This window comes from Streptomyces sp. NPDC001941, from assembly GCF_040296945.1.
In the GTDB taxonomy this organism is placed as follows: domain Bacteria; phylum Actinomycetota; class Actinomycetes; order Streptomycetales; family Streptomycetaceae; genus Streptomyces.
This window is the reverse complement of record NZ_JBEOYE010000033.1, coordinates 1-57,671: the sequence shown is the minus strand read 5'-3', so window position 1 is coordinate 57,671 and position 57,671 is coordinate 1. Positions and strand designations below refer to the sequence as shown.

Here is a 57,671-nt window from a genome sequence, read left to right as displayed (position 1 = left end):
GGCCGCATCAGCTACGCGCTGGGCCTGCAGGGCCCGGCGCTCACCATCGACACCGCCTGCTCCTCCTCGCTGGTCGCCCTGCACTCCGCGATCGCCGCGCTGCGCTCGGGCGAGTGCGACCTGGCCCTCGCGGGCGGCGTCACCGTGATGAGCTCGCCCGCCATGTTCGTCGAGTCCAGCAGGCTCGGCGCGATGGCCCCCGACGGGCGCTGCAAGAGCTTCTCGGCCCGCGCCGACGGCGCCATCTGGTCCGAGGGCGTCGGCATGCTCGTCCTCAAGCGCCTCTCCGCCGCCCAGCGCGACGGCGACCGCGTCCTCGCCGTCGTCCGCGGCTCCGCCGTCAACCAGGACGGCCGCAGCCAGGGCCTGACCGCCCCCAACGGCCCCGCCCAGCAGCGCGTCATCCGCGAGGCCCTGGCCGCCGCGCGCCTGGACCCGGCCGACATCGACGCCATCGACGCCCACGGCACCGGCACCCCGCTGGGCGACCCGATCGAGGCGGGCGCCCTCGCCGAGGTCTTCGGCCCCGGGCGCGACCCGGGACTGCCGGTGCGCCTCGGCTCCTCCAAGTCCAACATCGGCCACACCCAGGCCGCGGCCGGCGTCGCCAGCGTCATGAAGATGGTGCTGGCCCTCCAGCACGAGAGCCTGCCCAGCACCCTGCACGTCGACGAGCCCAGCCCGCACATCGCCTGGGGCGACAGCGGCCTGGCCCTGCTGCGCGAGGCCGCGCCCTGGAAGCGCGGCGAGCGGGTGCGCCGGGCCGGCGTCTCCTCCTTCGGCATCAGCGGCACCAACGCGCACGTCATCATCGAGGAGGCCCCCCGGGAGGAGCCCACGGCGGAGGCCGGGGCGGCCCCGGAGGGCGTCGACTCGCCCGCGTACCCCCTGCTCCTGTCCGGCCACGGCACCCAGGCGCTGCGCGCCCAGGCCGAGCGCTGGGCCGACTGGCTGGAGCGGCACGGGCGGAGCGCCGCCTGGCGCGACGTCGTGCGCACCGCCGCCGGGCACCGCGCCCGCCTGGAGTCCCGCGCCTCGGTCCTGGCCGAGGGGCCCGCCGAGGCCGCCGAGGCGCTGCGCGCCCTCGCCGAGGGCCGCCCCCACCAGGGCGTGGTCACCGGCACCGCGCAGGACCGCGGCAAGCCCGTCTTCGTCTTCCCCGGCCAGGGCTCGCAGTGGCTCGGCATGGGCCGCGAACTCCTGCGCGACAGCGAGGTGTTCCGCACCGCCGCCACCGCGTGCGACACCGCCCTCGGCCCGTGGACCGGCTGGTCGGTCCTCGACGTGCTGCGCGGCGAGGCGCCCGCGGAGCTCACCCTGGAGCGCATCGACGTCCTGCAGCCCGCCCTGTTCACCGTGATGATCGGCCTCGTCGAGGTGTGGCGCTCGGTCGGCGTCGAGCCCGCCGCCGTGGTCGGCTCCAGCCAGGGCGAGGTGCCCGCCGCCGTCGTGGCCGGGGCGCTGACCCTGGCCGAGGGCGCCCGGCTGACGGCGCTGCGCTCGCAGGGCCAGCTGCGCGAGTGCAGCGGCCGGGGCGCGATGGCCCTGGTGGAACTGCCGGTCGCCGAGGTCGAGGAGCTGATCGCCCCCTACGGCCCGGCCCTGTCCGTGGCCGTGGTCAACACCGCGGCGTCCGCGGTCGTCTCCGGTGACGTGGCCGCCGTCGAGGAACTCCTCGACTCGCTCGCCGACACCGACGTCTTCAGCCGCCGCATCGCCTCCGACACCGCCGGGCACAGCGCGCACATCGACCCGATGCTGCCGTGGCTCGCCGAGGAGCTCGCCGACCTGCGGCCCGGGACCTGGCGGGTGCCCTTCTACTCCACCGTCACCGGCGCCGTCCTGGACGGCGAGGCCCTCGACGGCCGCTACTGGTGCCGCAACGCCCGCGAGACCGTCCGCATGGACCGGGCCCTGGACGCCCTGGTCGCCGACGGGTTCGACGTCTTCGTCGAGATCTCCCCGCACCCCGTCCTGGGCATGGCGCTGACCGGCGCCACCTCCGCCGTCCAGGGCGCCGTCGTCGGCACGCTCCGCCGCGACCGGGGCGGCATCGACCAGGTGCTCCGCTCGCTCGGCGCCCTGCACGCCCAGGGCCACGACGTCGACTGGGACCGGGTGCTCGGCACGGTGCCCGGCTCGCGCACCGCCGCGCTGCCCACGTACGCCTTCCAGCGCCGCGCCTACTGGACCGACGTGCCCGGCTACCGCCCGCTGGACGAGGCCGAGCTTGAGGCACTGGCCCGGCGCGCCGCCGAGGAGGAGTCGGCGCCCGCCGAGGGCGCCGCCGCGCTGCGCGCCCGGCTCGCCCCGCTCGACGCCGACGCCCGGATCGAGGCCGTCACGGAGCTGATCGGCACCGAGGCCGCCGCCGTGCTCGGATCGGACGCGCCCGTCGCGCCCGGCAAGCGGATGCAGGAGCTCGGCCTGGACTCCATCATGGCGCTCCAGCTGCGCAACCGGCTCTCCGAACTGCTCGGCGCCGCCGTGCCGACCAACCTGGCCTTCAAGCACCCCACGCCCCGCGACGCGGCCGTCCACCTGCTCGACCACGTCCTGGGCGACCTCAGCGACGCGCCCGCCGTGCCCGCGCTCCAGCGGGCCGCCGGGCGCGGCACGCACCCGGCGACCGAGGGCCAGCGGCGGCTGTGGTTCCTGGAGCGGATGCGCCCGGGCAGCCCGCAGTACAACTCGCCGCTCGTGCTGCGCCTGGACGGCCCCGCCGACCCGGACGCGCTGCGCGCCGCCCTGCGGTTCGTGATGGACCGTCACGAGGCGCTGCGCACCGGCCTGGAGAGCCGCGACGGACGCCTCGTGCAGGTCGTCGCCGCCGACTACGAGGTGCCCTTCGCCCACCACGACCTGACCGGCGCCGCCCCCGCCGAGCTGGACGCGTGGCTGCGCGCCGAGGAGCGCCGCCCCTTCGACCTGGGCGGCCCGAGCCTGCTGCGGTGCGCCCTGCTCGACACCGCCGACGGCGCGCTGATCAGCCTCGACCTGCACCACGCCGTCACCGACGGCTGGTCGCTGACGCTGCTCACCCGCGAACTCTTCGACGCCTACCGGACGCTGGCCGGCGGCGGTGCGCCCGAGGCCGCCGAGGTCCGCTTCCAGCTCGGCGACTACGCGGCCTGGGAGCAGCGCGCCCTGGCCGAGGGCCACTTCGCGCCCGCCCTGGACCACTTCGCCGCCGACCTCGCGGGCATGGGCCGCCTGGAGCTGCCCGCCGCCGAATCTGCCGACGGTGACGTCGACGACGAGGGCGGCACCGTGGCCCTCGCCGTCCCGGCCGGGCTGCACGCCCGCCTGGAGGCCGTCGCGGCCGGGGCGTCCGTCACCGCCTACACCGTGTACGCCAGCGCGTTCGCCGCGCTGCTCGCCCGCACCACGGCGACGTACGACTTCGGCGTCGGCACCGTGTGGGCCAACCGCCAGCTCTCCGGCGCCGACGGGGTGCTCGGCTTCCTGGTCAACACGCTGCCGCTGCGCTTCGAGCTGGCCGGCGACCCCGCCTTCGACCAGCTGCTCGCCGCCACCGCGCGGCGCGTCACCGGCCTCCTGGAGCACCAGGACGTCCCGCTGACCGAGATCGTCCGGGTCGCGGGCGGCGAGCGCGCGGGGGAGGAGAACCCGCTCTTCCAGGCCGTCTTCAACTTCCGGGCCAGCGAACTGGCCCCGCTCGGCGAGGAGGGGTCCGCCTGGCGGCCCTCGCGCGACGGCGCCGTCGGCGGCGGCCCGCGCGGCGTGGCCAAGGCCGAGATCGGACTGACCCTCGCCCCGTCCGACGACGGCGGCATGCGGGCCGAACTGGAGTTCCTGCCCACCGTCCTGGACCGCGCGGGCGCCGTGCGGCTCGCCGAGAACCTGCTCACCCTGCTGGCGTCCGCCGCCGCCGACCCGTCCCGCCGCCTGAGCGAGCTCGACCTCATCGGCGCCGCCGAACTGGCCTGGCTCACCGAGCGCGGCGGCACCGCCGCCGCCGAGGTGATGACCGACAGCGCGCTCGCCCGGATCGTCGAGCGGGCCCGCACCACCCCCGACGCGGTCGCCCTGGTCGCCGACGGCGCCGAGGTCTCCTACCGCGCGCTGCTCGCCCGCGCCGGGGCGATGGCCGGCCACCTGCGGGCCGTCGGCGTGGGCCGGGAGAGCCTGGTGGGCGTCCACCTGCCGCGCTCGGCCGACCTGGTGGTGGCCGTCCTGGCGACCTGGCTCGCCGGCGGCGCGTACGTACCGCTGGACCCGGAGTACCCCCGGGCCCGCCTGGAGCACGTGATCGGCGACAGCGGCCTTCAGGTCGTCGTCTCCACCCGCGACGGCGCGGCGGAGGTCGCCGACGACCGCATCCAGGTGCTGCTCGCCGACGCCCTGCCCGACGCCGGGGACGCGGAGCTCGCCGACGCGCCGCTGCCCGCCCTGGCGGACCTCGCGTACGTCATCTACACCTCGGGCTCCACCGGCCTGCCCAAGGGCGTCCAGCTGGAGCACGCGCAGTTCGCCAACTTCTGCGACGCGATGGACGACCGCGTCGGCGGCGGCCCCGGCGCCACCTGGCTCGCCGTGACCAGCCTGTCCTTCGACATCTCTACCCTGGAACTGCTGTGGACGCTGACCCGCGGCTACCGCGTCGTCGTCGCCCAGGGCGGCCCCGCCGCCTGGTCCTCCTACCTGCCCTACGCCCCCACCCACCTGCAGTGCACCCCGTCGCTGGCCCGGATGCTCCTCGCCGACGCCGACGGGCGCGCCCTGGTGCAGGGCCTGGACCGGATGCTCGTCGGCGGCGAGGCCCTCGACCGCGGCCTGGCCCGCAAGCTCCTGCGGCTCTGCCCCGGCCTGATGAACATGTACGGACCCACCGAGACGACCGTCTGGTCGGCCGCCTGGGACGCCGCGCCCGGCGAGGTCGCCCTGGGCGAGCCGCTGCGCAACAACCTGCTGTACGTCCTGGACGCGCACGGCCGCCGGGTACCGCGCGGCACCCGCGGCGAGCTGTGGATCGGCGGTCTCGCCGTGGCCCGCGGCTACCTGGACCGCCCCGAGCTGAACGCCGAGCGGTTCGTGGCCGACCCGTTCGCCCCCGGCGGCCGGATGTACCGCACCGGTGACGTGGTGCGCCACCGCGCCGACGGCACCCTGGAGTTCTGCGGCCGCGCCGACGCCCAGGTCAAGCTGCGCGGCCACCGCATCGAGCTCGGCGAGATCGAGGCCGTCGCCGCCGAGCACCCGCACGTCACCGAGGCCGCCGCCGTCGTCCGCGAGGACGTCCCCGGCGACCCGCGCCTGTGCCTGTACTTCACGCTCGCCCAGGGCCGGGACGCGGCCGACGAGGACGTCCTCGCCACCCTGTCCCAGCGGCTGCCCGCCTACATGGTCCCGGGCCGGCTCGTACGGATGCCGGAACTGCCGCACACCCCGAACAAGAAGGTCGACCGCAACGCCCTGCTCGCCCTGGAGGCACCGCGGGCCGTCGTCCCGGCCGGCGTCGCCGACGGGGACGACAGCGTCGAGGCGCTGATCACCCGGGCCTGGGCCGAGGTGCTCAACACCCCCGCGATCGACCCCGACAAGGGCATCTTCGACCTCGGCGCCAACTCGATGACCGCCCTGGAGGCCCACAAGGCCATCTGCGCCGGGCTCGGCCGCGAGTTCCCGCTCTCCACGCTCTTCCGCTACCCCACCGTGCGCCAGCTCGCCGCGTTCCTGCGCGACGGCTCGCACGCCACCCTGGTCCGCCAGGAGTCCGCCGCCCGCCGCGAGCGCGCGGGCGAGGACGCCATCGCCGTCGTCGGCATGGCCTGCAAGCTGCCCGGCGCCCCCGACCTCGACGCGTTCTGGAGCAACCTGCGCGGCGGCGTGGAGTCCATCTCGTACTTCACCGACGAGGAACTGCGCGCGGCGGGCGCCACCGAGGAGGAGCTGGCCCACCCCGACTACGTGCGGGCCAGAGGCCTGGTCGACGACCCGGACCTGTTCGACGCCGCCTTCTTCGACTACTCGCCCGCCGAGGCGCTGGTCATGGACCCGCAGCACCGGATGTTCCTGGAGACCGCCTGGCAGGCCCTGGAGCACTCCGGCATCGTGCCGCGCACCTTCGACGGCAAGGTGGCCGTCTTCGGCGGCACCGGCTTCGGCGGCTACCCGCAGGACGCCGGCGGCGACCTGTCGTCCTTCTACCGGTCCATGATCGGCAACAAGAGCGACTACCTGGCGACCCGGGTCGCCCACCGGCTCGACCTGCGCGGCCCCGCCCTGACCGTCCAGACCGCCTGCTCCACCGGCCTGGTCGCCGCCCACCTCGCCCGCGAGAGCCTGCTGCGCGGCGAGTCCGACGTCGCCCTGGTCGGCGCGTCCTCGCTGACCATCCCCCTCAAGCGCGGCTTCGTGCACCAGGAAGGGCTGGTCGTCTCCCCGGACGGCAAGTGCCGGGCCTTCGACGAGAAGGGCGCCGGCACCGTCTTCGGCAGCGGCTCGGGCGTGCTCGTACTGCGCCGGCTGTCCGACGCCGTGGAAGCGGGCGACACCGTCTACGCCGTGCTGCGCGGCAGCGCCGTCAACAACGACGGCGCCAACAAGGCGGGCTTCACCGCCCCCAGCGTCCAGGGCCAGGCGTACGCGATCGCCGAGGCGCAGGCCGCCGCGGGCGTCGACCCCGCCTCCATCGGCCTGATCGAGGCGCACGGCACCGCCACCGCGCTCGGCGACCCCATCGAGGTCCAGGCGCTCCAGCAGGTGTTCGGCGCGGTCGAGCGCGAGGAGCCGTGCGCCCTCGGCTCGGTGAAGACCAACATCGGCCACGCCGACGCCACCGCGGGCATCGCCGGACTCATCAAGGCCGTCCTCGCCGTGCACCACGGCGAACTGGTGCCCAGCCTCAACTACGAGCACCCCAACCCCGAGATGGGCCTCGACCCCAACCTGTTCTACGTCAACACCCGCACCCGGCCCTGGCACGAGGAGGACGGACCGCGCCGCGCGGGCGTCTCCTCCTTCGGCATCGGCGGCACCAACGCCCACGTCGTCCTGGAGCAGGCCCCCGACCGCGAGGAGCTGCCCGCAGCGCCCTCCGGCGCCCTGCCCGTGCTGGTCTCCGCCCGCGACGAGGCCGCCCTGCGCGAGCAGGCCGCCCGCTGGGCCGACTGGCTCGACGACCGGGGCAGCGGCGTCCGGCTCGCCGACGTCGCCGTCACCGCCGCCCGCCACCGCGCCCACTTCGAGCACCGCGCCGGCGTCGTCGCGGCGGACCGGGACGGACTCGTCGAGGGCCTGCGCGCGCTCGCCGAGGGCCGCTCGCACGCCGCGCTGACCGAGGCGCGGGCCCGCGCCCGGGGGCGTACCGTCTTCGTCTTCCCCGGCCAGGGCAGCCAGTGGGACGGCATGGCCCGGGAGCTGATGGGCACCTCGGCCGCCTTCGCCGAGGCGGTCGGCGCCTGCGACGCCGCGCTCGCCCCGCTGACCGGCTGGTCGGTCACCGACGTGCTGCTCGGCCGGGGCCCGGCCGAGCTCACCGAGGACCGGCTCGACGTCATCCAGCCCGTGATGTTCACGACGTACGTGGCGCTGGCCGCCGCCTGGCGCGAACTGGGCCTGGAGCCCGCCGCGGTGGTCGGCCACAGCCAGGGCGAGGTCGCGGCGGCCGTGGTCGCCGGGGCCCTCAGCCTGGAGGACGGCGCCCGGATCATGGCCGTGCGCAGCCGCGCCCTCCAGGGCGTCGCGGGCGTCGGCGCCATGGCCGTCGTGGAACTCCCGGTCGAGGAGGTGCGGGCCCGCATCGCCCCGTACGAGGGCCGGATCTCCCTCGCCGCCGTCAACACCCCCGGCTCGGTCGCCCTGTCGGGCGAGGCCGACGCCCTGGAGGACCTGCTCTTCGACCTCGACGACGAGGACGTGGTCTGCGGCAAGCTCCCGGCCCCGGTCGCCTCGCACAGCCACCACATGGACGCGCTGCTGCCCGGCCTTGAGGCGGACCTCGCGGACATCGCGCCGCGTACCGGCACCGTGCCCTTCTACTCCACCGTCACCGGCGGCGCCCTGGACGGCGCGGCCCTCGACGCCGCCTACTGGTCGCGCAACCTGCGCGAACCCGTCCGCCTCGACCTGGCCCAGCAGGCCCTGCTCGGCGCGGGGCACGACGTGTTCGTCGAGGTGAGCCCGCACCCGGTGCTCGCCATGCCGCTCACCGAGGGCGACGCCCGCGCGGTCGTCACCGGCACCCTCCGGCGCGGCCACGGCGGCCGCGAGGAGTTCCTGCGCACCCTGGGCGCCCTCCACGTCCAGGGCCTGGCGGTGGACTGGTCGTCGGCGCTGCCCGCGTCGCGCGACACCCGCGTGGCCGCGCTGCCGACGTACGCCTTCCAGCGCCAGAGCTACTGGATCGACCCGCCCGCCGAGGCGCGCGAGGCGGCCGTGGACGGCGCGTTCTGGGACGCGGTCGGCGACGGCGAGGCCGAGCGGCTCGCCGAGCTCATCGACGCGCCCGAGCGGCTGCGCGAGGCCGTCGACGAGCTGCTGCCGCTGCTGTCCGCCTGGTGGCGGCGCCAGGACGCCGACCAGAAGGTCGGCGGCTGGCTCTACGAGGACCACTGGCAGCCCGCCCCGCTCCCGGACGCGCCCGCCGCGCCCGGCGCGGTCGCCCTGGTCACCGCCGACGGCGAGGCCGCCGCGGCCGACGCCCTGGAGCGCGCCCTGACCGACGCGGGCTCCCGCGTCCACCGGCTGCCCGGCGGCACGGACCGCACCGCCCTGGCCCGGCTGCTCGACGCGCTGCCCGAGGCACCGGACGCCGTCCTGACCACGGCCTCGCTCGCCGTGGACCGGGGACCCGGCGGCACCACCGGCGGCTTCCTCGCCACGCTCGCCCTGCTCCAGGCCCTCGGCGACCTCCAGCTGGCCGCCCCCGTCTGGGCGCTGACCCGCGGCGGGACCGCCGTCACCGACGGCGACCCGGTGCCCGAGGTGGCACCGGCCCTGGTCGCCGGACTCGGCCGGGTCGCCGCGCTGGAGGACCCGCTGCGCTGGGGCGGCACCCTCGACCTGGCCCGCGAGCCGTACGAGGGCTGGGCCGGGCAGGTGGTGGCCGCGCTGTCCGCGGGCGACCACGAGGACCAGGCTGTCCTGCGGCCCGGGGGCCGGTTCGTACGGCGGCTGCGCCGCACCGAGCCGCCCCGCGGCACCGAGTGGACCGTGCGCGGCACCGCGCTGGTCACCGGCGGCCGGGGCTCGCTCGGACTGCACCTGGCGCGCCGCCTCGCCGAGCGCGGCGCCACCCGGGTCGTACTGGCCTCCCGCAACGCCGCGAGCACCCCCGAGACCGACCAGCTGCGCGACGAACTCGCCTCCAAGGGAGTCCTGCTGCACCTGGAGTCCTGCGACGTCACCGACCGCGCGCAGGTCGATGCACTGATCGCCCGCACCGGCGACGCCGAGCGGCCCCTGACGGTCGTCGCCCACCTGGCCGGGGTGTCGCGGATGGCGCCGATCGGGGCGCTCACCGCCGAGGACGCGGCCGACGAGATCGCCGCCAAGGTGCTCGGCGCCCAGCACCTGCACGAGGCGCTCGCCGGACACGACCTGGACGCCTTCCTGCTGTACGGCAGCGGCGCCAGCCTCTGGGGCGGCGCGGGCCAGGCCGCCTACGGCGCCGCCAACACCGCCCTCGACGCCCTCACCCGGCACCGCCGCGCCCAGGGGCTCACCGCCACCGTGGTGCACTGGGGCGGCTGGGCCGGCGGCGGCATGGTCTCCGCCGAGGCCGAGCGCACCGCCCGCTCGCGCGGCCTGCGCTCCATGCCGCCCGCCCGCGCCCTGGACGCCCTCGACCTGGCACTGCGCGGCGGGACGGCGGCCGCCCTGGGGGTGGCCGACATCGAGTGGGCGAAGTTCGCCCCCGCGTACCGCGCGGCCCGCCCGCGCCCGCTGCTCGACACGCTCGACGACGCCCGCCCCGAGCAGGACGCCGGGGTCCCCGCCGGGGACGCGGCGGCCGGACGGGCGCTGCGCGACCGGCTCGCCGGACAGGGCGAGGAGGAGCGCCTGGCCACCCTGGTGGAGCTGGTCAAGGACGAGGTCACCCCGGTCCTCGGCCTGGCGGGCAGCGCGCTGCCCGAGGAGCAGCCGCTGCAACAGCTCGGCCTGGACTCCCTGATGGCCGTGACCCTGCGCAACGCGCTCGGCCGCCGCACCGGCCTCGCCGTCACCACCGAGACGATCCTGCGCTTCGCCAGCTGCGCCGGCATCGCCGGGCGCCTGCTGTCCGAACTGCTCCCCGAAGGGGCCGCGCCGGCCGTCGCGCCCGAGCCCGGCACCGGGTCCTGGCTGCGGGTCCTCAAGCCCGCCGAGGCGCCCCGCGCCCGGGTGTTCGCCGTCGCCGGGATGGGCGGCACCACCGGAGGCTTCGTCCCGCTCATCCACCACCTGCCCGACGACGTCGAACTGGTCGGCGTGCAACTGCCCGGCCGCGAGGGCCGCGCGGACGAGGAGCCGGTGAGCGACATGATGGCCGTCGCCGACCAGGTGGTCGCCGCGCTGTCCGGGCGGCTCGACGCGCCCGTCGTGCTGTACGGGCACAGCCAGGGCTCCTGGCTGTGCTGGGAGGTCGCCCACCGGCTCGCCCACCGTCCCGGGGTACCCCCGCTGGCGCTCGTCGCCGCCTGCGCGCTGCCGCCGCAGGCCCCGCAGACGGACGGGCTGCGCCGCCTCGGCGAACTCACCGGCGACCTGGACGCGCTCGGCGACGACGGCCTCGGCGAACTCGGCCGGGTCTTCCGGGGCCTGCTGCCCCAGGAGGTCCTGGACAGCGGGGAACTGCTCGCCGAGTACGTGGAGCGGCTGCGGGCCGACACCCGGCTCGCCGACGACCACCGCGCCGTCCTCGACGGCGTCACCCGGGCCCCGCTGGACATCCCGCTGCACGCGGTCTCGGGCACCGACGACCCGGTGCTGCCCGACGGGTCCATGGAGGTGTGGCGGGAGCTGACCTCGGGTGCCTTCACCCCGTCGAGCATCGAGGGCACCCACGCCGCCCCGATCGTCAACTCCGAGGCGATGGCGGCCCGACTCATCAACGTGATCACCGAGATCGCTTCCGTGGAGGAGAGCCATGAGTGAGACAGTCCGCCCCGACGGGGCGCGGATCCACTACGAGGTGCACGGCGAGGGCTTCCCCGTCCTGCTGCTCGCCGACGGCGCGGCCGGCGGCGAGACCGCCGCCTGGGAGGAGGAGTTCCTCCACCCGGTCGCCGAACTCGCCGGACGCTTCCGGGTGATCACCGTCGACCAGCGCAACACCGGCCGCAGCACCGGCCCCCTCGCCCCGTTCTCGTACGCGACCGGCGCCGAGGACCTCGTCGCCGTCCTGGACGACCTCGGCGTCGAGGCGGCCCACGTCGTCGCCGCGGGCACCGGCACCGCCCTGGCCTGGCGCCTCGCCCACGACGCCCCCGGCCGGGTCCGCTCCGTCGTCGCGCTGCGCCCCGTCGGCCTGGGCGCCGACAACACCCTCGGCGACTTCCTCGGCACCTACGACGAGGCCATGCGGCTGCCGCGCGCCGAGGCGCTCGCCGGGGTCGTCGAAGCCGCCCGCCGCGAGCCCCGCTTCGACCTCAACCCGGGCGCGGGCCCGTACGCCCGGCGCCTGGCCGACGACCAGGAGTTCCGCGACCAGGTCGGTGCGCTGCGCCGGGAGCGCTACGTCGTCGCCGTGGTCCGCCACCGCGACGGGATCTGGCCGAAGGGCGCCGCCTTCTTCTCGGTGCCCGACGCCTGGTTCGCCACGCTCGCCGCACCCCTGCTGGTCCTGCCCGGGGCCGACCGGCTGCACCCGGAGGACGTCGCCAAGCGGCTGGCCTCCGAGGTGGCCGGAGCCCGGCTGGTCGACCCCGGTTACGACACCGCCGACCGGCGCACGGAGACCGTCTCCACGATCGTCTCCTTCCTCGACGAGAACACGCCCCGCTGACGGCGCCAAGGAGACGGACGAACACCATGCTCACCCTCGACACGCTCGACATCACCGACGAGACCGCGTACGCGGCCCGGGGCGGCTACCCCTACGACGAGTTCGACCTGCTGCGCCGCGAGGCACCGGTCTTCTGGTACCGCCGCCCCGGCTTCGAGCCCTTCTGGGTGCTCACCCGGCACGAGGACATCGCCTTCGTCTCGCGCAACCCGAAGATCTTCTCCAGCGCCCAGCGGGTCACGCTCGACACCCCCGAGGCCGTCGACATGTTCGAGATCCAGCTGGAGCAGCGCGGCCAGATGTTCGGGCACGGGCCCGAACTGCCGCCCGCGCTCTCCTACATGGACTCGCCGCGCCACCGCCACCTGCGCCAGGTGATGGCCCCCTGCTTCACCCCGAAGGCCATCCACGAGCTGGAGGAGCGCTTCCACGAGCTGGCCCGCGGCTTCGTGGCGGAGTTCACCGACCGGCTGGACGCGGACGGCACCGCGGACGTGGCCCGGCTGCTCTCGGCCCGGCTGCCCGTCGCCGCGATCTGCGAGCTGGTCGGGGCGCCGCGCAAGGACTGGGACGACATCTACGAGTGGACCGAGGGCACCACCGGCGCCGCCGACCCGGAGAACTGGCGCGAGGGCGAGGACGCCGAGGCCACCTTCAACCGCAGCATGACCGCGCTCAACGGCTACGTGGCCGCGCTGGTCCAGGAGCGGATGGCGCTGATCGAGGGCGACGGCGCCGACGTGCTCAGCCGGCTCGCGCGCGCCCGCATCGACGGCGAGCCGCTGGCCTTCCACGAGATCCTCTACACCATCTTCAACCTGCTGGTCGCGGGCATCGGCACCACCCGCAACGCCACCAGCGGCGGCGTCCAGGCCCTGCTCGCCCACCCGGAGCAGCTGCGCCTGCTGGCCGAGGACCCCTCGCTGGTCGACGGCGCGGTCGAGGAGGTGCTGCGCTGGACGTCGATCGCGGTGAACTTCGTGCGCACCGCCAAGCAGGACACCGAGATCGGCGGGCAGCGGATCCGCAAGGGCGAGACCGTGGCCATGTGGTACCCGGCGGGCAACCGCGACGGGGACGTCTTCGCCGACCCGTACCGCTTCGACATCACCCGCGACGCCACCGCGCAGATCGCGTTCGGCGGCCACGGCGAGCACGTCTGCCTGGGCTCGCACCTGGCCCGGCTCGAACTGCGCGCCGTGCTGCGGGCGCTGCTGCCGCTGCTGCCCTCCCTGGAACCGGTCACCGAGCCGGAGTTCGGGGTGCTCCACCTCCAGGCGGCCGAGATCAAGCGGCTCGTCGTACGACGTAAGGAACAGTGAGATGGCGGACAACGCACGACCGGTACCCACGACCCTCCAGGGCTTCGCGTCCGGCGACGAGTCGGACCTCAACGTGGTGGCGCCCTGGGCGGGGCCCGTGGTCGACGAGGCGACGGGGGCGCTGCGCGAGCCGCTGCGCGGCCGGCACCTCATCGCCACGTCCGTGGGCTGGCCCAAGCCCGGGCACGAGCCCAGGGCGATCGCGCTGAACGAGGCGATCCTCAAGGACCTCTACGTGCGCCCGGGGCTGCTCGCGGTCACGCTGGCCATTTCCGAGAAGAACTTCAACAGCACCCGGAGCCTCAGCATCTGGACCGACGAGGAAGCCCTCAACGGATTCCTCATGTCAGAAGCTCATCTCGCCGCAGCGCGGCATGTGCGGGAGTTGATGTTCGACTGGGAAGGGGCCAACTGGGAATCCACGGAAACCCTCGTCCTGCCCACTTTCGACGACGCGAAGGCGCGGCTCGACGCGGCGCGCAAGCCCGGCCCGAGTGAATTCGAGTCACCGGATCACTGAAAGCACTCTTTCTGGGCGCCCAGACGAGGCATGAAAAGCGCTCAGTAAGTAGTCGTAAAACGCTTGAGAAGCAGTCGAGAGCCATTCGAGAAGCATTCGAGGGCGGGTCGAGTCGCTTTCGTCATGATCGTGGAAAAGGAACCGAGAGGAGCACGCTGATGACCACCTCCGTCGAGGCCCCGCCGCAGGCGTTCACCGACCACCTGCTGCACCACTTCGACCTCGCCTTCGGGATGGTCCTCGAGCTGGCCGAGGACTTCGACGACGAGACCGCCCGCGAGACGCCCGGCGGGCACAAGCCGCTGGTGTGGTTCCTGGGCCACCTCACCTGCGCCACGGACTACTTCTCCACCCTGCACCAGGGCACCGACTCCCTGGTCACCGAGGAGTTCTCGCTGCGCTTCGCGGGCAACGACAACCAGGACTGGTCCCTGGCCCCGGCGCTCGCCGACATGATCGCCCTCTACCAGGCGGTGCACGCCCGTGCGCGCGAGTTCGTCGCCGGGCTGCGCCCCGAGGACTTCGACAGTGAGTCCCCGCTGGAGCCGTTCGGTGACGACCGCCTGAAGAACCTGGGCAAGGCCCTGTCGATCATCCAGATGCACGACGCCTACCACTGCGGACAAATCGGCACCCTGCGTCTCGCGCTGGGCAAGAACGTTCCCTTCTAGAACGTTCCCTTCCAGGGCGACCTCCACCGGGCCGCTGCTACGGTGTGGAGAGCTTCGTCCGCACCGTTCGGGGCTCGGAAAAGGAGAGTGCAAATGCCGTCCCACATCGCCTTCTTCAATTTCCCGGCAATCGGTCACGTGAATCCCACGCTGGGGCTCGTGGAAGAACTGGTGAAGCGGGGACACAGGGTCACGTGCACGGTCACGCGGCACTTTGTCCCCGCCGTGGAGAGCATCGGCGCCGAAGCGGTCGTCTACGAATCCGTCTTCGGCGACTTCTACCGCAGCCCCTACACGGCGGAGGCCAACGCCGGCGAGGGACTGCGCTGCCTGCGCGAGGCCACCTCGCTGGTGGAGCAGGTCGGCCCCTTCTACGAGCGGAACGTGCCCGACGTCATCGTCCACGACTTCATGGCCTGGGGGGCCAAGCTCTACGCGGCCAAGCACGGCATCCCGGCGGTCCGCCTCTTCCCGTCGTACGCGTGGAACGAGAAGTTCTCCATCCAGGCCAAGTTCCCGCTCGCCGAGTACACCGACCCGCAGGTCATGGAAATGGTCGGTCAACTCACCGCTCTCCTCCCGGAGTTCGGCCTCCCGGCGGACCCGATGGCCTTCCTCCAGGAGATCGGCGACCTCGGCATCGTCTTCATGCCGCGCGCCTTCCACTACGACGGCGAGACCTTCGACGAGCGGTTCGTGTTCGCCGGACCCTGTCTGGGCGACCGCTCCCACCAGGGCCACTGGCAGCCCGCCGGGGACCGCCCGGTGCTGCTCGTCTCCCTGGGCACCGCCGCCACCGGCTGGCCCGAGTTCTTCTCGACGGCCGTCGAGGCATTCCGGGACTCCGAGTGGGACGTCGTCATCGCCGTCGGCGACCACCTCGACCCGGCCGAACTGGGCGAACTGCCCGCCCACATCGACGTACGACGGCACGTCCCGCAGCTCGACGTGCTCGGGCACGCCCGCGTCTTCGTCACCCACGGCGGCATGAACAGCACCATGGAGTCGCTGCACCACGGCGTGCCCATGGTCGTCGTGCCGCAGATGAACGAGCAGCGGGCCAACGGCCTGCGCGTGGACGAGCTCGGCCTCGGCCGCCACCTGGCGAAGGAGGACGTCACCGCGCGGTCGCTGCGCGAGGCCGTCGATGCCGTCGCCGGGGACGCCGCGGTCACCGGGCGGGTCAGCGAGCTGAGCACCGCCATGCGCGCCACCGACGGCCCCACGATCGCCGCGGACGCCGTCGAGGCGCACCTCGCCGCCCGCTGACGCCCACCCGTACTACCCACCCGTACTACCGATCGCGTACGCACCCCCGCACCACCCCCGTACCGCCCCTCCCGAAAGGCCCGGGGCACCGGCCACCCCCCTTCGCCGGTGCACCGGGCCTTTCCCTCTGCCCGCGTCCCCTTCCTGTGCGTGGCTTCCCGTGGCCTTGACGGATGTTCGAGCGCGTTGCGAGCCGCTCCGCCCACGGTGAGTGCGTACGGGGGACTGCCTCACGGCGCTGCCCGTGCCCCATCCGACTACACACCTGGAAGGCACCGTGAAGCGACTGCTCAAGATCGCGGCCGTGGTCCTGGCCCTGGGCCTGATGACCCCCGTGGCCGCCGCGGACGAGGACGCCGGGGACAAGCGCCCGCGCCGCACCTTCGCCCAGATCGGCTCCCCCAGCGCCCCGTCCGGAAAGGGCAGCTTCCGCTTCGGCGTCTCCAGCTCGGCCACCCAGATCGAGGACGGCAACACCCAGACGGACTGGTACCGCTGGACCCAGCCCGAGCCCCAGGGCCTGGGCCGCAGCCCGTTCGTCGGCGACGGCGTGCAGGGCTACACCAAGGCGATCGACGACACGAAGCTGCTGGACGACCTGAACGTCGACTCGTACCGCTTCAACGTCGAGTGGGCGCGCGTCGAGCCCAAGCGCAACCAGATCGACGAGGCCGCGCTCGACCACTACAGCAAGCAGCTCGACGCCCTCATCGCCCGCGGCATCCGCCCGATGCTGGTCATCCACCACTTCGCCAACCCGGTCTGGGTCGACAACCCCGACGACGCCGGCTGCGCCAAGGGCCCCTCCGACACCAACCTGTGCGGCCTCGACCACCCGGTCGGCGGCCCGCTGGTCGTCAAGGAGATGGCCGAGCACGCCAAGCTGCTCGCCCAGCGCTTCGGCGACCGCGTCGACGAGTGGGCCACGATCAACGAGCCCATGGTCTACATGCTGTTCGCGCACGCCTTCGGCGCCGGCCCGCCCGGCAAGGCCAACCTGCCGACCAACTTCGCCACCAAGTTCGTCCCGGCCATCCGCCAGTACATCAACGCCCACGTCGCCATGTACCAGGCGATCAAGAAGTACGACCGGGTGGACGCCGACGGCGACGGGCGCGCCTCGTCCGTGGGCCTGACCGCCAGCGTCAAGCAGTACGTGGCCGTACGCGACGGCAAGATCAGTACCGACCCGCGTGACATCGCCGCCCGCGACAAGTTCCGCCGCTTCTTCGAGCTGAACTTCCTGGACTCGCTGTGGAAGGGCTCCTTCGACAGCGACTTCGACGGCGTCGCCGACGAGCGGCACCCCGAGTGGCGGGGCACCCTCGACTGGCTGGGCATCCAGCTCTACGACCGCACCGGCGTCTCCGCCACCGCCACGCCGGGACCCAACACCCTGCCGGTCCTCAACGTCGACGTGTGCGGCGCCCCGCCGTGCCTGCCCCTCCTGGACTCCACCTACTACGTGCCCACCATGGGCTACGAGTCCGACCCGCAGGGCCTCTACCCGGTCCTGAAGGACTTCGGCTCCCGCTACCGCGACCTGCCGCTCATCGTCAGCGAGTCCGGCATCGCCACCACCTCCGGCAAGCGGCGCGCCGAGTTCCTGGTCCGCGCCCTGGAGCAGATCGACCGGGTGCGCACCGAAGGCGTCGACGTCCGCGGCTACTACCACTGGAGCCTGATGGACAACTTCGAGTGGCTCAAGGGCTACGACGCCCGGTTCGGCCTCTACCACGTCGACCGCACCACCATGAAGCGCACCCCGACGGAGGCCGCCACCGTCTACGCGGCCATCGCCGGCTCGCGCACCCTCTCCCCGGCCGTGCGCGCCGCCTACGGCGGCAGCGGGCCGCTGACCCCCGAGCCCGGCAGCGGCGGCGCGCCCGCCGCCCCGAACGCGCCCACCGACCCGGCGGTCACCGCGGCCCGCAAGGACTGACCGCGCGGCACGCACCCACGTCGTAGGACACCGGTCCACGCACCACCTCCACGCACCACCTCCACGCACCACCTCCACGCACCACCTCCACGCACAACCTCCGCGGGCGCCCCCAACCGGGGCGCCCGTCGCGGTGGATCCGGGCTCGACCCGGTCTCCAGAACCGCGTCCGAGGGTGGGACGGGCACCGTGTACGGGCCCGTCCGCCAGAGGTGCGCCGGTCGTTCGCTCCAACGAGCTTTTGAGGATGAGCAGATGAGCCATGCCCAGGTGAACAGCGCCGGCGCCCCGGCCCCCACGACCGGCGAGGACGTCGTCGCCTTCCTGCGCGCGGCGGCCGCACAGCTGCTCGGCGTACGGCCCGACGCCGTCGCCGCCGACCGGCCGCTGCGCGAACTCGGCCTGGACTCGGTGCGGATCGTGTCCCTGGTCGCCGCGCTCTCCGAGCACCTGGGCCGGCAGGTCCCCGGCTGGGCCGTCTGGCAGTACCCCACCCTCGCCTCCCTCGCCGCCCACCTCACCGGCGAGGACGCCGGTGCCCCCGCGCCCGCCGCCGCGCGCGCCCGCGCGGGCCACGACGAGCCCGTCGCCATCGTCGGGCTCGGCTGCAAGCTGCCCGGCGGCATCGAGACGCCCGACGCACTGTGGCAGGCCCTCACCGATGGCCTCGACGCCGTGCGCGAGGTCCCCGGCGACCGGTGGAACGCCCGCGAGTGGCTCGACGCCGACCTGCGCGCCCCCGGCAAGATGACCACCCGCTGGGGCGGGTTCCTCGACGGCATCGACGCGTTCGACGCCGAGCTGTTCCGCATCTCGCCCGCCGAGGCCACCCACATGGACCCCCAGCAGCGCATGGCGCTGGAGGTCGCGTGGGCCGCCTTCGAGGACGCCCGGATCGTCCCCGCCGACCTGGCGGGCACCCGCACCGGCGTCTTCCTGGGCACCATGGCGCAGGAGTACCACCTGGCCACCGGCGCCGACCCGGACGCCATCGGCACCCACTCGGCCACCGGCTGGGACAACTCCGTCATCCCCGCCCGCATCGCCTACGCCCTCGGCCTGCGCGGCCCCGCCATGGCCGTCGCCACCGCGTGCAGCTCCTCGCTCGCCGCCACCCACCTCGCCGTTCAGAGCCTGCGCCGCGGCGAGAGCGACCTCGCCGTCGCGGGCGGCGTCAACGTCATGCTCAGCCCGCACACCACCGTCGCCATGACCAAGTTCGGCGGCATGAACCCCGACGGCCAGTGCCGCGCCTTCGACGCCGGTGCCAACGGCTACGTACGCGGAGAGGGCGCCGGCGTCGTCGTACTGCGCCGGCTGTCCGACGCGCTCGCCGCGGGCGACCGCGTCTACGCCGTCATCCGCGGCACCGCCGTCAACAACGACGGCGCCTCCAACGGCCTGACCGCCCCCAACCCCGAGGCCCAGGCCGACGTCCTGCGCACCGCCTGGCAGGAGGCGGGCGTCGACCCCGCCGACGTCTCCTACGTCGAGGCCCACGGCACCGGCACCCTCCTCGGCGACCCCATCGAGGCCGACGCCCTGGGCACCGTCTTCGCCGAGGGCCGCGAGGAGCCGCTGCGCCTGGGCTCCGCCAAGACCAACTTCGGCCACCTGGAGCCCGCCGCGGGCGTCGTCGGCCTGATGAAGACCGCCCTCGCCCTGCACCACGGCGAACTGCCCGAGAGCCTGCACTTCGACGAGCCCAACCCGCACATCGACTTCGCGCGCAACAAGCTGCGCGTCGTCGACGGGCGCCAGCCCTGGCCGGAGGCCCGCCGCCGCTACGCGGGCGTCAGCGGCTTCGGCTTCGGCGGCACCAACGCCCACGTCGCCCTCGAAGAGGCCCCCTACCGGCGCCGCCGCCTCGTCCCCGTCGCCGCCGACAGCGAGGCGGACCTGCGCGAGGCCCTCGCCGACGGCGGCGCGGGCCACCCGCTGCCGGCGCACCCCGCCGCGCACCGCGCCGTCCTCGCCGTCACCGGCGGCGGCGCCCCCGAACTCCTCGCCGGACCCGTCCGCGCGGGCGAGCGGCCCTCCGTGGTGTTCTTCTTCTCCGGCCACGGCTCCCAGTGGCTCGGCATGGGCCGCGACCTGCTCGCCGAACCCGCCTTCCGCACCGCCCTGGACGCCTGCGACGCGGCGGTGCGCGCCCACACCGGCTGGTCCGTCACCGAGGAGCTGCTCGCCGACGCCGAGACCTCGCGGCTCGACCGCACCGACGTCGTCCAGCCCGTCCTGTTCGCCCTCCAGGTCGCCCTCGCCCGCACCCTCGCCGCCTGGGGCCTGGAGCCCGACGCCGTCTCCGGCCAGAGCGTCGGCGAGGTCGCCGCCGCCGTCGTCGCAGGGGCCCTGCCGCTCGCCGAGGGCGCCCGGCTCATCACCACCTGGTCCGCCCTGATCACCGAACGCGCCGACGGCCACGGCGCCCTCGTCGTCTGCGACCTCACCATCGACGAGGCCATCGAGCTGGCCGAGGGCACCGACCGCGGCCTGTCCGTCGCCGGGCACCTCTCCCCGGGACAGGTGTGCCTGTCCGGCGCCACCGCCGACGTCGAGGCCGTCGAACGCGAACTGGCCGAACGCGGCACGCGCACCCTGCGCGTCAACATCGGCTACGCCTCCCACAGCGCGGGCCTCGAAGCGCTCGTCCCCGAACTCCTCGCTCGACTCGGCGAGTTGGACACCCGGCCGGCCGCCGTGCCGTTCTGGTCCACCGTCGTCAACGACCACGTCGAGGGCAGCACGCTCGGCGCCGCCTACTGGGCCCGCAACATGTGCGAGCCGATGCTGCTCGCCGAAGCCGCCGCCGGATACGCCCACCGCACGGCGGGCCGCGGACTGCACGTCGTCGAGATCGGCCCGCACCCCGTCGCCCGGTACTCCTTCGAGCGCGCCTTCGCCGCCGCCGAGGGCCCCCGCTCCACCGCCCTGGCCACCTGCCGCCGCGACCGGCCCGCCCGCCAGACCCTGGAGGAGGTCGTCGCCGCCCTGTGGTGCGCGGGCCACGACGTCGACTGGAGCGCCGTACGCGGCCGGGCCGACCGGCCCGTGCCCAAGGCCCCGGTCGTGCTCACCGTCTCCGGCAGGACGCCCGCCGCGCGCGCCGCCAACGCCGCCCGGCTCGCCGACCACCTCGACGGCAGGCCCGACGCCGAACTCCTCGACGTCGCCTACAGCGCCGCCCACCACCGCTCCCACCTGGAGCACCGGGCGAGCGCCGTCGCCGCCACCAGCGCCGAGGCCGTCGACGCGCTGCGCGCCCTCGCCGAAGGCCGGTCCCACCCCTCGCTCGCCGAGGGCCGGGCCGTCAGCGGCGACCTCGCCGTCCTCTTCACCGGCCAGGGCAGCCAGCGCATCGCCATGGGCCGCCAGCTGTACGCCGCGTTCCCGGTCTTCCGCCGGGCCTTCGACGACGTCGCCGCCGCCCTCGACCCGCACCTGCGCCTGCCGCTCGCCGCCGTCGTGTTCGCCCCCGGCGACAGCGCCGACGCGGCCCTCGTGCACACCACCGAGTTCACCCAGCCCGGACTGTTCGCCATCGAGGTCGCCCTGTTCCGGCTGTGGCAGCACTGGGGGATCACCCCGCGCGCCGTCGCCGGGCACTCCATCGGCGAACTCGCCGCCGTCCACGTCGCCGGCGTCCTCGACCTGCCCGACGCCGCCCGGCTGGTCGCCGCCCGCGGCCGCCTGATGCAGGCCTGCGAGGGCGGCGGCGCCATGGCGTCCCTCGAAGCCTCCGAGGACGAGGTCCTCGCCGTCCTGACCGGCCGCGCGTCCGTCGCCGGACTCAACGGCCCCGCCCAGACCGTCGTCAGCGGCGACACCGCCGCCGTCGAGGCCGCCGTCGCCCACTTCGCCGCCGCCGGGCGCCGCACCCGGCGCCTGGAGGTCTCCCACGCCTTCCACTCGCCGCACATGGACGCCATGCTCGACGCGTACGCCGAGGTGGCCGCCGGGCTGACGTTCTCCCGGCCCGCCCTGCCGGTCGTCTCCACCGTCACCGGCGACTGGGCCGACGAGGAACTCACCGACCCGGCCTACTGGGTGCGCCAGGTCCGCGACGCCGTCCGCTTCCTCGACGCCGTACGCACCCTGGAGCGCGCCGGGGTCGCCCGCTACCTGGAGATCGGCCCCGACGCCGTCCTGTCCGGCATGGGCGCCCACTGCACCGAGGGTGACGCCGCCTTCGTCGCCTCCCAGCGCTCCTCCGGCGCCGACGACGAGGTGCGCACCCTGGTCCGTGCCCTCGGCGTCCTGCACACCGCCGGACAGCCCCTCGCCTGGGACCGCGTCCTGGACGGCGGCTTCCCGGTCGACCTGCCCACGTACGCCTTCCAGCGCGCCTCCTACTGGCTGCGGCCCGCGCACCACGCCGCCACCCGCAGCCGCTCCCGCGCCGAGGACGCCCTCTGGGAGGCCGTCGCCGAGGGCGAGAGCGGCCGTGTCGGCGAACTCCTCGGCGTCACCGACACCGCCGCCGTCGACGCGCTGCTGCCGCACCTCGCCACCTGGCACGCGCGACAGGACCGGGCCGGCGACATCGCCGACTGGAGCTACGAGGAGACCTGGACCCCGGCCGACCCGGCCCGCACCGCGCCCCTGCCGCGCGGCCCCTGGCTCCTCGCCGCGCCCGCCGCCGCGCGCCCGCTCGCCGACACCCTCGCCGCCGCCCTGACCGACGCGGGCGCCACCGTCCACCAGCTGGCCACCGAAGGCGACCGCACCGACACCGCCGCGCTCCTGGCCGACCTCATGGCCCGGCTCGGCGACAGCGCCCCCGCCGGGGTCCTCGCCCTCACCGGCACCGACACCGCCCCGCACCCCGAGCACCCGGCGACCACGCGCGGCGCCGCCCAGAGCCTCGCGCTCGTGCAGGCCCTCGGCGACGCGGGCGTCCGCGCCCCGCTGTGGTTCGTCACCCAGGGCGCCGTGCGGGCCACCGACACCGACCCCGCGCCCGACCCGGCCCAGGCCCTGGTCTGGGGCCTCGGCCACGTCGTCGCCCTGGAGCACGCCCCGCGCTGGGGCGGCCTCGCCGACCTGCCCGCCGACCCCGGCGCCGCCGACGTGACCCGGCTCCTGGCCACCCTCGCCGCCCACGGCAGCCCCGGCGCCGAGGAACACGTCGCGCTGCGCCCCGAAGGCCGCCTGGCCCGCCGCCTGCGCCGCACCGCCGTCACCGCCCCCACCCCCTGGGAGCCCTGCGGCACCGTCCTGATCACCGGCGGCAGCGGCGCCCTCGCCGCCCACCTCGCCGTCCGCCTCGCCGAACGCGGCGCCGCCCACCTCGTGCTCGTCTCCCGGCGCGGCGCCGCCTTCGACGGGGCCACCGAACTCGCCGCCCGCATCGAGGAGTCGGGCGCCCGCGCCACCCTCGCCGCCTGCGACGTCACCGACCGGGACGCGCTCGCCCGCCTGCTCGACGACCTCGACCGCGACCAGGACGCGCCCCTCACCGCCGTCGTGCACACCGCGGGCGTCCTCGACGACCGCCTCCTGGACCGCCTCGACACCCGCGCGCTCGCCACCTCCGCCGCGCCCAAGACCGGCGCCGCCGCCCTCCTCGACGAACTCACCCGCGACCGCGACCTGGACGCCTTCGTCCTCTACACCTCCGTCGTCGGCGTCCTCGGCAACGTCGGCCAGGCCAACTACGCCATGGCCAACGCCGCCCTGGACGCCCTCGCCGCCCGCCGCCGCGCCGCCGGACTGCCCGCCACCGCCATCGGCTGGGGCCCCTGGGCCGACGGCGGCATGACCCACGGCGCCGCCGAGACCCAGCTGCGCCGCGCCGGCCTCGCCCCCATGCCCGCCGACCACGCCCTCGACGCCCTCGACGCCGCCCTCGCCCACGGCGGCACCACCGTCGTCGCCGCGATCGACTGGGCGGCGGCCACGGCCTCGTACGCCGAAGGCCGCGACCGCCCCTTCCTGCGCGACGTCCCCGAAGCCCGCGCCGCCCTCGACGCCGCGACCGCCGCACCGGCCGACGACCCGCTGCGCGCCACCCTCCTCGCCCTGCCCGAGGACGCCCGCGAGGACCACCTGCGCGCCCTGCTCGCCACCGAGGCCGCCGCCGTGCTCGGCACCGCCGACCCCGGCTCCCTCGACCCCGAACGCGGCTTCAACGACCTCGGCTTCGACTCGATGATGGCCGTCGACCTCAGCGTCCGCGTCCAGCGCCGCACCGGCGTCAGCACGCCCAAGACCCTCATCTACGACGCCCCCGACCTGGCCTCCGCCGCGCGCTGGCTGCTCGGCGAACTCGCCCCCGCGCTCACGCCCCAGGACGCCCCGCGGCGCACCCGGCGCGGCGACGAGCCGCTCGCCGTCGTCGGCGTCGGCCTGCGCATGCCCGGCGACGCCCACGACCTCGACACCCTCTGGGACGTCCTCGCCGAGGCCCGCGACACCGTCACCACCGTCCCGGCCGACCGCTTCGACATCGCCGCGCACTACGACCCCGACCCGGACGCCGAAGGCACCACGTACGCCCGGCACGGGTCCTTCCTCGACGACGTGTCCCGCTTCGACGCCGCCTTCTTCGGCATCTCGCCGCGCGAGGCCGAACCCATGGACCCGCAGCACCGGCTGCTGCTCGAAGCCGCCTGGAACTCCCTGGAGCACGCGGGCATCCGGCCGCGCGAGTTGCGCGACTCGCGCACCGGCGTGTTCGTCGGCGCGGGCGTCGGCGAGTACGGCAAGTACCGCCAGGGCGGCGCCCCCGACACGTACACGCTGACCGGCACCCTGCCCAGCTTCAACGCAGGCCGCCTCTCCTACCACCTCGGCCTCCAGGGTCCCGCGCTCTCCCTCGACACCGCCTGCTCGTCGTCGCTGGTCGCGCTGCACCTCGCCTGCGAGTCCCTGCGCAACGACGAGTGCGAACTCGCCCTCGCCGGCGGCGTCCAGGTCCTCGCCGACCCCGGCGCCTTCGTCGCCCTCAGCCGCTCCCACGCGCTCGCGCCCGACGGCCGCAGCAAGACCTTCTCCGCCGACGCCGACGGCTACGGCCGCGGCGAGGGCGTCGGCGTCGTCGCCGTCATGCGCCTCTCCGACGCCCTCGCGCAGGGCCGCGAAGTGCTCGGCGTGATCCGCGCGACCGCGATCAACCACGACGGCGCGAGCAGCGGCATCACCGCCCCCAACGGCACCTCCCAGCAGAAGGTCATCCGCGCCGCGCTCGACTCGGCGGGCCTCGCGCCCGCCGACGTCGACTACGTCGAGTGCCACGGCACGGGCACCCCACTGGGCGACCCGATCGAGGTCCAGGCCCTGGCCGCGGTGTACGGCGAGGGCCGCGCCCCCGGAGCCGAGCTGGGCCTCGGCACGGCCAAGAGCGTGATCGGCCACCTGGAGTCGGCGGCGGGCATCGCGGGCCTGTGCAAGGTGCTCGCGTCCTTCCGCAAGAACGCCCTCCCCGCCACGGTCAACAGCACCCCCAGGAACCCGAACATCGCGTGGGACGACCTGCCCGTACGGGTCGTGGACGCCCTGGAGCCGTGGACCGGCGGCGGGGGCCGGGTGCGGCGTGCGGGGGTGTCGTCGTTCGGGCTGAGCGGGACGAACGCGCACGTGATCGTGGAGGAGCCGCCTGCCGTCGAGACGCCGGTGGAGGCGGAGTCCGTCGAAGGGCCGCTGCCGGTGGTGCTGTCGGGCCAGACCGAGGAGGCGCTGCGCGAGCAGGCCGGGCGCTGGGCGGACTGGCTGTCCGCGAACCCTGGCGCGCGGCTGGCGGACGTCGCGGCGACGGCGGCCCTTCACCGTACGCACTTCGAGCAGCGGGCGAGTGTCGTTGCCTCGGACGTGGCCGGGTTGGTGGAGGGGTTGCGTGCGGTGGGTGAGGGCGCGGCGCATGACGCCGTGGTCTCGGGGCGGGCTGAGCGTCGGGGGAAGGTGGTGTTCGTCTATCCGGGCCAGGGTTCGCAGTGGGTCGGGATGGGCGCGCAGTTGCTGGCTTCGAGCCCCGTGTTCGCGGAGACGATCGACGCGTGTGATGCGGCGTTGAGGCCGTTCACGGGGTGGTCGGTGCGTGAGGTGCTGTTGGGCGAGGAGGGGGATCACCCGGCGTTCGGCCGCGTGGATGTCGTCCAGCCCGCGTTGTTCGCGATGGGTGTCGCTCTGTCCGCGCACTGGCGGTCGTTGGGCGTGGAACCCGCTGCTGTGGTGGGTCACTCGCAGGGTGAAGTGGTTGCTGGTGTGGTGAGCGGTGCTCTCACTCTGGAGCAGGGCTCACAGATTGTCGCCCAGCGTTCGCAGGCCGTTCTCGCGTTGGCTGGTCAGGGCGGTATGGCGCTGATCGAGCGTCCGATTGCCCAGGTCGAGGAGTTCATCGCCCCGTACGGGGATGCGCTGTCCGTGGCGGCCGTGAACACGGCCGGTTCGACGGTGATCTCGGGCCTGGCGGCCGAGCTGGACGAGCTGGTCAGCCGTCTCCAGGCCGACGACGTGTACGCACGGAAGATCAATGTCGACTACGCGTCCCACAACGCCCAGATGGACCCGCTGCTCCCCGCCCTCGCGGAGAACTTCACCTCCATCACCCCGACAGCGACGGACATCGCGTTCTACTCCACCGTCACGGGTGAGATCGCGAACGGCACCGACCTCGACGGCGCCTACTGGTGCCGCAACCTCCGTGCCCCCGTCCGCTTCGACCGTGCCTTGGACAAGCTCCTGACGGACAACCACACGGTTTTCGTCGAGATCTCCGCCCACCCGGTCCTGTCCATGCCCCTGACCGACGGCAGCGCGGACCGTGGCGGCATCGTCGTCGGCTCCCTCAGCCGTCGTGACGGCAGCCACGCCCAGATCCTCCGCAACCTCGGCCTCCTGCACACCCAGGGCCACTCCGTCCCCTGGGACGAGGTCCTCGGCGCCACCGGCGCCTTCCTGGCCGACCTGCCCACCTACGCCTTCCAGCGCGACCTGTACTGGCTCGACGTGCCCAAGTCCTCCGGCGACGCCGGATCGCTCGGGCTCGACGCCTCGCCGCACCCCTGGCTGGGCGCCGCCACCGAGCTGGCCGGCGGGGAGGGGCACGTCCTCACCGGGCGCCTCTCGCTCGCCGAGCAGCCGTGGCTGGCCGACCACACGGTCTTCGGGTCGGTCATCGTGCCCGGCACCGGCCTCCTGGAGCTGGCCAACGCCGCCGCGTACGAGACGGGGGCGGGCGGCGTCGCCGAACTCACCCTGGCCGAACCGCTGGTGGCGGACGAGGCGGTGCGGGTGCAGATCACGGTCGGGGCGCCCGGCGCCGACGGCCGCAGGCCGCTCGCCGTGCACAGCCGCCCCGACCAGGACCCGGGAGCCTCCTGGACCCGGCACGCCACCGGCGAACTGACCGCCGCGCCCGCCGAGCCGCAGGGCCCGGGGGAGCTCGCGCAGTGGCCGCCCGCCGGTGCCGAGCGGGTCGGACTGGACGGTTTCTACGAGCGGTTCGCCGCCCAGGGCATCGACTACGGCCCGGTGTTCCGCGGCCTGACCGAGCTGTGGCGCAGGGGGAGCACCGCGTACGGCGTGGTCCGGCTGCCCGACCCGGCCGCCGCCACCGCCGCCGACTTCGCCCTGCACCCGGCCCTGCTGGACACGGCGCTGCACGTCATGAAGGGCGCCACCGGCCCGGACGAGCCCGAGGGCGCGCTGCTGCCGTTCGAGTGGAGCGACGTCGAGCTGTACGCGACCGGGGCCGCCGAGCTCCGCGTGCGCATCGACGTCGAGCCGTCCGCGCAGGGCCAGGAGATCCGGGTCCTGGCCGCCGACGGCGCGGGCCGCCCGGTGGCCGTGATCGGCTCCCTGCACCTGCGCCGGGCCACGGCGGACCAGCTGCGGGCCGCGCGCGGCGCGTCGGCCGACGGGCTGCACCGCCTGGAGTTCCTGCCGGTCCCGGCGCCCGGTGCCCCGGGGAAGGCCGCCGACGCGGTGCTGACCGGCAACGGCGAACTGGCCGCGCTGCTCGGCGTACCGGCCCTCGCGGACACCGAGGAGCTGCGCGCCCTGCTGGACGCGCGGCCCCGGCCGCCCGCCCGCCTGGTCGTCGACACCACCGGGCGCCCGCCCTTCTACAGCGCCCCGGAAGCCGCCTACAAGGCCACCGAGTACGTCCTGGCCCAGCTCCAGGAGCTCCTGTCGGACGAGCGCCTGGCCGGCACCGAGCTGGTCTGGGTGACCCGGGGGAGCGTCGCCGCGGCCCCCGGGGACCCGCTGGACGGCCTGCCGTACGCACCACTGTGGGGCCTGGTGCGCTCCGCCAGGACCGAGCACCCCGAACGCGGCCTGCGCCTGGTCGACCTGGGCCCCGGGGAGACCGACCGCCAGGCGCTCGCACGCGCCCTAGCGGTCACCGCCGAGCCCGAACTCGCCGTGCGCGAAGGGGAGGTGCTGGCCGCCCGGCTGGTCCGCGCTCCGGCCGCCGACGGGGGAGCGCGCGCCCTCGACCCGGAGGGCACCGTGCTCATCACCGGAGGCACCGGCGAGCTCGGCCGCGAGACCGCCCGGCACCTGGTGCGCCACCACGGCGTGCGGCACCTGGTGCTGACGTCCCGGCGCGGCGCCGAAGCCCCCGGCACGGACGCGCTCGTCCGCGACCTGGAGGCCGAGGGCGCGCACACCGTACGGGTGGCCGCCTGCGACGCGTCCCGGCGCGACGACGTGGCGCAGGTGCTGCGCCTCGCCGGGCCGGAGCACCCGTGGACGGCCGTGCTGCACCTCGCGGGCATCCTGGACGACGGCGTCCTGCTCGGCCAGGACGCGCAGCGGCTCTCCCGGGTGATGGCGCCCAAGGTGAAGGGCGTCCAGTACCTCGACGAGCTGACCGGCGACCTGGACCTGGCCGCGTTCGTGCTGTTCTCCTCGGCGGCCGGCACGTTCGGCACGGCCGGGCAGAGCGTGTACGGCTCCGCCAACGCCTACCTGGACGCGTTCGCCGCCCGTCGCCGCGCCGAGGGCCGCCCGGTCAGCAGCCTCGCCTGGGGCCTGTGGCACCAGGCGGGCACGGGCATGACCTCGCACCTGGGCGCCGTGGAGCTGGAGCGCATGCGCCGCCAGGGCATCGCCCCGCTGCCGTTCGACCAGGGGCTCGCGCTGCTGGACGCGGTCCTGGCGCGCCCCGCCGACAACTTCGTGCCCGTCCGGCTCGACCTGCGGACGATCCGGCGCGACGCCGACCGGGGAGCGGAGGCCCCCGCGCTGTTCCGCGCCCTGGTACGGACGAGGCCGCGCCGCGCGGAGGCCGCGACGGCCGCCGCCGCGGGCCCGGGCGGACTGCGCGAGCGGCTGCTGCCCGTCGCCGAGGAGCAGCGCACCGAGATCGTCACCGAGCTGGTGCTCGGCGAGGTGGCCTCCGTACTCGGCCTGGACGGCGCGGGCACCCTGGCGCCGCAGCAGGTCCTGAAGAACCTGGGCCTGGACTCGCTGATGGCCGTCGAACTGCGGCGCCGCCTGTCGGCCGCGAGCGGGGTGCCGCTGCCCGCGACGCTCGCCTTCGACCACCCGACCCCGGAGCACATCACCCGGCTCGTGCTCGCCCGCCTCGACCTCCCGGCGGCCGGCGCCCCGGCCGTCGCGGCGGACCCGGGGGAGGAGGACCCGAGGGCCGCGCTCGACTGGGCCCTCGACCGGCTCTCCGCGGACCGCCTGCAGAGCTCGGGCCTGCTGCGGCAACTCGTCGAACTGGCCCGCGAGGAGGCCGACGACGACGGCACGACGGCCGCCGCCGCTCCGGAGGCCCCGGCCGCCGAGGAGGAGCGCTCGGTGGAGGACCTCAACGCCGAACTGAACGCGCTCCTGGAGGCGTCGGGTCTCGACCTGGACTGAGCGGCGCGCGGGGAGGCACCTCCGGGGGAACGGACCCCGGGGGTGCCTCCCTGTTTCCGCGTCCGGGTTCCGCTTCCGGGTTCCGCATCCGACCGCCGGCGGCTCACCGGCTGCTGGAGGAACGCTCGAAGTCCCTTGGAGGAAAAGGCCGTTGAGCACACGACCGCATTAACCTTCCTTTACCTGATCCAGGGGTCGCGGCAAGGGCCGCGAGCAGCGCGCGTACGAGGTCGCGTTCCTCGACCCGTACGTGAACGCGCAGGCGAAGGCGTACGTCGGAGCACACGCACAGGCGCACGGGAAAGCCGCAGCCGGGTGGGTCGCGTGATCGTTCAGTCGCCGTCCACCACGGCTCAAGTAAAGGCCGGTTTGGTGGCAGGGTCCCGGCACCTCTCCGTCCGGGTGCAGTTCGCTCGCGGTGGCCGCGCAGAGAGGCTCGATGGTGTCGAAGTCAAACCAGGACCGGATGGAAGCCGCACTGCCCGCGATCCGCGCGCTCCAGAAGCGTGCGGCCGATCTCGAGGCACGTCAGGCGCGTCAGCAGGAGCCGATCGCCGTCGTGTCCATGGCGTGCCGCCTGCCGGGCGGGATCGACACCCCCGAGGCGTTCTGGGACCTGCTGTCCTCCGGCGGTGACGCGATCGGCCCGCTGCCGTCCCGCTGGGACGGTCTGGGCGTGTACGACCCCGACCCGGAGGCGGTTGGCAAGAGCTACGCGCGCGAGGGCGGGTTCATCGACGGGATCGAGGGCTTCGACGCCTCGTTCTTCGGCATCTCGCCGCGCGAGGCCCTCACCATGGACCCGCAGCAGCGGCTCGTCCTGGAGACGTCGTGGGAGGCCCTGGAGCGGGCGGGCGTGCGCCCGGACTCGCTGACCGACAGTCGCACGGGCGTCTACCTGGGCACCATGAGCTCCGACTACGGCGACCTGGGCCGCGACCTGGACGCCCTGGACGGTTACGTCAGCACGGGCAAGGCCTCCAGCGTGGTCTCGGGCCGCGTCTCGTACACCCTGGGCCTCCAGGGCCCGGCGATCACCGTCGACACCGCCTGCTCCTCGTCACTGGTCGCCCTGCACCTCGCGGTGCAGGCCCTGCGCCAGGACGAGTGCGAGACGGCCCTGGCCGGCGGTGTGACGGTCATGAGCAACCCCTCGCTGTTCGTGGAGTTCAGCCGTCTGAAGGGGATGGCGGCGGACGGCCGCTGCAAGTCCTTCTCGGCCGACGCGGACGGTGCGGGATGGTCCGAGGGCGCGGGCGTGCTGGTGCTGAAGCGCCTGTCGGCCGCCCAGCGTGACGGGGACCAGGTCCTCGCGGTGATCCGGGGTTCGGCGGTGAACCAGGACGGCCGCAGCCAGGGCCTCACGGCCCCCAACGGCCCGTCCCAGCAGCGCGTCATCCAGGAGGCTCTGGAAGCCTCCCGCCTCACCCCGGCCGACATCGACGCCATCGAGGCCCACGGCACCGGCACCTCCCTGGGCGACCCGATCGAGGCGGGAGCCCTCGGCGAGGTCTTCGGCCCGGGCCGCTCCCCGGAACGCCCCGTCCTGCTCGGTTCGTCGAAGTCGAACATCGGGCACGCGCAGGCGGCGGCCGGTGTCATCGGCGTGATGAAGATGGTGCTCGCGCTCCAGCACGAGAGCCTGCCGAAGACACTGCACGCGGAGCAGCCGAGCGAACTGGTCGAGTGGGAGGGCAGCGGCCTCGAACTGCTCGGCGAGGCGCGTGCCTGGGCCCGTGGTGAGGGTCGGGTGCGGCGTGCGGGTGTGTCGTCGTTCGGGTTGAGCGGGACGAACGCGCACGTGGTGGTGGAGGAGCCGCCGGTGGTTGAGACGCCGGTGGAGGCGGCGGCCGTCGCGGGTCCGGTGCCGGTGGTGGTGTCCGGGCAGACCGGGGAGGCGTTGCGGGAGCAGGCGGGGCGGTGGGCGGAGTGGCTGTCGGGGCGTGATGACGTACGGCTGCCTGATGTGGCGGTGACGGCGGCCCGTCACCGTACGCACTTCGAGCACCGGGCGAGTGTCGTTGCCTCGGACCTGGCTGGGCTGGTGGAGGGGCTGGAGGCGGTTGCCCAGGGTGCGGCGCACGACGCTGTGGTCTCGGGGCGGTCCGAGCGACGCGGGAAGGTGGTGTTCGTCTATCCGGGCCAGGGTTCGCAGTGGGTCGGGATGGGGCGTGAGCTGCTGTCCAGCAGCTCGGTGTTCGCGGAAGCGGTTGACGCGTGTGATGCGGCGTTGAGGCCGTTCACGGGGTGGTCGGTGCGTGAGGTGTTGCTGGGGGAGGAGGGGGATCACCCGCCGTTCGACCGGGTGGATGTGGTGCAGCCTGCGTTGTTCGCGATGGGTGTCGCTCTGTCGGCGCACTGGCGGTCCCTCGGGGTCGAGCCTGCTGCCGTCGTCGGTCACTCGCAGGGCGAGGTTGTTGCTGGTGTGGTGAGCGGTGCTCTCTCTTTGGAGCAGGGCTCGCAGATCGTCGCTCAGCGTTCGCGGGCGGTGTTGGCTCTGGCTGGTCAGGGCGGTATGGCGCTGATCGAGCGTCCGATTGCCCAGGTGGAGGAGTTCATCGCCCCGTACGGGGATGCGCTGTCGGTGGCGGCCGTGAACACGGCCGGTTCGACGGTGATCTCGGGCCTGGCTGCTGAGCTGGACGAGCTGGTCAGCCGTCTTCAGGCCGAGGACGTGTACGCACGGAAGATCAACGTGGACTACGCGTCCCACAACGCCCAGATGGACCCGCTGCTCCCCGCCCTCGCGGAGAACTTCACCTCCATCACCCCGACAGCGACGGACATCGCGTTCTACTCCACCGTGACGGGTGAGATCGCGAACGGTACCGACCTGGACGGCTCGTACTGGTGCCGCAACCTGCGCGCGCCTGTCCGTTTCGACCGTGCCTTGGACAAGCTCCTGACGGACAACCACACGGTTTTCGTCGAGATCTCCGCGCACCCGGTCCTGTCCATGCCCCTGACCGACGGCAGTGCGGACCGTGGCGGCATCGTCGTCGGTTCCCTTGCCCGCAACCAGGGTTCCCAGGCCCAGATCCTCCGCAACCTGGGCCTCCTGCACACCCAGGGCCACGTCATCGCCTGGGACAAGGTGCTCGGCGCCACCGCCGACGTACTCGTACCGGCCCTGCCCACCTACGCCTTCCAGCGCGAGCGGTTCTGGATCGAGTCCAACACGCCCACCGGTGACGTCCGTTCCGTCGGCCTCCGGGCCTCCGAGCACCCGTGGCTCGGCGCCGTCACCGGGACGGCCGCGGACGACGGCTACCTCTTCACCGGGCGTCTGTCGCTCGCCGAACAGCCGTGGCTGGCCGAGCACGCCGCCTTCGGGACGGTCCTCGTCCCCGGTACCGGCCTCCTGGACCTGGCCCTGGCCGCCGCGCACCACACCGGTGCCGAGCAGGTCCACGAACTCACCCTCCTCGAACCCCTCGTCCTCACCGAGGACACCCCCGTGCGCCTCCAGGTCGTCGTCGGTGCGGCGGCGGCCGACGGGCAGCGCCCGCTGGCCCTCTACAGCCGTTCGGACGAGGCTCCCGAGGACGCTCCGTGGCGTCAGCACGCCATGGGGACGCTCTCCGAACCGGCTTCCCACCCGGACCCTGCCGCCTCCGGCTCGGCCTTCGCGGAGCTGGCGGCGCAGTGGCCCCCGGCCGGCGTCGAGGAAGCCGCACTCGACGGCTTCTACGAGGCGTTCGAGGCGCGTGGCCTGTCCTACGGACCGGCCTTCCAGGGCCTGTCCGAGCTGTGGCGCAAGGGCAGCACCGCGTACGGAACCATCCGGCTGCCCCAGCCGCTCACGGCGGGGGAGTTCGGCGTGCACCCGGCACTGCTCGACGCCGCGCTGCACACCATGGCCGTGGTGCAGCGCGACGCCGGTGCGTCGGTGCTGCTGCCGTTCGAGTGGACGGGCGTGGAGCTGTACGCCTCCGGGGCCACCGAAGTCCGCGTACGCCTCGAACTCGACGACGGCCAGGAGAGCCTGCGGCTGTGGGCGGTCGACGGCGCGGGCCGGCCCGTGCTGCATGCCCGGGGCCTCCAGCTGCGCCAGGCGCAGCCCGAGCAGTTGCGCGCCGCCGCCTCGGCGACCGCCGAACACCTCTACCAGGTCGTCCACCAGCCCGCCGCCGGGCTGCTGGAGGACGTGGACGGCGAGGTCTGGGTGCTCGGCGGTACGGGCGACCTGGCCCGCGCGCTGAACGCCGAGAGCATCGCCCGGGCCGAAGGTCTCGTCGCCCGGCTGGACGAGGGGACCGAGGCACCCGACCTGCTCGTCGTGGACGCGACGGGGGAGGGCGGGGAGGCGTTCGAGACGACCGCCGCCGCCCTCGACCTCGTTCAGGCGCTGCTGGCCGAGCCGCGGCTTGAGCGTACGGCCGTGCAGTGGGTGACGCGGGGTGCGGTGGACGCCGGGGACGGTGTCACCGATCTCGCGCACGCGCCGCTGTGGGGCCTGGTGCGCGCGGTGCGCGCCGAGTTCCCGGAGCGCGATCTGCGTCTGGTCGACGTCGACGCCACGTCGGAGGTCCCGTTCCTGGCGGTCGGCGAGCCGGACGCGGTGGTACGCGGGGGAGAGGTGCGGGTCGCGCGGCTGACGCGTACGGCTACCTCGTCCGCTGCCGAGGCGCCGGCGTTCGCGCCGGAGGGCGTGGTCCTGGTGACCGGTGGTACGGGTGAGCTGGGGACGGCTCTGGCCACCCATCTGGTCCGTACGCACCAGGTACGTCACCTGGTTCTGACGTCCCGTCGGGGCATGGACGCTCCGGGCGCCGACGACCTCATTTCCACCCTCACTGAAGCGGGTGCGGAGTCGGTTCGTATCGAGGCGTGTGACACCACCGACCGTGACGCGCTCCGTGCGTTGCTGACGTCGAGTGCGCGGCCGTGGACGGGTGTGTTCCACCTGGCGGCGACCCTCGACGACGGTCTGGTGACGTCGCAGACGCGTGAGCGTCTGGCGCACGTGTGGGGTCCGAAGGCGCAGGGCGCGACCCATCTGCACGAGCTGAGCCTCGAACTGGGCCTGGATCTGGGCGCGTTCGTACTCTTCTCGTCCGCCGCCGGTGTCCTGGGTGGTGCCGGGCAGTCGAACTACGCGGCCGCCAACGCCTACCTCGACGCCCTCGCCGCCCACCGGCGCGCGCAGGGCCTCCCCGCGACCAGCCTGTCCTGGGGCCTCTGGCAGCAGACCGGCACCGGGCTCACCGCCACCCTCCACGACGCCGACCTCGCCCGGCTGCAGCGCAAGGGCATCACCGCCCTCACCCACGCCCAGGCGCTGAAGGCCCTGGACGCGGCGCTCGGGCACGCGGCCCCGCACCACGTCCCCGTACGCCTCGACCTCACCGCCCTCCAGCGGGCCACGAACGACGGGACGCCCCTGCCCGCGCTGTACCGCACCCTGGTCCGCACCTCGCGCAAGGCCGCGCAGTCGACCACCGCGACCGCGGACTCCCTGGTCGACCAGCTGTCCGCCCTGCCGGAGGGGGAGCGCCTCGGTTCGCTGGTGCGGGTCGTACAGCGTGAGGCGGCCACGGTCCTCGGGATGGCCTCCGCCGACGCCATCGGCAAGGACCAGGTCCTGAAGGACCTCGGCATCGACTCGCTGATGGCCGTCGAGCTGCGCCGCCGGCTGTCCTCGGAGACGGGTCTGGCGCTGCCTTCGACGCTCGCGTTCGACTACCCGACGCCGACCGCCATCGCCTCGCTCCTCCTGGACAAGCTCGCGCCTTCCGCCACCACGAAGAACGGCAAGAACGGCAACGCGCGCCGCGCCCGCAAGGGTGGGACGGCGGTCTCCGACGACCCGATCGCCATCATCTCGATGGCCTGCCGCCTGCCCGGCGGGATCGACACCCCCGAGGCGTTCTGGGAGCTGCTGTCCTCCGGCGGCGACGCCGTCGGCCCGCTGCCGTCCCGCTGGGACGGGCTCGGTGTGTACGACCCGGACCCGGAGGCGGTCGGCAAGAGCTACGCCCGCGAGGGCGGGTTCATCGACGGGATCGAGGGATTCGACGCCCCGTTCTTCGGGATCTCGCCGCGCGAGGCGGTGTCGATGGACCCGCAGCAGCGCCTCGTACTGGAGACGTCGTGGGAGGCCCTGGAGCGCGCGGGCGTGCGCCCGGACTCGCTGAGCGAGAGCCGGACCGGCGTCTACCTCGGCGCGATGACCTCCGACTACGGCCACATGGGCCACGACCTGGACGCGCTCGACGGGTACACCAGCACGGGCTACGCGTCGAGCGTGGTCTCGGGCCGCGTCTCGTACACCCTGGGCCTCCAGGGCCCCGCGGTCACGGTCGACACGGCCTGCTCCTCCTCGCTGGTCGCGATGCACCTCGCGGCGTCGGCCCTGCGCCAGGGCGAGTGCGAGCTCGCGCTCGTCGGCGGCGTCACCGTCATGAACTCCCCCGCACTCTTCGTGGAGTTCAGCCGCCTCAAGGGCATGGCCCCGGACGGGCGCTGCAAGTCCTTCTCGGCCCAGGCCGACGGGGCCGGCTGGGCCGAGGGCGTCGGCGTCCTGGTCATGAAGCGCCTGTCGGAGGCGGAGCGCGACGGGGACGACGTCCTTGCCGTGATCCGGGGTTCGGCGGTGAACCAGGACGGTCGCAGCCAGGGCCTCACCGCCCCCAACGGCCCGTCCCAGCAGCGCGTCGTCCAGGACGCCCTCGCCACCGCCCGCTTGACGCCGTCGGACATCGACGCCGTCGAGGCGCACGGCACGGGTACTTCGCTGGGGGACCCGATCGAGGCGGGCGCGCTGGCCGAGGTGTTCGGTCCCGAGCGGGCGGCCGACCGGCCGCTGTACTTGGGCTCGTCGAAGTCGAACATCGGGCACGCGCAGGCTGCGGCCGGCGTCGTCGGCGTGATGAAGATGGTCCTCGCCCTCCAGCACGAGGTCCTGCCCAAGACGCTGTACGTGGACGAGCCCAGCCCGCACGTCCAGTGGGAGGGCAGTGGTCTTGAGTTGCTGGGCGAGGCGCGTGCCTGGGTCCGTGGTGAGGGTCGGGTGCGGCGTGCGGGTGTGTCGTCGTTCGGGTTGAGCGGGACGAACGCGCACGTGATCGTCGAGGAGCCGCCCGCCGCCCCGGCACCGGCGGCGACGGAGTCCGTCGAAGGACCGCTGCCGGTGGTGCTGTCGGGCCAGACCGAGGAGGCGCTGCGCGAGCAGGCCGGGCGCTGGGCGCAGTGGCTGTCGTCGGGACGTGACGTACGACTGGCCGATGTCGCCGCGACGGCGGCACTGCACCGTACGCACTTCGAACACCGCGCCAGCGTGGCGACCGCCGGAATCGGCGAGCTGCGTGAGGCACTGGCGGCGCTCTCCGAGGGCGGTGCGCACGACGCACTGGTGACGGGGACGGCGCGCGAGCGCGGGAAGGTGGTGTTCGTCTACCCCGGTCAGGGTTCGCAGTGGGTGGGGATGGGTGCGCAGTTGCTGGCTTCCAGCCCGGTGTTCGCCGCTGCTGTGGATGCCTGTGATGCGGCGTTGAGGCCGTTCACCGGGTGGTCGGTGCGTGAGGTGTTGCTGGGGGAGGAGGGGGATCACCCGCCGTTCGATCGCGTGGATGTCGTGCAGCCTGCGTTGTTCGCGATGGGTGTTGCACTGTCCGCGCACTGGCGGTCGTTGGGTGTGGAGCCCGCTGCCGTTGTCGGTCACTCGCAGGGTGAAGTGGTTGCTGGTGTGGTGAGCGGTGCTCTCTCTTTGGAGCAGGGCTCGCAGATCGTCGCCCAGCGTTCGCAGGCCGTTCTCGCGCTGGCTGGCCAGGGCGGTATGGCGCTGATCGAGCGTCCGATTGCCCAGGTCGAGGAGTTCATCGCCCCCTACGGCGAAGCCCTGTCCGTCGCCGCCGTGAACACGGCGGGCTCGACGGTGATCTCGGGCCTGGCGGCCGAGCTGGACGAGCTGGTCAGCCGCCTGCAAGAGCAGGACGTGTACGCGCGGAAGATCAATGTCGATTACGCGTCCCACAACGCCCAGATGGACCCGCTGCTCCCCGCCCTCGCGGAGAACTTCACCTCCATCACCCCGGCCGCCACGGACATCGCGTTCTACTCCACCGTGACGGGTGAGATCGCGAACGGTACCGACCTGGACGGCTCGTACTGGTGCCGCAACCTGCGCGCGCCTGTCCGTTTCGACCGTGCCTTGGACAAGCTCCTGACGGACAACCACACGGTTTTCGTCGAGATCTCCGCGCACCCGGTCCTGTCCATGCCCCTGACCGACGGCAGTGCGGATCGCGGTGGCATCGTCGTCGGTTCCCTCGCCCGCAACCAGGGTTCCCAGGACCAGATCCTCCGCAACCTGGGCCTCCTGCACACCCAGGGCCACGTCATCGTCTGGGACAAGGTCCTCGGTGCCACCGCCGACGTACTCGTACCGGCCCTGCCCACCTACGCCTTCCAGCGCGAGCACTACTGGCTCGACACCCCCAAGTCGTCCGGCAACGCCGGGCAGCTCGGGCTCGACGTGTCCGAGCACCCCTGGCTGGGTGCCGCCACCGAGCTGGCGGACGGCGAGGGGCACGTCCTCACCGGGCGCCTCTCGCTCGCCGAGCAGCCGTGGCTGGCCGAGCACGCCGCGTTCGGGACCGTCCTGGTCCCCGGTACCGGCCTCCTCGACCTGGCCCTGGCCGCCGCGCACCACACCGGTGCCGAGCAGGTCCACGAACTCACCCTCCTCGAACCCCTCGTCCTCACCGAGGACACCCCTCTGCGCCTCCAGATCCACGTGGGCGCACCCACCGCCGAGGGGCTTCGCGCGCTCACCGTCCACAGCCGTCCCGACCAGGGCGGTCACGACACCTGGCGGCAGCACGCCACGGGCGAGCTGTCGGACGTGGTCGCCGCGCCCGACGAGGCGCTGTTCACGGACCTCGCCGCCCAGTGGCCGCCCGCCGGTGCCGAGCGGGTCGCACTCGACGGCTTCTACGAGGCGTTCGAGGCGCGCGGCCTGTCGTACGGTCCCGCGTTCCAGGGCCTGGCCGAGCTGTGGCGCAAGGGCAGCACCGCGTACGGCACCGTCCGTGTCCCCGAGTCGCTGAAGACCGACGGCTTCGGCGTCCACCCCGCCCTGCTCGACGCCGCGCTGCACACCCTCATGGGCGTACGGGAGTCGGGGGAGGGCCAGGACACCCAGGTGTTCCTGCCCTTCGAGTGGACGGGCGTGGAGCTGTACGCGTCCGGGGCCACCGAACTCCGCGTACGCGTCGAACTCGACGACACCGGAACCAACGCCCGCATCCAGGTGGCGGATCCGGGCGGGAGGCCGGTCGCGCGGGTGGAGGGCCTCGCCATCCGCGAGGCGACCGCCGAGCAGGTCAGGGCGGGCGAGTCCGTGGACCACCTCTACCGCGTCGACTTCCGGACGCCGCGCCTCCCGCAGACGGAGGAGGCCGCGGCCGACGGCATCTGGATCCTCGGTGACGACACCGGGGTGTCCGAAATCCTGGAGGCCGGCCATGTGGCTGATGTGGATGCTGTCCTTGCCCACCTCGATGACGGGCGGGCGGCGCCCGTTCGACTTGCCGTCGACGCGACGGCCGCGGGTGCGGCGCGCACGGACGGTGCTGACATCGCTGGTGCCGCGCAGGAGCTGACCGCTTCCGCGCTGCTGACGCTGCGACGACTGCTCGACGAACCACGTCTTGGGTCGACGGAGCTGGTGTGGATCACGCGCTCGGCCGTGGCCGTGGCCGTGGACGGCGACGTCCGCGACCTGGCCCGCGCCCCGCTGTGGGGCCTGCTCCGCTCGGCGCGCAACGAGTACGCCGAGCGCGCGATCCGCCTGATCGACCTCGGGGAGGGGAGCGCCGACGACGCGCTGCTGCCCCGGGCGATCGCCATGGCCGGCGAGCCGGAGATCGCGATCCGGGGCGGCGAGGTCCGTACCGCCCGGCTCGTGAGGACGACGAACGAGGCCGCCCCGCCGGCGGCCGGTACCGCATCGGACACCGGTACTTCACCGGCGGCCGGTACCTCAACGGCGGCGGGTTCCGCTGCCGCGGCTGCTGTGGCCGCCCCCCTCGCCCCCGACGGCACCGTGCTCATCACGGGCGGTACGGGTGAGCTGGGCCGGTCGCTGGCCGGGCACCTGGTTCGTGCGTACGGCGTACGGCACCTGGTCCTGACCTCGCGGCGCGGCCTGGAGTCCCCCGGCGCCGCCGAACTGGCGGCCGAACTGGGCGAGGCCGGGGCCGAGAGCGTCCAGGTCGTCGCCTGCGACGTCAGCCGCCGCGACGACGTCGCCACCGTCCTGGCCACCGCCGACGCCGCCCACCCCTGGACCGGCGTCTTCCACCTGGCGGGCGTCCTGGACGACGGGCTGCTCGCCTCCCAGGACGCCGACCGGCTGGCCGGGGTCCTCGCGCCGAAGGTCTCCGGCGCCCTGCACCTGCACGAACTCACCCGTGACCTCGGCCTCGCGGCCTTCGTCCTGTACTCCTCCGCCGCCGGTGTCCTGGGAGGTGCCGGCCAGTCCAACTACGCGGCCGCCAATGCCTTCCTCGACGCGCTCGCCGCCCACCGGCGCGCGCACGGCCTGCCCGCCGCCAGCCTCTCCTGGGGCCTGTGGCAGCAGGCGGGGGTCGGGCTCACCGCGGGTCTCGGCCGGGCCGAGCTGGCCCGCATGCGGCGGCGCGGCATCGGTGCGCTCAGCGCGCGCCAGGGGCTGGCGGCCCTCGACGCCGCGCTCGGCCTCCCGCACCCGCACCTGGTGCCGGTCAAGCTCGAACTCACCTCGCTCCAGAGGGAGTTCGACAACGGCGGTGACGTCCCCGTACTCCTCCGCGACCTGCTGCGCGCCCCGCGCCGCCGGGCCGGCGAGTCCGGCGGCACACCCTCGGGCCTGCGCGAGCACCTGCTCGCCCTGCCGGAGGACGAGCGCCTGCCGCACGTCGCCCAGCTGGTCCAGCGCGAGGCCGCGACCGTCCTCGGCCTCTCCGGGGCGGGCGGCATCGGACCCGAACAGGTCCTCAAGGAGCTGGGCATGGACTCGCTGATGGCGGTGGAGCTGCGGCGCCGCCTCTCCGCGGAGACCGGCGTCCCGCTGCCCTCCACGCTCGCCTTCGACCATCCCACGCCCGCCGCCGTCGCGGCCCTGCTCCTCGACAAGCTCGCCATCGGGTCCGGTGGCGCGGCCCGGAGCGGACCGGGCGTCACGAAGAACCAGATCGACAGCCTCGTCGAACTCCTGCGCACCGCCACCCCCGCCCAGCTGGCCGAGCCCGGGCTCGCCACCGGCCTGCTCGCCCTGCGCGACGGCCTCGCCAGGAGCGCGGCCCCGGTGGAGGAAGCACCGGAGCCCGACGCCGGGATCGACACCGGCAGCACCGACGACCTCCTTCAGTTCCTGGATCGCAAGCTTGGAGTGAGCGAATGAGCGCGTCCGAAGTCGAGAAGCTCGAGAAGCTCGAGGCCTATCTCCGGCGTACGGCCGGCGCGCTCGTCGAGACCGAGAAGGAGCTCCACGCCGAACGCGCCGCGCGCACCGAGCCGATCGCCGTCGTCTCCATGGCGTGCCGCCTGCCCGGCGGGATCGACACCCCCGAGGCGTTCTGGGACCTGCTGTCCTCCGGAGGCGACGCCGTCGGCGGCCTGCCGTCGCGGTGGAACAGCCTGGGCGTGTACGACCCCGACCCCGAGGCCGTGGGCAAGAGCTACGCCCGCGAGGGCGGCTTCATCGACGGCGTCGAGGGCTTCGACGCGCCCTTCTTCGGGATCTCGCCTCGCGAGGCCCTGTCGATGGACCCGCAGCAGCGGCTCGTGCTCGAAGCGTCGTGGGAGGCGCTGGAGCGCGCCGGGATACCGCCCGAGTCCCTGAGCCGCAGCCGCACCGGTGTCTACCTGGGCACCATGAGCTCCGACTACGGCAACCAGCAGGGCGCCGACCTGAACGCCCTGGACGGTTACGTCAGTACGGGCAACGCCTCCAGCGTCGTCTCCGGCCGCGTCTCCTACACCCTGGGCCTCCAGGGCCCCGCGGTCACCGTCGACACCGCCTGCTCCTCCTCCCTCGTCTCCGTGCACCTGGCCGTGCAGGCCCTGCGCTCGGGCGAGTGCGAGATGGCCCTGGCCGGCGGTGTGACCGTCATGAGCACCCCCGCCCTCTTCGTGGAGTTCAGCCGTCTGAAGGGCATGGCGGCGGACGGCCGCTGCAAGTCCTTCTCCGCCGACGCGGACGGCGCGGGCTGGGCCGAGGGCGCGGGCGTACTGCTGCTCAAGCGCCTGTCGGCCGCCCAGCGCGACGGGGACCAGATCCTCGCCGTGATCCGGGGTTCGGCGGTGAACCAGGACGGCCGCAGCCAGGGCCTCACCGCCCCCAACGGCCCGTCCCAGCAGCGCGTCATCCACGACGCGTTGGAGGCCGCGCGGCTCACCCCCGCCGACATCGACGCGGTCGAGGCGCACGGTACGGGTACGCCGCTGGGCGACCCGATCGAGGCGGGCGCGCTGGCCGAGGTGTTCGGCCCGGAGCGGACGGCTGACAGGCCGCTGTACCTGGGCTCGTCGAAGTCGAACATCGGGCACGCGCAGGCGGCGGCGGGTGTCATCGGCGTGATGAAGATGGTGCTCGCACTCCAGCACGAGAGCCTGCCGAAGACCCTGCACGCCGAGGAGCCCAGCCCGCACATCCAGTGGGAGGGCAGCGGTCTCGAACTGCTGGGCGAGGAGCGTGCCTGGGTCCGTGGCGCCCGTGGTGAGGGTCGGGTGCGGCGTGCGGGTGTGTCCTCGTTCGGGCTGAGCGGGACGAACGCGCATGTGGTGGTGGAGGAGCCGCCGGTGGCGGAGACGCCGATGCAGGCGCAGTCCGTCGAAGGACCGCTGCCGGTGGTGGTGTCGGGTCAGTCCGGTGAGGCGCTGCGGGAGCAGGCGGGGCGGTGGGCGGAGTGGCTGTCGGGGCGTGATGACGTACGGCTGCCTGATGTGGCGGTGACGGCGGCCCGTCACCGTACGCACTTCGAGCACCGGGCGAGTGTCGTCGCCTCGGACCTGGCTGGGCTCGTGGAGGGGTTGCGTGCGGTGGGTGAGGGCGCGGCGCATGATGCCGTGGTCTCGGGGCGGTCTGAGCGTCGCGGGAAGGTGGTGTTCGTCTACCCGGGCCAGGGTTCGCAGTGGGTCGGGATGGGGCGTGAGCTGCTGTCCAGCAGCTCGGTGTTCGCGGAGACGATTGACGCGTGCGATGCGGCGTTGAGGCCGTTCACCGGGTGGTCGGTGCGTGAGGTGGTCGCTGGTCTTGAGGGCGATCATCCGCCGTTCGACCGGGTGGATGTCGTGCAGCCCGCGTTGTTCGCGATGGGTGTCGCGCTGTCCGCGCACTGGCGGTCCCTCGGGATTGAACCTGCTGCCGTCGTCGGTCACTCGCAGGGCGAGGTTGTTGCTGGTGTGGTGAGCGGTGCTCTCACTCTGGAGCAGGGCTCGCAGATCGTCGCCCAGCGTTCGCAGGCCGTTCTCGCGTGCGCTGGTCAGGGAGGTATGGCCCTGATCGAGCGCCCGTTGGCGCAGGTCGAGGAGTTCATCGCCCCCTACGGCGAAGCCCTGTCCGTCGCCGCCGTGAACACGGCCGGCTCGACGGTGATCTCGGGTCAGGCCGCCGAGCTGGACGAGCTGGTCAGCCGCCTGCAAGAGCAGGACGTGTACGCACGCAAGATCAATGTCGACTACGCGTCCCACAACGCCCAGATGGATCCGCTGCTCCCCGCTCTCGCGGAGAACTTCACCTCCATCACGCCCACCGCCACGGACATCGCGTTCTACTCCACCGTGACGGGTGAGATCGCGAACGGCACCGACCTGGACGGCGCCTACTGGTGCCGCAACCTTCGCGCGCCCGTCCGTTTCGACCGTGCCTTGGACAAGCTCCTGACCGACAACCACACGGTCTTCGTCGAGATCTCCGCGCACCCGGTGCTGTCCATGCCGCTCACCGACGGCAGCGCCGACCGTGGCGGCATCGTCGTCGGCTCCCTTGCTCGTCAGCATGGCAGTGAGGCGCAACTCCTGCGCAACCTCGGCCTGTTGCACGCGCAGGGCCACGTCATAGCCTGGGACAAGGTCCTCGGCGCCACCGCCGACGTACTCGTACCGGACCTGCCCACCTACGCCTTCCAGCGCGAGCACTACTGGCTCGACACCCCCACCACCTCGGGCGACGTGCGTTCGGTCGGCCTCGAAGTCTCCGACCACCCGTGGCTCGGCGCCGCGCTCGGCCTCGCCGACGGCGAGGGCCACCTGCTCACCGGACGCCTCTCGCTCGCCGAGCAGCCGTGGCTGGCCGAGCACGCCGCGTTCGGGACCGTCCTGGTCCCCGGCACCGGCCTCCTCGACCTGGCCCTGGCCGCCGCGCACCACGTGGGCGCCGCGCAGGTCGACGAGCTCACGCTGCTCGCCCCGCTCGTCCTGCCGGAGGACGGCGCCGTCCGCCTCCAGGTCGTGGTCGGCGGCGCGGGCGCCGAGGGCCGCCGCGCCGTCACCGTCTACAGCCGCCCCGAGGACGCGCCCGAGGACGCTCCTTGGCGGCAGCACGCGACGGGTGAGCTGTCGGACGCGGTCGCCGCGCCCGACGACGCCCCGTTCGCGGACCTCGCCGACCAGTGGCCCCCGGCCGGCACCGAGGACGTCGCACTCGACGGTTTCTACGAGGCGTTCGAGACGCGCGGCCTGTCCTACGGCCCCGCGTTCCAGGGACTCAAGGCGCTCTGGCGCAAGGGCAGCACCGCGTACGGAACCGTCCGCGTCCCCGAGGCGCTGAGGACCGACGGCTTCGGCGTCCACCCCGCCCTGCTCGACGCCGCGCTGCACACCCTCATGGGCGTACGGGAGGCCGGGGACACCCAGGTCTTCCTGCCCTTCGAGTGGACGGGCGTGGAGCTGTACGCGTCCGGGGCCACCGAACTCCGCGTACGCACCGCCCTGGACTCCACCACCGGCGAGCACCTCGAACTCACCGTCGCGGACGCCTCGGGCCGCCCGGTCCTCCGCGCGCGGGGCCTGCGGATCCGCGAGGCCTCCGCCGAGCAGGTCCGGGCGGGCGAGTCCGTGGACCACCTCTACCGCGTCGACTTCCAGGCCCCGCGCGCGCCGCAGAGCGAGCCCGACGGCGACGCCTGGGTGCTCGGTGGCACGGGCGGTCTGGCCCGCGCCCTGGACGGGGAGTCCTTCGCGGACTGGGACGCGCTGTACGCGGCCCTGGAGGCCCTGGGGGAGGGCGCCGAAGCGCCCGGCCGACTCGTCGTGGACGCCACGGACGCGGCCGAGGACGCCTTCGGCACGACGGCCGACGCCCTCGCCCTCGTACAGGCGCTCCTCGCCGAGCCGCGCCTCGAACGCACCGTCGTGCAGTGGGTGACGCGGGGTGCGGTGGACGCCGGGGACGGTGTCACCGATCTCGCGCACGCGCCGCTGTGGGGCCTGGTGCGCGCGGTGCGCGCCGAGTTCCCGGAGCGGGACCTGCGCCTGACCGACCTGGACTCCACCACCGAGCTTCCCGACCTCCTGGCCGGGGAGCCGGAGACGGTGGTACGCGGGGGAGAGGTGCGGGTCGCGCGGCTGACGCGTACCGCGATCGCCCCTCCGTCCGGGGACTCGCTCTTCGCACCGGAGGGCGTGGTCCTGCTGACCGGTGGTACGGGTGAGCTGGGGACGGCTCTGGCCACCCATCTGGTCCGTACGCACCAGGTTCGTCACCTGGTCCTGACCTCCCGCCGGGGCATGGACGCTCCGGGCGCCGACGACCTCATTTCCACCCTCACTGAAGCGGGTGCGGAGTCGGTTCGTATCGAGGCGTGTGACACCACTGACCGTGACGCGCTGCGTGCGTTGCTGACGTCGAGTGCGCGTCCGTGGACGGGTGTGTTCCATCTGGCGGCGACGCTCGACGACGGTCTGGTGACGTCGCAGACGCGTGAGCGTCTGGCGCACGTGTGGGGTCCGAAGGCACAGGGTGCGACCCATCTGCACGAGCTGAGCCTCGAACTGGGTCTGGATCTGGGCGCGTTCGTGCTGTTCTCGTCCGCCGCCGGTGTCCTGGGTGGTGCCGGGCAGTCGAACTACGCTGCCGCCAACGCCTACCTCGACGCCCTCGCCGCCCACCGGCGTACGCACGGTCTCCCCGCGACCAGCCTGTCCTGGGGCCTGTGGCAGCAGACCGGCACCGGGCTCACCGCCACCCTCGGCCAGGCGGAGCTCTCCCGCATGCGCCGCCAGGGGGTCGCCCCCCTCGGCCACGCACAGGCGCTGAAGGCCCTGGACGCGGCGCTCGTGGACGCGGACCCGCACCACGTCCCCGTACGCCTCGACCTCACCGCGCTCCAGCGGGCCACCGACGACGCGGCGCCCCTGCCCGCGCTCTTCCGGGGGCTCGTGCGCGCCCGTCGCCGCAACGCCGCCGACACGCCCGCGGCCTCCGGCGGCCTCCAGGACCACCTCGCGGCCCTGCCGGAGGGGGAGCGCCTCGGTTCGTTGGTGCGGGTGGTGCAGCGTGAGGCGGCCACGGTGCTCGGGATGGCCTCGGCCGACGCGATCAGCAAGGACCAGGTCCTTAAGGACCTCGGCATCGACTCGCTGATGGCCGTCGAGCTGCGCCGTCGGCTGTCGTCGGAGACGGGTCTGGCGCTGCCCTCGACGCTGGCCTTCGACTACCCGACGCCGACCGCCATCGCCTCGCTGCTCCTGGACAAGCTCGCCCCCTCCGCCGCCACGAAGAACGGCAAGGGCGGCAACGCGCGCCGCGTCCGCAAGAACAGCACGTCCCCCTCCGACGACCCGATCGCCATCATCTCGATGGCCTGCCGCCTCCCCGGCGGCGTCACCACGCCCGACGAGTACTGGTCGCTGCTCGCCGACGGCGTCGACGCGATCAGCGAACTGCCGCCCCGCTGGGACCACTTGGGCGTCTACGACCCGGACCCGGAGGCGGTCGGCAAGAGCTACGCCCGCGAGGGCGGCTTCATCCGGGACGCCGAGGACTTCGACGCCGCCTTCTTCGGGATCTCGCAGCGCGAGGCCCTGTCGATGGACCCGCAGCAGCGGCTCGTGCTCGAAGCGTCGTGGGAGGCGCTGGAGCGCGCGGGCATCAGGCCCGGGGCGCTGAGCGAGAGCCGGACCGGCGTCTACCTGGGCACGATGAGTTCGGACTACGGCGAGCAGGGCCGCGACCTGGACGCCTTCGACGGGTACGTCAGCACCGGCAACGCGTCCAGCGTGGTGTCCGGGCGGGTGTCGTACGCCCTCGGGCTGCAGGGTCCGGCGGTCACCATCGACACGGCCTGCTCGTCCTCGCTGGTCGCGATGCACCTCGCGGCGTCCGCCCTGCGCCAGGGCGAGTGCGAGCTCGCGCTCGTCGGTGGTGTCACCGTCATGAGCACCCCGCGCCTGTTCGTGGAGTTCAGCCGTCTGAAGGGCATGGCCCCGGACGGACGCTGCAAGTCCTTCTCGGCCCAGGCCGACGGCGCCGGGTGGTCGGACGGTGTCGGCGTGCTCGTGCTCAAGCGCCTGTCCGAGGCGGAGCGCGACGGAGACCGGGTCCTCGCGGTGATGCGCGGCTCTGCGGTGAACCAGGACGGCCGCAGCCAGGGCCTCACCGCCCCGAACGGTCCGTCCCAACAGCGCGTCATCCAGGAGGCGTTGGAGGCCGCGCGGCTCACCCCCGCCGACATCGACGCGGTCGAGGCGCACGGTACGGGTACGCCGCTGGGCGACCCGATCGAGGCGGGCGCGCTGGCCGAGGTGTTCGGCCCGGAGCGCGCGGCCGACCGGCCGCTGTACCTCGGTTCGTCGAAGTCCAACATCGGGCACGCCCAGGCGGCGGCCGGTGTGGCGGGCGTGATGAAGATGGTCCTCGCCCTCCAGCACGAGACGCTTCCCAAGACGCTGTACGCGGACCAGCCCAGCCCGCACGTCGTGTGGGACGGCAGCGGCCTCGAACTGCTCGCCGAGTCCCGCCCGTGGGCCCGTGGTGAGGGCCGGGTGCGCCGGGCCGGCGTCTCCTCCTTCGGCCTGAGCGGCACCAACGCCCACCTGGTCCTCGAAGAGGCGCCGCGGGCCCTCCCCGCGCCGTCGGCCCCCGCCGAAGCGGGCGGTCCGTTCGTCCTGCCGGTGTCCGGCCAGAGCGAGGAGGCGGTGCGCGAGCAGGCCGGGCGCTGGGCGCGGTGGCTGTCGGGACGTGACGTACGCCTGGCCGACGTCGCGGCGACGGCGGCGCTGCACCGTACGCACTTCGAGCGCCGCGCGGCCGTCACCGCCGCCACCGTCGCCGAGGCGGCCGACGCCCTGGGCGCGCTCGCCGGGGGCCGGGTGCCCGCCGGTGCGGCCGAGGGGCAGGCGGTCGCGGGCGACCTCGCGGTGCTGTTCACCGGGCAGGGCAGCCAGCGCATCGGCATGGGGCGCCAGTTGTACGCCGCCCTGCCGGTCTTCCGGCAGGCCTTCGACGAGGTCGTGGCGGCCCTGGACCCGCACCTGTCGCGGCCGCTGGGCGACGTGCTGCTCGCGCCCGGCGACAGTCCGGACGCGGTGCTCGTCCACGAGACCGAGTTCACCCAGCCGGGGCTCTTCGCCGTCGAGGTGGCGCTGTTCCGGCAGTGGCAGGCGTGGGGCGTCGTCCCGTCGGCGGTCGCCGGCCACTCGATCGGCGAGCTGGCGGCGGCGCACGTGGCCGGGGTGCTCGACCTGGCCGACGCGGCCCGGCTCGTCGCCGCCCGCGGGCGCCTGATGCAGGCGTGCGAGCGCGGCGGCGCGATGGCGTCCGTGGAAGCCTCGGAGGCCGAGGTCCTCGCGGTGCTGTCCGGGCGGGTGTCCGTGGCGGGCCTGAACGGGCCCGCGCAGACCGTGGTCAGCGGCGACACCACCGCCGTGGAGGCCGTGGTGGCGCACTTCGCCGCCGAGGGGCGGCGCACGCGGCGCCTGGAGGTGTCGCACGCGTTCCACTCGCCGCACATGGACGCCATGCTCGGCGCGTACGCGGAGGTGGCCGCCGGGTGCGCCTTCCGGGCGCCGGAGATCCCGCTGGTGTCCACGGTGACCGGCACCTGGGCGACCGAGGAGCTGACCGACCCGGCGTACTGGGTGCGCCAGGTCCGGGACGCGGTGCGGTTCGTGGACGCGGTGCGCACCCTTGAACAGGGCGGCGCAGTACGGTACTTGGAGGTCGGCCCGGCCGGTGTGCTGTCCGCCATGGGGGCCGCCTGCGTCGAGGGCGCGGCGTCCTTCACCGCCTCCCAGCGCACCTCCCGCACCCCCGACGAGCCCGTCGACGAGGTGCGCACCCTGGTCCAGGCGCTGGGCGCCCTGCACGTGGCGGGCGAGGCCGTCGCCTGGGACCGGGTCCTGGACGGCGGCTCCCCGGTGGACCTGCCGACCTACGCCTTCCAGCGCGACCGCTTCTGGCTGGAGCCCGCCCGCTCCGGCAAGGGCGACGCGCGCCAGTCGGGCCTGGTGCCCGCCGAACACCCGTGGCTGGGCGCGGTGGTGACGCTGGCCGACGGCGAGGGGCACCTGCTGTCCGGGCGGCTCTCGCTGGCCGAGCACGCCTGGCTGCGCGACCACGCCGTCTTCGGCACGGTCCTGGTGCCCGGCACCGGTCTGCTCGACCTGGCGCTCGCCGCCGCCCGCACCGTCGGCGCCGGATCGGTCGCCGAACTCACGCTGGCCCAGCCCCTGGTGCTCACCGAGGACTCCCCGGTGCGCCTCCAGGTGCGGGTGGGCGCCCCGGACGACGAGGGGCGGCGGGCGCTGGGCATCCACAGCCAGCCCGAGTCCGCCGCCGACGCGGGCACCTGGACGCAGCACGCGGCCGGGCGGCTCGCGGACGGCGCGGGACGGCCGGGTGCGGCAGTGCTCGCCGACTCCGGCGCCTGGCCGGTGACCGGGGCCGAGGCCCTGCCGGTCGAGGGGTTCTACGAGTCCCTGGGCGGCCAGGGCCTGGAGTACGGGCCCGCCTTCCGCGGCCTGACCGGCCTCGCCCGGCGCGGCACGGTGGCCTACGGGCGCGTCGTGCTGCCCGAGGCGGAGCACGCCCGGGTGGAGGGCTTCGGGGTGCACCCGGCGCTGCTCGACGCGGCGCTGCACGTGCTGGCGGGCCTGGACACGGGGGAGCGGCCCGAGGGCACGGTCCTGCTGCCGTTCGCCTGGACGGACGTGGCCCTGTACGCGACGGGCAGCACCGAACTGCGCGTGCGGGTCGAGCTGACCGGCGGCGAGGGCTCCGGCGGCCGCGCGGTCACCGTGCTCGCCACCGACCCGGCCGGCGAGCCCGTGGTGCACGCGGCGGGGCTCCAGGTGCAGGAGGCGGGCGCGGATCAGCTGCGGGTGACCGCGCCGTCCGCCGCCGACCACCTGTACCGGGTGGACTTCCAGCCGGTGAACCTGCCCGAGGGCGCCTCGGTGGCGCCCGGCACGGTCGTGCTCGGCGCCGGGGACGAGCTGGCCGGGGCCCTGGGCGTGGAGCGCTTCGACGGCCCGGGCGCGCTGCCCGGGGCCGGCGGAGCACCGCGCCGCATCGTCCTCGACCGTACGTCGGCGGCCACCGCGACCGGCGCCGGCGGAGCGGGCGCGCACGACGCCGTACTCGCGGAACTGTCCCTGGTCCAGGAGCTGCTGGCCGACGAACGGCTGGCGCAGGCGGAGCTCGTCTGGGTGACCAGGGACGCGGTCGCGGCCCGGTCCGAGGACGCGGTCGGCGACCTGGCGCACGCGCCGCTGTGGGGCCTGGTCCGGGCGCTGCGCGGCGAGCACCCGGAGCGGGTGGTGCGCCTGGTCGACCTGGACGGCGCGGAGCCGGAGCCGGGGACCCTGCCCGGGCTGCTCGCGGGCGCGCTGGCCCTGGAGGGCGAGCCGGAGCTCGCGGTGCGCGGTACGGCCGCGTACGCGCCGCGCCTGGTGCGGGCGGCGGCCAAGGGCGGCGGCACGCTCAACCCGCCCGCCCGGCCGGGCCCCTGGCACCTGGACATCCGGGAGAAGGGCAGCATCGACAGCCTGGAGCTGGTGCCGGTGGACGGCGCCGAGCCGCTGGGCGAGCACGAGGTGCGCGTCGCGGTGCGCGCGGCGGGCATGAACTTCCGCGACGTCCTGAACGCGCTCGGCATGGTCGCCACGCCCAAGCTGGGCCTGGAGTTCGCGGGCGTGGTCCTGGAGACCGGCCCGGGCGTCACCCACCTGCGGCCCGGCGACCGGGCCATGGGCCTGGCCCTGGGCGCGTTCGGCACCGAGGCGCGCGGCGACGGGCACCTGATGGCGCGGCTGCCGGAGGCGCTGACGTACGAGCAGGGCGCCACGATCCCGCTGGCCTTCCTGACCGCCTACTACGGGCTGACCGAGCTGGGCGGGCTGCGGGCGGGCGAGAAGGTCCTGGTGCACGCGGCGGCGGGCGGCGTCGGCATGGCCGCGGTGCAGCTGGCGCGCCACCTGGGCGCCGAGGTGTACGGCACGGCCAGCCGCGCCAAGTGGGGCACCCTGCGGGCCCTGGGGCTCGCCGAGGACCGGATCGCGTCCTCGCGCGACACCGCGTTCGAGGAGGCGTGGCTCGCGGCGACCGGCGGGTCCGGCGTCGACGTGGTGCTCAACTCGCTGGCCGGTGAGTTCACCGACGCGTCGCTGCGGCTGCTGCCGCGCGGCGGCCGGTTCCTGGAGATGGGCAAGACCGACGTCCGCGACGCGGACGAGGTCGCCGCCGCCCACCCCGGGGTCGTCTACAGCGCCTTCGACCTGATGTCGCTGGAGCCCGCGCACCTGCACCGGATGCTCACCGAGCTGTCCGGGCTGCTCGCGGACGGCACGATCGCGCCGCTGCCGCACCTCTCGTACGACGTGCGCGAGGCGCCCGCGGCCTTCCGCTACATGGCCTCCGGCCGGCACACCGGCAAGCTGGTGCTCACCGTGCCCAGGGCGCTCGACCCGGACGGCACGGTCCTCGTCACCGGCGGCACGGGCGAGCTCGGCCGCCGGGTCGCGCACCGGCTGGTCGCCGAACACGGCGTGAGCCACCTGGTCCTGACGTCACGTCAGGGCCCGGCGGCGGCCGGGTCCGGCGAGCTCGCCGAGGAGCTGCGCGCCGCGGGCGCCGCCTCCGTACGGATCCTGGCCTGCGACGTCTCCCGGCACGAGGAGGCCGCGGCGGCCGTCGCCGAGGCGGGCCGCGAGCACCCGCTGACGGGCGTGGTGCACCTGGCGGCCGTCCTCGACGACGGCGTGGTGCGCAACCAGAGCGCCGAGCGCTTCGAGCGGGTGCTCGCCCCCAAGCTCACCGGGGCCCGGCACCTGCACGAGCTGACCCGGGACCTCGACCTGGCCGCGTTCGTCCTGTTCTCCTCGGTCGCCGGCACCTTCGGCTCGCCGGGGCAGGGCAACTACGGCGCCGCCAACGCCTTCCTGGACGCCCTCGCCGCGCACCGCCACAAGCACGGCCTGGCCGCCACCAGCCTCGCCTGGGGCCTGTGGGCCCAGGGCGGCTCCGGCATGACGGCCGCGCTCGGCGAGGCCGAACTGGCCCGGATGCGCCGCCAGGGCGCCCGGGCGATGTCCGCCGACGAGGGCCTGGCGCTCCTCGACGCGGCCCTCGCCCGCCCCGAGGCGCACCTGGTGCCCGCCAAGCTCGACCTGGCCGCGCTCCAGCGGGCCGGCGAGGACCAGCTGCCCGCGCTGCTGCGGGTGCTGGTCCGACCCCGGCCCAAGCAGGCCGGACAGTCCGCCGAGCAGGCGTCGGCGTTCCGTGACCGGCTCGCGGGCCTGCCCGACGACGAGCGCGCCGCCGCGCTGCGCAAGTTCGTGCAGCAGGAGGTCACCGCCGTCCTGGGGCTCTCCGGCAGCGGGGACGTACCGCTGGACAAGCCGATGCGCGAGTTCGGCTGGGACTCGCTGATGGCGGTCGAGCTGAAGAACCGCATCGAGAAGTACACCCAGGTCGCCGTGCCCAGCACGCTGGCCTTCGACTACCCCACGCCCCGGGCGATCGCGGACTTCCTGCACGGGAAGCTCTCGTTCGAGGAGCCGTCCGGCGAGGACGCCCCGCCCCAGGACCCGGCACAGGCGGCCCAGTGGGCGCTGGCCCGCGTCACGCCCGAACGACTGCGCCAGAGCGGCCTGCTCGACCGGCTGCTCGAACTCGCCCGGCACGACCAGGCGCCGGCCCCCGCCGACGCCGCCGGAGCGCTGCAGGCCGCCGAGGAGCTCACGGCCGAGGAGATGGACAAGGCCCTCGACGCCGTGCTCGGCACCCTGTGACCCCCGTCCCCGCGCGCCCGCCCCACGACCACGCACCCCCCACCCGAATAGACCGTTCCACACGGGAGTTGATCACGTGACCACGCCAGAGACCGCACAGACCCAGGCGCCCTCGCGCCGCAAGTGGGTGGCCCTCGCCGTCGTCCTCCTCGCGGCCTTCCTCGACAACGTCGACTCGACGATCGTCACGGTGGCGCTGCCCAGCATCCAGAACGACCTGGGCGCCGACTTCGCCACCGCCCAGTGGACGCTGGCGGGCTACGCCCTCGCGTTCGCCGTGTTCCTGATCACCGGCGGCCGCCTCGGCGACATCTTCGGCCGCAAGCGGCTGTTCATCGGCGGCGTGGTCGGCTTCACGCTCGCCTCGGTGGTCTGCGGCGTCGCCGCGACCCCGGGCGTGCTGGTCGGCGGGCGTCTTGCCCAGGGCCTGATGGCCGCGCTGATGGTGCCGCAGGTCATGTCGGTCATCATGACGACCTTCGAGCAGAAGGAGTGGGTCGTCGCCTTCTCGATGATGGGCGCGGTCCTCGGCCTCGGCGGCGTCAGCGGCCCGCTGCTCGGCGGCCTGCTCACCGACCTCGACCTGTTCGGCCTGGGCTGGCGCACGATCTTCCTGATCAACGTCCCGTTCGGCATCCTGGCCGTGGTCCTGGCCTCCCTGGTGCTCACCGAGAGCAAGTCCGAGGCGTCCCCGCGCGTGGACGTCCCCGGCGTCGCACTGATCACGATCGCCGCCATCGGCCTGATGTTCCCCCTGGTCCAGGGCCGCGAACAGGGCTGGCCCGCCTGGATGTTCGTGATGATGGCCGTCGCCCTGGTGCTCCTGGTCCCGTTCGCCCTGTACCAGCGCAAGCGGCACGCCAAGGACGGCTCCGCGCTCGTTCCCCCCACCCTGTTCAAGCAGCGCTCCTTCACCGCCGGCGTCTTCGTCGTCATGTTGGCCTTCTCCGGCATCACCTCGTTCTTCCTGGTGCTGACCTACCAGATGCAGCTCGGCCTGGAGTGGTCCGCGCTGCGCACCGCGCTGGTGACCGTCGCCTTCCCGATCGGCATCATGGCCACCTTCCAGATCGCCTGGCGCAAGGGCACCGCCAACGGCCGCGCGTTCGTGGCGCTGGGCACCGGCATCATGGCCCTGGGCACCGCGCTGATGATCGTGTTCACCCGCACCGAGGGCGCGGACGTCACCTGGCTGCACCTGGCCGGTGCGGAGCTCGTCGTCGGCCTCGGCATGGGCCTGTGCTCGCCGATCCTGACCAACGTCGTCCTCGGCGACGTCCCGCCGCAGGACGCGGGCGCCGGCTCCGGCGTGGTCAACGCCCTCATCCAGTTCGGCACGGCCGCGGGCATCGCGGTCGTCGGCGTGATCTTCTTCAGCCTCGCCGACTCCGGCACCGGCTCCCGCGCCGAGCGCTTCAGCGACGCCACCGCCGCGACCCTCTGGTACAACGTCGGCGTCTTCCTGCTCGTGGCCGCGCTCAGCCCGCTCCTGCCGGGCAAGAAGCCGGCCCCCGAGGCCACCGCGTCGTCATCGGGCGCCGAGGCCCGCGGCGAGTCACTGGTCCCCGACCCGGCCTGACCCGCCCCTTCCCACCTCCCGGCCCCTGAGGGCCACCCGACCACCTACGGAGGCATGCATGACCGACACCCCGCAGAGCGACAACACCAACAACGCCGTCAACGCCGAGGGCTCCGAGGACAGCGCGCGCGAGAAGTTCCGCGAGGCGCTGGAGCGCAAGCGCAACTCCACCCGCGCCAAGTCCGCGCACGAGGAGGGCCGCATGCGCGTCAAGAACATGAGCGGCCCGGCCGGGCAGAAGCGCTACTTCCGCCGCAAGACCGGGTGACGCGCGGGGAGCCCGCGCTCCCCGGACGCCCGAGGCCGCCGCGGCCCCCTCGTCCGGGGGGCCGGGGCGGCCTTTTCGCGCGGGGGCGCCCGCTGCGTCGTACAAGCAGTGACGCACGAGTTCGCGCCCCCGTCCCCGTACGGACGCCCTCGCGCCCCGGTCGAGGGCCGCTCGGGGAGCGGTACGGGAACGCCGGGGGCGTGCTCGGGACGTACTGCCGACCCGGGGCACCCCCGGCCACGGAGGAATCCACTCCGCGCCCCGCGCCGCCCCGCCCCGGCCGTCCCACCTGCTCCGGAGCCGTCCGCACCGCCGCGCGACGACCGTGGTCGTGGACCGCGTGTCGAGCCCCGCTCCAGCGCACCCCGAGCCGACGGCGCGAAGGTCGTGCACATGGGCGCGAGAGAGGTAGAGGTCCTGTGACCAGGGAACAGACCGTGACCGCCACGACCGGCGCCGCACCGCGCGCACCCCACGGGCCGCGCGGGGCCGACGCGCGCGTCCGCGCCGCGCGCCTGGAGGCGAGCCTCGGCGACCCGTACGACCCCGCCAACCCGCACGGCCTCGCCACGCTGTTCGGCGCGGACGACCAGCGGTCCGTGCCGCGCGCCACCGAGGCGCTGCTCGACGGCGCGGGCCTGGCCGCCGAGTTCGTGCCCGCCGAGTACGGCGGCCGGCTCACCCGGGCCGACCTGCTGGCCCGCGTGCTGCGCCCGGTCTTCCGGCGCGACGTGGCCCTCGGCTTCGGGTACGGGATCACCTCGCTCTTCGGCGCCGGACCCGTGTGGGCCGCCGGCACGCCCGAGCAGCGGCGCCGGCTCGCGGAGCTGATGACCGGCGGCGGGCGGGCCACGATCCTGCACCACGAGCTGGCCCACGCCAACGCCATCCTGCGCCACGAGTTCACCGCCGCCCACGTGCCCGGGGGCTACCGGCTGGACGGCCGCAAGGACGTCATCATCAACGCGGAGCGCGCGGACGCCCGGGTGGTGTGGGCCCGCACCGACGACGCCCGCACCCCGCGCAGCCACTCGGTGCTGCTGCTCGACGCGGACGACGCGGAGACCGTGCGCCAGCTGCCCCGGGTGGCGACGCCCGGCATGCGCGGGGCGCTCTTCTCCGGCCTGGAGTTCACCGGCCACCCGGTGCCCGCCGACGCGCTGGTGGGCCGCTCCGGCGAGGGCGTCGCCCTGGCCCTGCGCACCTTCCAGGTCAACCGCAGCCTGATCTGCGGCGTCGTCACCGCGGCCGTCGACACCGTGCTGCACTCCGCCGTACGGGCCGCGCTGACCGGCCGCTCCACCGTCGCCAAGCGCTGGCACAAGCAGCTCACCGGCGTCTTCGCCGACCTGCTCGCCTGCGACGCGATGTCCACCGTCGTGCTGCGCGCCCTGAGCCTGCTGCCCGACCGCGCGCACGTGTTCGCCGCGGCCGTGAAGTACGTGGTGCCCAACCTGCTGCGGGAGGACCTGGACGAGCTGGCCACCGTGCTCGGCGCGCGCGGATTCGACTACGAGAGCGCCGAGTTCGGCGCGCTGGACAAGCTGGTGCGCGACCTGCCGGTGGCCGGGCTCGGGCACGCGGGCAGCGCCGCCTGCCAGGCGGTGATCGTGCCGCAGCTGCGCGGCCTGGCCGAGCGCTCGTGGTTCGCCGAGGAGGAGCCGCCGCCGGAACTGTTCCGCCTGGAGGCGGACGTCCCCGACCTCGACTACCGGCTGCTCGGCATCGCGGGCGGCGGCGACTTCATGGCCGCCTCGCTGCTCGGCTCGGCCTCCCGGCTCGCCGCCTCGCGGGGCGTCGGCGGGCAGATCGGCGCCCTGGCCGCGCTCGCCGAGGCGTTCGCCACCGAGCTGCGGGCCCTGCGCGAGGAGTGCCGGGCGATCCCCGCCCGGGGCGCCCCCGACCCGGCCGTCATCGTGCTCAGCGACCGCTACAGCCTGGTGGTCGGCGCGGCGGCGGTGCTCGCGGTCTGGGAGAACCAGTCGGGCAACGCCTCGTTCCTCGCCGACCCGGCCTGGGCCGTGCGCGCCCTGGGGCGGATGGGGATGCGGCTCGGCATCCCGGTGCCCGACCTGCCCGACGGCACCCACGAGGGGATCCTCGAGGAGCTGGTACGCCGCTACCGCTCCGGCCGCAGCTGCGACCTCGACGCCGTGGCACTCGCCCAGTGACCGTCCGAAGCGAAGGAGGCGGGAAGGTGACGGACCTCCGGGTCGACGCCGGCCGCATCAGCGAGCCGATCCACGTCAGCGGACCCGCCGCGCCCTGGGAACGGGTGCGCGAGGCCATGGACCGCAACGGCAACGCGGTCGTCCACACCACCTGGGGCGAGTGGCTCTCGGCGGCGGTGGCCGACCCGTCCCTGCGGCCGCTGCTCGGCCGCGACTGGCAGCGCTACCGGCGCACCGCAGACGCGACGATCCGCTACCGCTTCGTCGCGTCCCGGCTGGCCACCAAGTTCACCGCCGCCGCCGCGCTGCACACCGACCCGGCCGAGCTGGACCTCGCGTACAAGATCGGCGGACGGCCCTACCTGCGCGGCCTGGACCAGGTGGACATCAGCCTCACCCACACCGACGACCTGATCGCCGTCGGGGTGAGCCGCAACGGCCGGATCGGCGTGGACACCGAACCGGCGGGCCGCCACATGTCGTTCGACCTGCTCAACGACCACGTCTGCACCCCCGCCGAGCGCGCGGAACTGGCCGGCCTGCCCGCCGACCGCCAGGCGGCCGAACTGCTGCGGCTGTGGACCCTGAAGGAGGCCTACACCAAGGCGCTCGGCCAGGGACTGCGGCTGGGCTTCAGCGAGTTCGGCTTCGGCGTCGAGAACAGCGGCCTGCTCGCCCCGGACGGCCGCCCGGCGGCCCGCGACGAGTGGGCGTTCTCCACCCACACGGTCCTCGGCCGCTACCTGATCAGCGTGGCCTGCCACGACGCGGGCCTGGACGCCTCCCGCGACACGGCGGCGCGCACGATGCTGGACGAGGGGTTCATGGGGGCGGTGGCGGAGTTGCTGGACTAGGGCGTGTCTGATGGCTCTTTGGCGAGGTCCCGGAGCCAGATGATGAGGGCTGCGGTGGCCAGGGTGCCGTGGAATATGTAGTCGCGTTTGT

Annotated in this window: 13 protein-coding genes and 1 pseudogene (1 of these 14 running past the window's edge); all 14 read left to right on the top strand. The window is 74.4% G+C overall.

Annotated elements, in window-relative coordinates:
- Window positions 1–11,100, top strand: partial view of a non-ribosomal peptide synthetase/type I polyketide synthase gene (locus ABT160_RS22325; RefSeq protein ID WP_351649481.1) — the 3' portion only. 546 nt of this gene lie to the left of the window's left edge; only the last 11,100 of its 11,646 coding nucleotides appear in the window; its start codon lies beyond the left edge, outside the window; it ends in the stop codon at window positions 11,098–11,100.
- Window positions 11,093–11,950: an alpha/beta fold hydrolase gene (locus ABT160_RS22320; RefSeq protein ID WP_351649480.1), complete on the top strand. Its 858-nt coding sequence runs from the start codon at window positions 11,093–11,095 to the stop codon at window positions 11,948–11,950. Before ABT160_RS22325 ends, ABT160_RS22320 begins: the two co-directional genes overlap by 8 nt.
- A 26-nt stretch (window positions 11,951–11,976) precedes the next feature.
- Window positions 11,977–13,272: a cytochrome P450 gene (locus ABT160_RS22315; RefSeq protein ID WP_351649478.1), complete on the top strand. Its 1,296-nt coding sequence runs from the start codon at window positions 11,977–11,979 to the stop codon at window positions 13,270–13,272.
- Window position 13,273: 1 nt separating this feature from the next.
- Complete coding sequence (locus ABT160_RS22310) at window positions 13,274–13,792, top strand: DUF3291 domain-containing protein (RefSeq protein WP_351649477.1); 519 nt, start codon at window positions 13,274–13,276, stop codon at window positions 13,790–13,792.
- A 158-nt stretch (window positions 13,793–13,950) separates the two neighbouring features.
- Window positions 13,951–14,463, top strand: a complete 513-nt coding sequence (locus ABT160_RS22305; RefSeq protein ID WP_351649476.1) for a DinB family protein — start codon at window positions 13,951–13,953, stop codon at window positions 14,461–14,463.
- A 93-nt stretch (window positions 14,464–14,556) separates the two neighbouring features.
- The gene (locus tag ABT160_RS22300; protein ID WP_351649475.1) at window positions 14,557–15,732 is read left to right on the top strand and encodes a macrolide family glycosyltransferase; all 1,176 of its coding nucleotides are present in this window, start codon (window positions 14,557–14,559) and stop codon (window positions 15,730–15,732) included.
- 277 nt (window positions 15,733–16,009) lie between these two features.
- Window positions 16,010–17,674 (top strand): glycoside hydrolase family 1 protein, encoded by a 1,665-nt coding sequence (locus tag ABT160_RS22295; RefSeq protein WP_351649474.1) that lies wholly within the window; start codon window positions 16,010–16,012, stop codon window positions 17,672–17,674.
- Between the two features lie 255 nt (window positions 17,675–17,929).
- A complete protein-coding gene (locus ABT160_RS22290; RefSeq protein WP_351649473.1) occupies window positions 17,930–29,491 on the top strand; it encodes an SDR family NAD(P)-dependent oxidoreductase in 11,562 nt (3,853 codons plus the stop codon).
- A 442-nt stretch (window positions 29,492–29,933) separates the two neighbouring features.
- Window positions 29,934–40,877 (top strand): type I polyketide synthase, encoded by a 10,944-nt coding sequence (locus ABT160_RS22285; RefSeq protein WP_502984282.1) that lies wholly within the window; start codon window positions 29,934–29,936, stop codon window positions 40,875–40,877.
- Window positions 40,878–40,984: 107 nt separating this feature from the next.
- Window positions 40,985–52,708 (top strand): annotated as a pseudogene (locus ABT160_RS22280) (SDR family NAD(P)-dependent oxidoreductase); the annotation flags it as partial.
- 76 nt (window positions 52,709–52,784) lie between these two features.
- Window positions 52,785–54,287, top strand: a complete 1,503-nt coding sequence (locus ABT160_RS22275; RefSeq protein WP_351649469.1) for an MFS transporter — start codon at window positions 52,785–52,787, stop codon at window positions 54,285–54,287.
- A 58-nt stretch (window positions 54,288–54,345) separates the two neighbouring features.
- Window positions 54,346–54,555: a DUF5302 domain-containing protein gene (locus tag ABT160_RS22270; protein ID WP_351649468.1), complete on the top strand. Its 210-nt coding sequence runs from the start codon at window positions 54,346–54,348 to the stop codon at window positions 54,553–54,555.
- Between the two features lie 437 nt (window positions 54,556–54,992).
- A complete protein-coding gene (locus ABT160_RS22265; protein WP_351649467.1) occupies window positions 54,993–56,726 on the top strand; it encodes an acyl-CoA dehydrogenase family protein in 1,734 nt (577 codons plus the stop codon).
- Window positions 56,727–56,752: 26 nt separating this feature from the next.
- Entirely contained in the window at window positions 56,753–57,580 is an 828-nt protein-coding gene (locus tag ABT160_RS22260) for a 4'-phosphopantetheinyl transferase family protein (protein WP_351649466.1), read from the top strand.
- The last annotated feature ends 91 nt before the right edge of the window (window positions 57,581–57,671 follow it).

Excerpts from the sequence above, each read along its gene's own strand:
- ABT160_RS22320 (WP_351649480.1), top strand. The coding sequence starts at position 11,093 with ATGAGTGAGACAGTCCGCCCCGACGGGGCGCGGATCCACTACGAGGTG.
- ABT160_RS22315 (WP_351649478.1), top strand. The coding sequence starts at position 11,977 with ATGCTCACCCTCGACACGCTCGACATCACCGACGAGACCGCGTACGCG.
- ABT160_RS22310 (WP_351649477.1), top strand. The coding sequence starts at position 13,274 with ATGGCGGACAACGCACGACCGGTACCCACGACCCTCCAGGGCTTCGCG.
- ABT160_RS22305 (WP_351649476.1), top strand. The coding sequence starts at position 13,951 with ATGACCACCTCCGTCGAGGCCCCGCCGCAGGCGTTCACCGACCACCTG.
- ABT160_RS22300 (WP_351649475.1), top strand. The coding sequence starts at position 14,557 with ATGCCGTCCCACATCGCCTTCTTCAATTTCCCGGCAATCGGTCACGTG.
- ABT160_RS22290 (WP_351649473.1), top strand. The coding sequence starts at position 17,930 with ATGAGCCATGCCCAGGTGAACAGCGCCGGCGCCCCGGCCCCCACGACC.
- ABT160_RS22270 (WP_351649468.1), top strand. The coding sequence starts at position 54,346 with ATGACCGACACCCCGCAGAGCGACAACACCAACAACGCCGTCAACGCC.